The organism is Pseudarthrobacter sp. NPDC080039 (assembly GCF_040702335.1).
In the GTDB taxonomy this organism is placed as follows: domain Bacteria; phylum Actinomycetota; class Actinomycetes; order Actinomycetales; family Micrococcaceae; genus Arthrobacter; species Arthrobacter enclensis_A.
Map to the genome: position 1 here is coordinate 56560 of NZ_JBFBKY010000011.1, position 53537 is coordinate 110096.

The window sequence follows — 53537 nt, forward strand, 5'->3', positions numbered from 1 at the left end:
GAGTCCCCCGTTCCCAGATAGGTGTCCTCATACATCTCCAGCGACACCAGGAGCCCGAGTTCAGCCGCGTGCTTGCCTACTTCGCGAATGCGGCTTACGGCGTTGTTCCACGCCTCCTTGTCCCCCACCGGGTCCTTGTGGCCCTCAACCGTCCAGAACCAGAGCTGCTTCTGCTGCTCCGGGGTGATGGCCTGGTGCAGTCCGATCGAGACAACCTCGCAGCCGAGCTGGGCTGCGGCCTCCAGGGTGCGGTGGGTGTAGGCGAGGTTCTCTTCCCAGCGGCCTTCTTCGATCACGCTGCGGCGGATGGCGGAGATGGAGGGAAGGCCAAGGCCGGCGGCGGTTGCGGCAGCCTTCAGCTCGTCAAGCCGGCTGCTGGAGAGGTCACCGGGGCGGACCCAGCTGTCGGTGAGGTCGGCATTGGTGAAACCGGCGTCAGCCACCTCCTCGAAGACCTGCTGCCAGTCGCTGGCGGGGGCCTGCTGGGCGGTTGTCCCATCGGCCCGGGTCCCCGGGAACTGCAGCAGGGCAGCGGCGATGGGCCAGTTTTCGGCGGTGTACGGCATTGTCACTCCAGATCTAGAATCGCATTTCCTATAGGATCTACGTTGCTTGCGGCCCATGTCAAGGGGTTGAGGGTACTTCCTGCCCTGATAAAGGGGCCAGCGGAAGGGTCGGGCCAGGGCCGGCAGTGCCCTGGCGTGCTGGTGCTAGCTGCGCACTTCGCTGTCGTGCTGCGAGCGCTGCTTGACGCCCTCAATGTGGTCGATCATCTTTTGTCGCGCCAGCTCGGCGTCGCCGGACTCGAAGGCCCTGAGGATCTCGGTGTGCTCGGCGATGGCGTAGTCGGCATCAGTGACGCCCAGCCCGCCGAAGAAACGGAAACGCTGGACCTGTCCGCCCAGGGCGTTGTAGGCGGACAGCAGGAACTGGTTATCGGCTGATTCGGCGATGAGCCGGTGAAACCGTTCGTCGGCTTCCCAATAGGCGCGGAACTCGGCAAAGGACGGACCCCGCGGGGCGGCCTTCAGGTCCTCGATGGCCTGCTCCAGCTGACCGGTCAGTTGCTGGTCCGCGTGCTTGCAGGCCATGAATGCGTTGGCGGGCTCGATGACCAGCCGAGCGTCCATCAGGTCGGCCAGCTCGTCAGGGGTGAACAGCGGTGCCACCCGGTAACCGCGCAGGGCCATCCTCCGGACCATCCCGGTGGCCTCCAGCCGGGCGAGGGCCTCGCGGACGGGCGTCGGGGAGACGTCCAGTTCCCTGGCCATCCCGTCAATGCTGACGGGAGTGCCGGCCTCCAGCCTGCCGTCCATCAGGGCAACAAGCAGCGCCTCATAGACGTGGTCGGCGAGGACCTGCCTGCTCACGCCGCCGGAGGCCTGGTTCTTGGTTGCCATGTAGAAATCCTATAGCCGGTATACGCGCCGGAACGCGAGTGTGAAGCCCCTCCCGGGTGCCGTGCGGCCGGTGAGCCGCACGGCACCTTGGGCGTGGCGTCCGTCAGGAAACCTGCAGCCCGCCGTTGATGTCGTAGGTAGCGGCAGTGATGTAGCCGGCATCCTCGCCCAGCAGGAACGCGATCAGCGCCGCCACTTCCTCCCGGGTACCCACCCGGCCCATCATGATTCCCTCGGACATTTGGGCTTTGCGCTCGTCGGTCAGAGTTCCGCCCATAATGTCGGTGTCGATGGGGCCCGGGGCGATGGCGTTCACGGTGATGTTGTGTTCACCCACTTCGCGGGCCAGGGCACGGGTGAAGCCGAGGATGCCGGCCTTGGAGGCGCTGTAGGCCACCTTGGAGTAGGTGCCACCGCCACGCTGGGCCGAGATGGAGGAGATGCTGACGATCCTCCCGAGTTCACGCTCGATCATCCCCTTGAGGACACGCTGCGATACGACGAACGTGCCGCGCATGTTGATGGCGAAGACCTTGTCCCATTCCGCCACGGTGGTTTCCATGAAGGGTGTGGGCGAACTGATCCCCGCAAGGTTCACCAGTCCGACGATCGGCGGAAGCGACTGCTCGATCTCCGTGATGGCGCGGTCTACGGATGCCTCGTCCGAGACATCCGCACCCACGCCAATTGCCTTAACCGCCCGGTTGGCGCCGATTTCTGCGGCAGCGGCTTTGGCGTCTTCCGCGTTGATATCGAGGATGGCGATGGACCAGCCTTCGCTGGCCAGGCGGTCGGCGGTGGCGCGGCCGATGCCGCGGGCCGAGGCCGCCCCTGTCAGGACCGCGGTGCGCTCTGCGGGGAAGGTGTGCTGTGTAGTCATTGCTTTGTCCTAGTGGGTTTCGGCGGCAGGAACGGTGGCTCCGGGTGCGGAGACGCCTTCGGGCCGCTTGCGTGCATAAAGGTAGGTTGCGGCTGCGGTGACCGCCAGGCAGGCGGCCAGGAAGACCAGGCCGGTCTGGCTGTTCCCCGTGGCGTCCTTGAGGATGCCCACGATGTAGGGCGCCACGAAGCCGCCCAGGTTGCCGAGGGAGTTGACCATGGCAAGGCCGGCTGCAGCTGCGGCACCGGTCAGGGCCGCGGAGGGCATGGCCAGGAAGGGCGCGATCGCGGAGTAGATTCCCATGGCCGCCAGGGTCAGGAAGACCATGGCGAGCACTGCGTTGACCGGAAGCAGGAAGCCGGCGCCCAGGAGGCCGACGGCGGCCAGCACCATGCTCATGCTGGCGTGCCAGACGCGGTTGCCGGTACGGTCGGAGCGCTTGCTCCAGAAGTAGACGAACACCGCAGCGATTGCGTAAGGGATGAAGACGATGAACCCCACCTGGGTTGAGTCGAACTTTCCAAGCGCCTTGACGATGGTGGGCAGCCAGAGGCCGAGGCCGTAGATGCCGCACACGAGGCCGAAGTACAGCGCCGAGTAGGCGATGGTGCGGGGGTCCTTCAGGCCTGCGAGGAAGTTGTGGTTCCCGGCCTTCTGCTTGTGGGCCAACTCCTCGCTCATGGTGGTGGACAGCCATTCGCGCTCTTCCGGCGTGAGCCACTTGGCGTGCTCGGGCCGGTCCGTCATGACAAACGGGGTAATGATGCCCAGCACGATCGCCGGGATGCCCTCAAGGATGTACAGCCACTGCCATCCATGCAGGCCGGCCACCCCCTCAAGATTCAGGAGCATGCCGGAGACGGGAGCACCCAGGGCGTTGGAGATGGGCTGGGCAAGGATGAAGATGCCCAGTACGGTGACGCGCTGCGCTGCCGGGAACCACAGGGTCAGGTAGAAGAGGATCGCAGGGAAGAAGCCGGCTTCTGCGGCGCCAAGGAGGAAGCGGATGACGTAGAAGGTGGCCTCGCCGTTCACCAGGAACATGGCCGTGGCAAAGATACCCCAGCTAATCAGGATGCGGGCGATCCACTTGCGGGCACCAAAGCGGTACATGCCGCCGTTGCTGGGGATTTCCAGCAGTGCATAGCCCAGGAAGAAGATGCCTGCGCCCAGTCCGTAGGCGGCTTCTGTGATGCCGATGTCGCCCTGCATGCCGAGCTTGGCGAAACCGACATTGTTCCGGTCAAGGTAGGCGACGAAGTACAGCAGGACGATCAGGGGCATGAGCCTCCGGCGGACCTTGCGGAGGGTTGTCTCGCCGAGCTCGCTGAGGACGGGGGCGGCGGCACGGGAGCTCATCGCTGGCCTCCGGCAGTGATGTGGGGACCCTCAAAAAGGGAATGCGCGCGCATGAAGACTCCTTTGGCTGGCGGCATTAGATGGGGATTTTGATATCAGATGTCTGATGTCTGACTGAGATTCTAGTCACAGCGCAGCGCGAGCGTCAACACAGGGGGTGGGGCGTCCCTCAGGAGGTCTGCCCTCGGAGCGCCGTGAGCCGACAGGGACGCGGCTCAGGCCGTTCAGCGGGCAGTGGCACCGGTACGGCTGGACATGGCAAGGAACTGCTCGTAGTCCTCGAAGGTCTGGGTGATATGGGCGTCCATGGCGGAGCGGGCCGTGGCAGGATCACCCGCTGCGATGGCCGCCAGGACCATTTTGTGGTGGTGGATGGCATGGCGCTGCACGTCCGGGAACGCGGAGGTCTCGCGCCGCATGGCATAAAGCAGGGTTGAGAGCTGGCCGAGCAGTGCGGGCACAAACGGGTTGCCGGAGGCGCGCAGCACCGTGTCGTGGAAGGCGATGTCGGCCACGGTCAGCGCATCGACGTCCCCGGCGTGGTGTGCCGCCTCCATTTGCTCGACACTCTCCTGCAGGGCGGTCAGGTCCGCCGGGCGATGACGCGAGGCGGCCAGTTCAGCTGCCCCGGTCTCCACCATGCGGCGGACCTCCAGCAACCGAAGGGCCACTTGGTCGGAAGCCACTCCCCTGGAGGCGGCGCGCATGATGGCATCCAGCCCGGTCCAGCGTTCAGGCGGATTGACGAACGTGCCCAGGCCGCGCTTCACGTACACAACGTCCTGGGCTTTCAGTACATTCATCGCCTCCCGGGCCGTCAGCCTGCTGACACCGGATTCCTTTGCGATGTCAGCCTCGGGCGGCAGGGCGTCGTCGGCCTTAATCTCGCCGCTCAGGATGTGCTCCAGCACCTTGTCCACGACGGCGTCGACCAGGGTGGGTCGCTTTGCTGCCATCGTCATTCCCCTGCCTGCGCGCCCACGGCGCCGTGATTTTCCTTCCCCAACATTACTCGACATGGTTGGGCCCACGCCGCCGGGCCGCCGTCGTGCTTTCAACGGTGGGTTAAACAACGAACGCGGGGCCACCCCGGCCCGTCCCATCGAATGGGCCGGAGGGGGTAACCCCGCGTTGCGCGGTCTCTCTCATAGCGCCGTTGTCAAAGGCGCGGTGTTGCTACAGGGCTGAGTAGACCTCACGGAGCAGCTTGGCGGTTTCAGACGGCGTCTTGCCAACCTTCACGCCGGCAGCCTCGAGGGCTTCCTTCTTGGCCTGGGCAGTACCGGCAGAGCCGGACACGATGGCGCCGGCGTGGCCCATGGTCTTGCCCTCGGGGGCCGTGAAGCCGGCCACGTAGCCGACGACCGGCTTGGTGACGTTGGCCTTGATGAAGTCGGCTGCGCGCTCTTCGGCGTCGCCGCCGATCTCGCCGATCATGACGATGGCCTTGGTCTCGGGGTCAGCCTCAAACGCGGCCAGGGCGTCAATGTGCGTGGTGCCGATGATGGGGTCGCCGCCGATGCCGATGGCGGTGGAGAACCCCAGGTCGCGCAGTTCGTACATCATCTGGTAGGTCAACGTGCCGGACTTGGAAACCAGACCAATGGGGCCCTTGCCGGTGATGTTGGCCGGAGTGATGCCGACCAGTGCCTCGCCTGGGGTGATGATGCCGGGGCAGTTCGGGCCGATGATGCGGGTGACCTGGTTGCCGTCGGCGTCCACCTTGGACTGGGCCAGGGCCCAGAATTCGGCGGAGTCCTGGACGGGAACGCCCTCGGTGATGACCACGACCAGGCCGATGCCGGCCTCGATGGCTTCGACAACGGCGTTCTTGGTGAATGCCGGCGGCACGAAAACGATGGAGACGTCGGCGCCGGTTTCAGCCATGGCTTCCTTGACGGTGCCGTAGACGTTGATTTCCTTATCGCCGTGCAGGACCGTGGTGCCGGCCTTGCGGGCGTTGACGCCGCCAACGATGTTGGTGCCGGCCTTGAGCATCAGGGCGGTGTGCTTGGTGCCTTCGCCGCCGGTGATGCCCTGGACGATGACCTTGGAGTCTTTGTTCAGATAAATAGACATGGTGCGTCCCTTTACTTCGCTGCGTTGGCGAGCTCGGCGGCCTTGTCGGCGCCCTCGTCCATGGTGGCGGCCAAGGTAACCAGCGGGTGGTTGGCCTCGTTGAGGATGCGGCGGCCTTCCTCGACGTTGTTGCCGTCGAGGCGGACTACCAGCGGCTTGTTGGCGGTGTGGCCCAGTTCGGCCAATGCGCCGACGATGCCCTTGGCGACGGCGTCGCACGCGGTGATGCCGCCGAAGACGTTGACGAACACGGACTTGACCTGCTCGTCGCCCAGGATGACGTCCAGGCCGGCGGCCATGACCTCGGCAGAGGCACCGCCGCCGATGTCCAGGAAGTTGGCGGGCTTGACGTTGCCGTGGTTTTCCCCAGCGTAGGCAACGACGTCCAGGGTGGACATGACCAGGCCTGCACCGTTGCCGATGATGCCCACTTCGCCGTCGAGCTTGACGTAGTTGAGGTCCTGCGCCTTTGCCTTGGCCTCAAGTGGGTCTGCAGCGTCCTTGTCCTCGAGCTGCGCGTGCTTGGCGTGGCGGAAGTCGGCGTTCTCGTCCAGGGAGACCTTGCCGTCCAGTGCCACGATGTCACCGGCGCCGGTCTTGACCAGCGGGTTGACCTCTACCAGGGTGGCGTCTTCCTTCTTGAAGACGTCCCAGAGCTTGAGGATCACGGCGGCGACCTTGCCGCGCAGTTCCTCGGCGAAGCCGGCAGCTGCGACGATTTCGTCGGCCTTGGCCTGGTCGATGCCCACGGCGGGGTCGATGGCGATCTTGGCCAGCGCTTCGGGGCGTTCGACGGCGAGCTGTTCGATTTCCATGCCGCCCTCAACCGAGCACATGGCCAGGTAGTTGCGGTTGGCCCGGTCCAGCAGGACGGAGAAGTAGTATTCCTCGGCGATGTCCGCACCCTGGGCAATCATCACCTTTTTGACGGTGTGGCCCTTGATGTCCATGCCCAGGATGTTGGAGGCGTGCTCAAACGCCTCATCGGCGGACTTTGCGACCTTGACGCCGCCGGCCTTGCCGCGGCCGCCTACCTTGACCTGCGCCTTGACAACGGTAACGCCGCCGATCTTCTCGGCAGCTGCCTTTGCTTCTTCTGGGGTGTACGCCACGATGCCGGCAAGCACGGGTACACCGTGCGCCTCGAACATATCGCGCGCCTGGTATTCAAACAGGTCCACGGTTTAGTGTCCTTCTACGTCGAAGTAGTTTCTGTACAGTCGGACACCATCTGGAAGACGATGACCGGGCTGCGGATTGCACGCACCGGCGGCCTGTTGGAAACGAGCCACGCGGCGTAATGCTCCATGGGGAACTCTAGTCCTTTGGAGGGACCGGCCCGTCCCAGAGTACCGCTTATGTGAGTAAGCACACTATTCTATGGATCGTAGAAAAACCGCGGATTTACGGGGTTTTTGGGGCCTCCGGCCGTGTATTCCGGCTGCTCCCTGCGGGGCCCTGGATCAGTTCGTAACGTTCGGGGGAAACAAAGAACCCCACGCCGGCGGAGACATTTCCGCACGCCACACCGCCGTTGTAGGCAGAACAGCGAAGGCCGTTGCGTTCCAGGTTCTGGCCGTCCTCGAGGACCGGCAACTGGGCCAGCGGGCCAGCATTGCCTCCCTTCGGTCCGTACGCTGCCTCCATGCTTGTGACGCCCGAGCGGCATTCGCCGTAACGTGCAGCGTCCGGCGACAGCAGGGCCACGCCGCCCAGGTAGCCAAGGTGGGTTCCTGCGCAGTCGTCCTTGACGTCGCCGGGCTGGGGGGCCGGGTAGGTGGCCAGCTCACAGTGGGCCACCGGGACGATGGGCAATTTGTTGTTGGCGGCGTCGCTGTAGCGGTTCTGTTCATACGGCAGGTTCAGGTGTTCCCCCCGGGACGAGGTGAGTGAGCAGGCGATGGTCCGGTCCGGGGTGATGAAGGACAGGACGTCGGTGCCGCTGGAAAAGGCCTTCGCGTCGGCAAGGGGCGCTTGTTCCAACTGCTGCATAGGCGGAAGGGGTGGAGGGGGAACGTAGGAAGGGTCCTTGGTGGTCACGCTGCACCCCGTGGCCGAGGCAAGGAAAAGGGCGGCGAGCATCCCCCATACAGTCCGTCGCATGGCCTCCATTATGCCCGGCTCCGGTCACCAAAAACGCCGTGGGCGGCGCAACCGCCGGTGGCCCCGCGGGGGTGGGCCACCAGCCCCGCTCAGGCGTCGAGCTTGGTCAGTGGCGCGTAGCGCAGCAGCAGGCGCTTTTCCCCGACCTCGAACTTGACCTTGGCAACCGTCTTGTCCCCTGCCCCTTCAAGGGCCAGGACGGTGCCATTGCCAAAGCTCGTGTGGTTGACCTTGTCCCCCACGCTGACGGCGATGATTTCCTTTTGCGGCTGTACCCGGTTTTTCGCGATGAAGGCAGGGACGTCGGCGTTGAAGCCTGCGGAGGAATCCGCCGCAGCACCCCGTGAGGTGCCGGCACCCCAGAAGGAGCCGCTGTAGCGGCCTGATCCAATGGAGCCGCCGCCTCCCCACGACTGCCGGCTGGTCCCTTCCCGCTTCCATTCCAGGAGCTCGGCGGGAATTTCCTCCAGGAACTGGCTCGCGGGGTTGTACTGGCTCTGTCCCCACATGCTGCGCACCTCTGACCGGGTCACGTACAGCCGCTTCCGGGCACGGGTGAGGCCGACGTACGCGAGCCGGCGTTCCTCGGCCAGTTCCTTGGGGTCGGTGGCGGAACGCTGGTGCGGGAACAGCCCGTGCTCCATGCCGGTGAGGAAAACTACCGGGAATTCCAGGCCCTTTGCCGTGTGCAGGGTCATCAGGGTCACCACGCCCAGGCGCTTGGCTTCGGCTACTGCTTCATCGATGTCCGCACCGGGGGCGTCGGGGATTTGGTCAGCATCCGCCACCAGGGACACCTGTTCCAGGAACGCGGCCAGCGACCCTTCTGGGTTTTCCTGCTCGTACTCCCGCACCACGGCCACGAGCTCGGCCAGGTTCTCCACGCGGGACTCGTCCTGGGGATCGGTGCTGGAGCGCAGGGCAGCGAGATAGCCGGTCTGTTCCAGGACCGCCTCGAGTGCCGCGGCGGCACCCGACCCGGCGGCTACCTCGGCAAGGTCGTCCAGCATCTTCACGAAGCCCAGCACGGCGTTAACGGAACGGGTGGCCATTCCGGGGGCCTGGTCGGCGCGGCGTGCCGCGGCCATGAAGGACGTCCGCTCACGCTCAGCCAGGGCAGCAACGGCCCCCTCGGCGCGTTCGCCGATGCCTCGCTTTGGCTCATTCAGCACCCGGCGAAGGTTGACGTCGTCGTCAGGATTGACCAGCACGCGCAGGTACGCAAGGGCATCCTTGATTTCCTTGCGCTCGTAGAAGCGGGTGCCGCCAACAACCTTGTAAGGCAGGCCCACGCGAACCAGGACGTCCTCGATGGAGCGGGACTGGGCGTTGGTCCGGTAGAAGATGGCGACGTCGCCCGGACGCAGGTTCTCCTCGTCCTGGAGCCGGTCGATTTCCTTGGCAATGAACTGTGCTTCGTCGTGCTCGTTCTCGCCCACGTACCCGATGATCTTGTGGCCTTCGCCTTCGGCGGTCCACAGCCGTTTTTCGGGCCGGTTGGGGTTGCGCGAGATTACTGAGTTGGCAGCGCTCAGGATGTTCTGGGTGGAACGGTAGTTCTGCTCGAGCTTGATGGTGCGGGCTTCGGGGTAATCCTTTTCGAACTCCACGATGTTGCGGATGTCCGCGCCGCGGAAGGCGTAGATGGACTGGTCCGAGTCGCCAACCACGGTGAGCTCGGAGGCTCCGGGCCCTTCGCCCACGATTTCGCGGACCAGGGCGTACTGGGCGTGGTTGGTGTCCTGGTATTCGTCCACCAGGACGTGGCGGAAGCGGCGGCGGTAGGACTCAGCCAATGCCGGGAAGGCCCGGAACATGTAGACGGTCTCGGCGATGAGGTCGTCGAAGTCCATGGCGTTGGCCTGGCGAAGGCGCTGCGTGTAGCCCTTGTACACGTCTGCCACGGCGTGTTCGAAGGGGTCGTTGTAGTTGGCCGCCGAGGCAAAGGAGTCGGCGTCAATGAGTTCGTTCTTCAACGCGGAAATCTTGTGCTGGATGGCCTTGGGCGCGAACTTCTTGGGGTCCAGGTCCAGTGCCTTGGACACCTGGGTGACAAGGCGCAGGGAGTCCGCCGAGTCATAGATTGAGAAGTTGGACTTCAGCCCGACGTTCGCGGCTTCCTGGCGCAGGATCCGCACGCAGGAAGAGTGGAACGTTGAGATCCACATGATCTTGGCCCGCCCGCCCACCAGGGCTTCAATGCGCTCCCGCATCTCGGCAGCCGCTTTGTTGGTGAAGGTGATGGCCAGGATCTCGCCATGGTGGGCCCGGCCGGTGGCGATCAGGTACGCGATCCGGTTGCTGAGTACCCGCGTTTTGCCTGAACCGGCCCCGGCAACGATCAGCAGGGCAGAGCCGGCGTGTTTAACCGCTTCCTCCTGCTGGGGGTTCAATCCCTCCAGCAACTGGGCAGCATCAGGGCGGCGGTGCCCATGGTGGCCGCCGCCGGCGTGCTGGTTGCCGCCGTTCCGGTTGGACTCCTGCCAGCCGCCGGACTGGTGCTGACCATCAACGCCCGGAACCCGCATTCCGCCCGGGCCGGCCGTGGTGGCGACGCCCTCAGGCCCCGTCCTGGTGCGGGCGGTGGCGGCCGGAGCGGCCTTGAACGGTCCGTCAGAGTACGGGTCAAACAACATATCCATGGTGCCTACAAGTCTAGGCGGTGGGACCGACAACGCCTTCCAGCCTGTGGATTACTCCCGCTGCCCGGGCAGCTGGCTCAGCCCACCGAGCCGGACTGGAGGGCTGCCCGCAACTCGCGCACCGCCGTCGTTCCGCCGGCGATGAACCACTCCAGCCCGTTGACGCGCACGGTGTCCACAGCGCCCCCGGCCGCCCGGACGATGGCCTTGCCAGGCAGCCAGTCCCATTCCGGGCAGCTGTGCTGGAACCAACACCCCAGCTGCCCCTCCGCCACGCGGCCCAGGTCGCAGGAACCGGACCCCAGCATGCGAAGGGAGGCTGCGGACGTGGCCGCCGCGTGCCAGGGCATGGCGCACATGGGGTCCATCAGCCAGGTGGGGTGGATGTAGGTTGCCGCCCCCAGCTCGGAGACATTCGTGGCGTTGCGCCTGCCACCATCGTCGCTGAAGGACGTCAGCGCTTCACCGTTGAGGGTGGCTGCCCTGTCCCGTCCGCCCAGCCACAGTTTGTTTTCCTCGGGCTGGAAGACAGCGCCCAGCAGTACGTCCCCGTGGTCCTTGAGGGCTATGGCTGAACACCAGTATGTGGAGCCGTGCAGGAAGTTGTAGGTGCCATCCACCGGGTCAATCACCCAGGTGCGGCCGCTGGTGCCCTGGACGGAGGCGCCCTCCTCGCCCAGGATGCCGTCCTCCGGCCGGCAGCGGCGCAGCTGCTCCAGCACGTAGGCCTCGGCGGCGTGGTCGGCCGCGGTCACCACATCGGAGACGGAGGTCTTTTGTTCCGATTCCAGGCCGGCCATGCGCATGAGCAGCGCCAACTGTCCGGCTTCGCGGACCAGCGCCGCCGCCAGTTCGTAGTCGTCCAATGAGGGGTCAAGAACAGCTGCGCTGTGTCGGCCAGTGGTCATGGGTTCAGTTTATGGGGCGGGATAATGGTGCCATGGCCAAAACCCCTGCCCAGCGGATCAAGAAGCACGGCGCCAATGCGGTTGTGCCGCAGCACCATCTGCCACCGGTGGTCAACCCCACCACGGCGCGCACGCCCGAGAAGGCGCAAGCCAACAGCAACCTGATCGTGATCGCCGGCGTGGTGGCGAGCCTGTTCCTGTTCTGGTACCTGCACCTGCTGACCCTGAACCAGATGACCCAGCTCTCCCAGGATATGGCCATGCCGGATTCGCTGGTGGGCGGTTTCGACACCGGTTACATCGGCCGGCTGCAGGGCGTCATGAACGCCGATGCCCTGGGCCAGCTGGGCTACGTCCACAAGACCGCCGGGACCCTTTTCCCGCTGATCTTCGGCTTTACGTGGCTGCTGCTCATCGGCACCAACGTGGCGCGGAAGGCACTGCGGTGGGCATTGTGGGCTGCGCCCATGCTGTTCGTGGTGGTCCGCCTGTGGGGCAACGTGGCCATTGATGCCATGATGGGCACGCCAGGTCCCGACGCCGGGCAGGTCGCTTTGGCATCCGGCCTTACCGTTGCCGGCTGGGTACTTTTGGTGCTGAGCCTCGTGGCCGGCGCCGTGGCAGTGTTCCTCAGCAGAAGGAACAGGAAACAGCACTAGCCGGCGGTTGCCCGTGCGGAGGCCGCTGCCTCGCGCCGTTGCTTCCGGTGCCGGTGCACGCGCTGCGCAATGACCAGCCCGGCGGCGGCCATTCCCACCGTTACCGGATAACCCATCAGCCGTTCCAGCGTCCCTGGTTCCGGCACCCTCATGTGGGTCAGGCCTCCCGTGGTGAGCGCCGCCAGCGAGACGCCGCCGCACACCAGCAGGAACCAGGCCATCCCGGTCTTCCGCAGCCAGAGGATACCCAGGACCACCAATGCCGCCCCGCCGGCAGCGAAGTACATTACGGCGCCCGCGTAGTGCCACGGGGAGCCGGCGTCTTCCGGCACCAGTCCCACCACCACGGTTCCAACCCCGGCGGCTCCGGTGAGCAGGCGGACCGCGGCGGCCGCCAGCCACGGCTTCCTGCGGCTCCAGTCCACCCGGGTGCCGGGCCGGGCGGCCACGCGCAGCAGTCCCGAGGTCAGCAGTATCGCCCCCACCAGCAGGCCCAGGCCCTGGACCACGAACGAGGCGTTCATCAGCCAGTTCAACGGCGAGCAGACGTCCCGGCCCAAGTAGATCCCGCAACGGAGTGCACCCAGGTCACTGATGTATCCGGTACGCAGGTCGTAGGGGCGGGGGCCGGCCCATGCCATAGCCACCACAGCTTCCGCCAGGAAATACTGCAGGACGCTCAAAACTGCCCACGCACCGATGTAATGCCGGGTGGACGCAACGTTCGGGATGAAGGCAACGGCAGGAGCGGCACCAGGGGCTGGACTCATGCCTTGAGCGTAGTACGGCCCGGCACCTTGTATGCTTGTAACCGTGTCCGGACGGACCGGCCCAGCCGAACCACCGGATGCCCGCCCTCGTAGCTCAGTGGATAGAGCACGGCTCTCCTAAAGCCGGTGTCGTTGGTTCGATTCCAATCGAGGGCACTTGAACTCCAGTTCCCCGGAGCCCGACCTCCGCGCCTACCTGCTGGGCAGCCACCGGACCACCGCCCCCGGCGCAGCGGGCCGCTGGCGGGTGGAACGGGACCTGCTGGACAGGTCGGACGGCACCCGCGGCACCTTTTCCGGCGTCGTGCTTTTCACTCCAATGGACGACGACGGCCTGTTCCTTCGCGAGGAAGGCACCATGCGCTGGCCTTCCTTCACCGGCCCCGCCACGCGTGAGTATGTCCTTGGGCCCACAGCGCGGTCCGACGCGCTGGACGTGTTCTTTCCCGACGGCAGGGCATTTCACCGCATGAGCTTCACCACCGAGGCGAGCAACGACACTCACTGGTGCGACCCCGACACCTACCGCGTGACCTACACGTACCAGTCACACGACCGGTTCAGCTACAGCTGGGATGTCACCGGTCCCCGCAAGGACCTGTTGCTGGTCTCGCACCTGGAAAGGATCTCCCCGTGAAGGACCGGATCGTGGTGTCCGCCGTCTGCGTGTTCGATGACGCCGGACGCCTCCTGACCGTGAGGAAACGCGGTACGGGCATGTTCATGCATCCCGGCGGCAAACCCGAACCCGGCGAGACGGCCATCCAGGCCGCCGCACGTGAGCTCGCCGAAGAAGTGGGCATCGTGGTCCAACCGGAGGATCTTGAACTCATGGGGGTCTGGATCGCGGACGCCGCCAACGAGGCCGCCACCGACATCGAAGCCACTGTGTTCCGCGCCCCGGGCACGTGGCGGGCCAGCCCGGCGGCCGAGATCGCCGAGATCCGCTGGCTGGACATCAGGCGTCATGGCGGCGGCCAGGCCCTCCCCCGGGACCTGGCGCCGCTGCTGACGGACCACATCCTGCCCCTGCTGGCGGCCGCCCCCATGGAACTGACGGACTAGAACCCCGGAATTAGAACTCCGGGACGGCTTCCTGCGCCACGGCCGTGGCCTCGGCAAACTGCGTCTGGTACAGCTCGGCGTAGCGGCCGCCGGCGGCCAGCAGTTCGGTGTGGGTGCCGCGTTCCACGATTTGGCCGCCCTCCACCACCAGGATGGCGTCGGCCGCGCGGACGGTGGACAGCCGGTGCGCAATCACGACGGCGGTACGCCCCTCGAGTGCGGCGCCCAGGGCTGCCTGCACGGCGGCTTCGTTCGTGGAGTCAAGCGCGGCAGTGGCCTCATCGAGAATGACCACCCGCGGCTGGGCAATAAGGAGCCGGGCGATGGTCAGGCGCTGGCGTTCGCCGCCGGAAAGCCGGTAGCCGCGCTCCCCCACCACTGTCTCCAGGCCGTCCGGCAGGGACCTGATCATGGTCTCCAGCCGGGCCTGGCGGAGGACGTCCCACATGTCGTCGTCCGTGGCGTCGGGCCGGGCCAGCCGAAGGTTGGAGGCGATGGTTTCGTGGAACAGGTGGCCGTCCTGGGTGACCATGCCCAGGGTGTCCCGCAGCGAGTCGAAGGTAGTGTCCCGGACGTCCAGCCCCGTCCCCGGCACGGTGCCGCCGAGCCGCACGGCGCCCGAGTCGACGTCGTAAAGCCTCGACAGCAGCTGGGCAATGGTCGACTTACCGGCGCCGGAGGAGCCCACCAGGGCCACCGTCTGTCCTGGTTCCACCCGGAAGCTGACGCCATGCAGCACTTCCTCGCCGCCCCTGGTGTCAAGGGTCGAAACCTCTTCCAGGGATGCCAAGGAGACCTTGTCCGCGGAGGGGTAGGCGAACCGGACGTTGTCGAACTCCACGGACACGGGCCCGGCAGGAACGGGCACGGCGTCCGGCTTCTGCTGGATCAGCGGTTTCAGGTCCAGGATCTCAAAGACCCGTTCAAAACTGACCAGCGCGCTCATGACTTCAACGCGGGCGTTGGACAGGGCAGTGAGCGGGGCATAGAGCCGTGTCAGCAGCAGCGCCAGGACCACCACGTCCCCGGGCGCGAGCTGGCCGCCCAGGGCGAGCCAGCCGCCCAGTCCGTAGACCAGCGCGAGCGCGAGCGCGGACACCAGGGTCAGGGCGGTAACGAACGTGAACTGCAGCATGGCCATGCGGACGCCGATGTCGCGGACGCGGCCCGCGCGGGCAGCGAACTCGCGGGATTCCTCATCCGGGCGGCCGAACAGCTTCACCAGCGTGGCGCCGGGCGCGGAGAACCGCTCCGTCATCTGGGTGCCCATGGCGGCGTTGTGCGCAGCGGCTTCGCGGCGCAGGTCCGCCAGTTTGGAGCCCATGCGGCGGGCCGGGATCAGGAAGATCGGCAGCAGGACCATGGCCAGAACGGTGACCAGCCAGGACTTATTGAGCATCACGACCAGGGTCAGGGCCAGCGCCACGGAGTTGCTCACCACGCCGGAGAGCGTGCCGGCAAAGGCGGACTGCGCTCCGATGACGTCGTTGTTGAGGCGGCTGACCAAGGCTCCAGTCCGGGTGCGGGTGAAGAAGGCAATGGGCATTCGCTGCACGTGGTCGAACACCCGGGTGCGCAGGTCCACGATGACGCCTTCGCCGATGGTCGAGGACAGCCAGCGGGTCAACAGCCCCACTCCCGCTTCGCCCACCGCCACGATGGCGATCAGCACCGCCAGCCAGATCACGGTACCGGCATCTGTCTTGGCGATGATGGCGTCAACCACCTGGCCGGCAAGCACCGGGGTGGCGACGGCCAGGAAGGCCGCGGCGACGGAGGAAAGCACGAAGGCGATGAGCTTTCCCCGATGCGGGGCGGCAAAGGCGAGCACCCGTTTCAGGGTTTCCTTGGAAAACGGCTTGGAAGCGCTCTTTGCGGTGCTGATGTTGTAGAGCGAGCTCCAGGCCACGCGGTCCATGCTCATGGTTACTTCTCCTGGCTTGCAGTGTGGTGGAGTTCCTGGACGTTCCCGCTATCCAGGTGCCACCGGTAGTCGAGTCGGACGTTTTCCAGCAGCCGGCGGTCGTGGGTGACCAGCAGCAGGGCTCCGTCGTAGCTTTCAAGGGCCTCTTCCAGCTGCTCGATGGCGGGCAGGTCGAGGTGGTTGGTGGGTTCGTCCAGTACCAGCAGGTTCACGCCCCGTGCCTGGAGCAGCGCAAGGGCCGCCCGCGTCCGTTCCCCCGGCGACAGCGAGTCCACAGTCCTTGAAGTGTGATCCGCCTTGAGGCCGAACTTGGCCAGGAGTGTGCGCACGTCGGCACTGTTCCAGTCCGGCAGCACCGCTTCGACGGCCTCGCCCAGCGGCAGCCCCCCGTCCAGCAGGCCGCGGGCCTGGTCAATCTCGCCGACGGCGACAGAGGCACCCATGGAGGCATCGCCGTCGTCCGGTGCCTGGGTTCCCAGCAGCAGGCGCAGGAGGGTGGATTTGCCGGCCCCGTTCGGGCCGGTGATGCCCACCCGCTCACCGCCGTTGAGCTGCAGGTTGACCGGCCCCAGCGTGAAACCGCCCTGGCGTGCCACCGCATTGCGCAAAGTGGCGACGACGGCACTGGAGCGCGGCGCCTGGCCGATGCTGAACTGGAGCTGCCATTCCTTCCGGGGCTCCTCCACTACGTCCAGCCGGGCGATGCGGGATTCCATTTGCCGGACCTTCTGCGCCTGCTTCTCCGAGGACTCCGTACTGGCCGCGCGCCGGATCTTGTCGTTGTCCGGGTTCTTCTTCATGGCGTTCCTGACGCCCTGCGAGCTCCACTCCCGCTGGGTCCGCGCCCGGGACACCAGGTCTGCCTTGGTGGCCGCAAACTCCTCGTACTTCTCGCGGGCGTGCCTACGCGCCACGGCGCGTTCCTCCAGGAAGGCGTCGTAGCCGCCGTCGTAGACGGCCACGCTGTTCTGCGCAAGGTCCAGCTCGACCACCCGGGTCACGCAGCGGGCAAGGAACTCGCGGTCATGGCTGACCAGCACCACTCCGCCGCGCAGCCCCGTCACGAAGTTCTCCAGAGTGGCGAGGCCGGCCAGGTCGAGGTCGTTGGTGGGCTCATCCAGCAGGACGACGTCGAAGCGGCTCAGCAGCAGGGCGGCCAGTGCCACGCGGGCCGCCTGGCCGCCGGAAAGCCCTGTCATCAGCGCATCCGGGCCGGCGTCCAGGCCCAGCTCCGCGAGCACCGCCGGGATCCGGTCGTCCAGGTCGGGGGCACCGGAGGCCATCCAGCGGTCAAAGGCACGGGCGTAGGCGTCGTCAGCGCCCGGAGCCCCGGACCCCAAAGCCTCAGCGGTGGACTCCATCTCGCGGGTTGCTTCAATGCAGCCGGTCCGGCGGGAGATGTAGGCGGCTACGGTCTCCCCCGGGACACGCTCGTGCTCCTGGGGCAGCCAGCCGACAAAAGCGTCCGAGGGGGCGAGGCTGACCGACCCTTCGTGTGGCTGGTCCACGCCGGCAAGGAGGCGCAGCAGTGTGGACTTTCCGGCACCGTTGGCGCCGACAACGCCCACCACGTCGCCCGGGGCCACCGTCAGCGAGAGCCTGGAAAAAAGCGTGCGGTGGCCGTGGCCTCCGGAGATGTCCTTGGCAACAAGGGTTGCAGTCATCGAATTCGTCCTTTCGCCGCTGCCCGGGCAGCCTTTGACGGCCGGCAGAGGCGGCAAAAACCGGACCGCGGCGCCGCTTGGGCTGCAGGACATAGAAGAACCCGCTGGTCCGGACTTGGGGGGTGTACGGACCAGCGGGCTCGACCATCAACTATAGACGACTGCGGACTGTCAGCAAAATCCGTGGCACGGCGCGCACCCCCGGCCACGGTAAAATCAGTCACACCCCTCCCGTCCCGCAGAGAGTCCTCCATGACCCTTTCCGCCAAGGCGTTCCAGCGCTGGCTGCAAAGCATCGCCCCCGATGCCAGCACCGCCGATGTCTGCCGGATCTCCGGGATCAAACGGACCACGCTGGCCCAGCAGCTGGTCCGGGGCAAGGTGTCCGTGAGCACGGTGGTGAGCATCAGCCGCGCTTACAAAATCAATCCCGTCGCCGCGCTTGCCGGGTTTGACGCCTACAGGGTCCTTGCAGGGCCGGCTCGTCCCCCCACCAGGAATGAACTGGTAAGCCAGATCTCCACGGCGGACCTCCTGCGCGCGCTGCTTGTCCGGCCAGCCATGGATGCGGTGCACTCAGCGGAGGCACCCGCGCTCACCCCTGCCCCCCACGCCACCTCGGTGAAGAACTGGGTGGACGCGATAGACGACGGCGAGGTGCGGCACCGGGTGTCGGCCGCCACGGGGGTAGCCCCGCAAAACTATTCCGCCCAGTTAACTGCCAACAGGCTCTCCCCCGAGCTTGCGGTGGCTACCGCGCTGGCGGCCGGGGTGGGCCCGGCGGGCGGCCTGGTGGCAACCGGGGTCATAACGGAGGAGGAGGCCGGGTGGCCTCCTGGAGCGAGGCAGGCAGCCCTCGACAGCCTCTCCGACGGAGAGCTCGTGGCACTTGCCGGGGAGAGGCTTCAATCATTGGGGAAAGTGCTGCGCCGCCAGGAGCAGGACCAAGCGCAGACTGAGAAGATTTGGGAGAACCTGGGATGATCGAGATACTTCAGTGGAGCACGCTGGCGATATGCGCCCTTGTCGCAGCTGCCCGCATTCCCAGCACCCTCCGGGGGGAGAACCGTTCCCTATTCGGCATTTTCTCCTTGATGACCCTTGCGATCCTGCTGAGCATCCAGGGGCCTTACGTGGTGATCGACCAGGCCATGGGCGGGATCAACCTGGCCAACCTGCTGCTCCGCTTCGTGATCTTTGGGGCCATCTTCTTCCTGGGCGTCCGCATTTCCAGGGGCTTCGGGGCTGACAGCGCCCACCGGCTCATCACCGGGAAGGCCGGGATGGTGGTCCTGGTCGCCGTCTCGGTTGTCATGGTGGCGCTGTTCTTCATGATGGACACTGCCGGGTCCTCCGCCGGACTGGTGGCCATCTCCGGGAAGGATGCCCGCCATTTCGCGCTCGTTGAGTACTATGGCGCCGCCGGCCGTGCCTACCCGGCCTACGTTGCCCTGGCCCTGCTGCCGTCCATGGTGCGGGCAGTCCGCGACAGGCTCCCCGTGCTCGTGCGCATCGCCGCTGCCCTGCTGGCCCTGGGCGGAATTGCCGTGGCCCTTACGCTGCTGTTTCCGGTCATCCCACCCTCGCTTGGCTCGATTGAGTTCATCATCAACTACACGGCCATCCTGTGCTTTGTCATTGGACTGGCCCTGATCTGGGCCGCAAGGGTGGTCAACGGACGCAGTGCGGCCCGGCGCAGGACATCTACCGAAACGTAACCTTCTCCGGCTTTCACAAAATCATTAGAATGTGAAACAATCATGAATGTGTGAAGGCGGGGCTGCCCGGCGTTTTCGAACGGGGATAAATTCTGGAATGCCGTAGCCCCGGGGGCCTTTGCACACATTGGGGGGATGAGTGGTGGCGGATCGTTGGGGAACCGCCCCCACTCAGCCTGTTTAAGCCCCTTTTCAGTCTCAGCCAGCCCACCGACCCACCGCCCCGGTTACGTCCTGGCGAACCGCAGGGTGACCAGCTGGAACGGGCGGAGCGTAAGCTCGGCGCTGTTGGCCGCGGTCACAAGTCCGGGAGTTTCGGCAGGGCGCTCCAAAAGATCTGTGGCCACAACATCCTGAACCGGGAAGTTGGCCGTGATGGTTCCGGCGGAGCGCTGCCCCAAGGACTCGTAGAGGCGGACCACCACGTCATCTGAACCGTCCTGGGCCAGTTTCACTGCCTCGACCACTATGGCGGGGTTATCGACAGAGAACAGCGGTTGCACCGCCGAGGAGCCTTGGACCAGCCGGGGTTGAAGGTTGGTCCGGTACCCTTCCTGGACGGCACCGGCAATATCGGCACCCGGCCGGACGGCCACCGTCAGCTCATGGCGGCCGCGGTCGGCGTCCGGGTCGGGGTACTTTGGCGCCCGCAACAGGGACAGGCGCACCATGGTGGTGGTCCCGCCGTCGGCGTCCCTGGTGCTCCTGGCCACGTCGTGGCCATACGTGGACGAATTGGACACCGCCACGCCGTAGCCGGCCTCGCCCACGTGGATCCACCGGTGGGCGCAGATTTCAAACTTCGCCGCCTCCCAGGAGGTATTGGTGTGCGTGGGCCGGAAGACGTGGCCGAACTGCGTTTCGGCAGCCGACCGGTCTGCCCGGACGTCCAGGGCGAAGCCAAGCTTCAGCAGCTTCTCGCGCTCCTGCCAGTCCACGGATGTGGTGATCTCCAGGGACGGGCTGCCGGGGGCCAGGGTGATGCGCTGGGTCAGCGGCGACGTGCCGGCCATCCGCTCCACCACCACTACGGCGCTCCCGCCGTCACCGGCGCTGCGGACAGACTCCGCGTGGACCAGCGGCGTGACGTTGCGCCGATAGAACTCATCGATGTCCCAGGCATCCCATTCATTGGGGGTGTCCCGGTGCAGTTCCAGGAGGTTGCCGCGCTGTCCCGGGGCGATTGCCTCGCGGCCGCTGGCGTAATCGCGCAGGGAGGAGATGAGCCCGTCAGCGTCCACAATGGCCCGGATGATCCCGTTATCCAGGATGTAGCCGCCGTCATGCGGGAGGGCCTCCGCCGGTTCCGCGTGCGGCTGTGGCTCCCCTGCCGCCAGCGCAGCGACACCGTCCCTGGCGTGCGGGGCGGCGTTGAGCAGGAACGTCCGGTCACCGGAGCCCAGCATGGCAGCGGCTGCCCGGCTGATCAGTGCCTCCAGGGCTGCCGCGATGGCCTGGTAGTTGCGCTCGGCGTCCTGGTGGACCCAGGCGATGGAGCTGCCCGGAAGGATGTCATGGAACTGCTGCAGCAGCACCAACTGCCAAAGACGCCTGAGCTCCGAGTAGGGGTACTCGAAGGTGCCACCGGTTCGGACGGCTGCCGTGGCGCACCACAGCTCCGCTTCGCGCAGCAGGTGCTCGCTGCGCCGGTTGCCCTTCTTGGTGCGGGCCTGGCTGGTGTAGGTTCCGCGGTGCAGCTCCAGGTACATTTCGCCCACCCAGACCGGAAGGCCCGGATAGTCTTCCTCGGCCTGCAGGAAGAAACTCTCCGCTGAACCGATGCGGACCTTCGGGGATCCTTCAAGGTCGGCGGTGCGGGCGGCTGCCGCAAGCATTTCGCGGGTGGGGCCGCCGCCGCCGTCGCCGTAGCCGAACGGCACCAGTGACACGGTGCCGCGGCCGTGGTCCCGGTAGTTTCGTTCGGCATGGGCCAGGTCCTTGCCGCTGAGGTCGGAGTTGTAGGTGTCCACCGGAGGGAAGTGGGTGAACAGCCGGGTGCCGTCGATCCCCTCCCAGTTGAAGGTGTGGTGCGGCATCCTGTTGGTCTGGTTCCAGGAGATCTTCTGCGTGAGGAACCACCGGCTGCCAGCAGCCTTGACGATTTGGGGCAGCGCCGCACTGTAGCCGAATGAGTCCGGAAGCCACGCCTCCCTGCACTCGACGCCGAACTCGGCCAGGAAGAAGCCCTTGCCTTCCACGAACTGCCTGGCCATGGCTTCACCCCCGGGCATGTTGGTGTCCGACTCCACCCACATGCCGCCCACTGGAACAAACTGGCCCGTCCGCACCTTGTCCCGGATCCGGCTGAAGAGTTCCGGGTACAGCTCCTTGATCCAGGCCAACTGCTGGGCGGAGGAACAGGAAAAGACAAAGTCCGGGTCCTCGTCCATCAGCGCCACTACGTTGGAAAAAGTCCTGGCGCATTTGCGGACGGTTTCCCGCACCGGCCACAGCCAGGCGGAGTCAATGTGCGCATGCCCGGTGGCAACCAGTTGATGCGCCGATGCATATGCGGGCCTGGCGAGGACCCCGGCGAGCGCCTGGCGTCCTGCCGCGGCGGTCCCTGCGACGTCGTCGGGATCCATGACATCCATCATGCGTTCCAGGGCCCGGAGGATCTCATGGCGGCGGGGAAGTTCCAGCGGGAGTTGTTCCATGAGGCCGGCCAGCGTCCAGATGTCCTGCTGAAGTTCCCACACGCACTGGTTCAGCTCAGCAATGGCGATGGTTCCCAGCCGGTACTGCGGCGCTCCCCCGGCGGTCGCTTTGTCACCCAACGGGGTGGCGGCAAAAGTCCAGCCCTGCGCCATATCAGGGTTTGCTGCCGCCTCGACGTAAAAGTCCACTGCCATGCCGCTGCCCAACAGTTTCAGCGGGATGTACTGGTTGCGCGGCGAGATTGCCTTGATGATGCTGCCGTCAGGCCGCCACGCTATCCCTTCGCACTGGAATCCGGGCGCCTCGGTGGTGAACCCCAGGTCCACCACCACTTCCACCGTGGTGTCCGGGCCGCCCCAGGACTCGGGTACCTCCCCTTGCAGCCGCAGCCAGGTGGTGCCCCAAGGCCGCCCCCAGGGGGCACCGTGCTCCTGCGGCCGGAACTCCTGCCGCATCGCTTCCAGTGCAGGAACCGGTTCGTCAGGGACTTCCCAACTGCTCAGGTCAAGCGGGACCGACCTGCTGTACACGGCGGGATCGATGCGCTCGCGCACAAACCTTGCCAGCCGGACTTCCGTGATCCTGCGGTCGTCATGCAATATTTGTCCTCTTTAACCTTGAGACTGGATCATCGCGTCCATTCGATGGACAAATCTACCCGCTGGAAGCACCGCAACCAACCCCCTGCCATCGGGCACGCAGTTGGCCCTAGGCACTTGGCACCACCGGCTGGGGCCGGAGGATCCGGGAATCCCCTGCGTAAACGTTGAAGCTCGTGCCGCGGCTAAAGCCTGCGACGGTCAACCCGTTCGCTTCTGCCAGTTCCACGGCGAGGCTGGACGGGGCACTGACGGCGGACAGGACGGGAATCCCGGCAAGGGCCGCTTTTTGCACCAGCTCAAAGGACGCCCTGCCGGACACCTGGAGAACCGTTCCGGTCAGCGGCAGGAGGCCTTCGCGCAACGCCCAGCCAACCACTTTGTCCACGGCGTTGTGACGACCAACGTCCTCGCGAAGGCACAAAAGGCGCGGAACGCCGCCGTCCCCTATTTTGAACAGGCCCGCTGCGTGCACGCCCCCCGTGTCGTCGAAGACGCGCTGGGACTTCCGCAGCAGCGCCGGAAGGGAGGCGAGTACTTGTGCATCTATTTCCAGCGGGTCTGCCTCGGGAGTGAAATGGGAAGACTTCCGGACCGCTTCGATGGAGTCCGTGCCGCAGATGCCGCAGGAGCTCGATGTGTAGACCTTCCGGCCGGTATCGGGCAGCGGAACGTCCGGCCGCAACTGGGCTTCCACCACGTTGAAGGTCTGGACGCCGTTCTCGTCCTCGCCGGCGCAGAACCGCAGGGAGACCAGCTGCCCGGGTGTCCAGATGACGCCCTCGGACACCAGGAACCCGGCCACCAGGTCGAAGTCGTCGCCGGGGGTGCGCATCGTTACCGAGTAGGACAGCGTGCCCAGTCGGATTTCGAGCGGTTCCTCAACGGCGAGGACGTCTTCGCGGTGACGGGCCGGGTATTCAAGCGCGCCCGGCGATCCGTCCAGGACATATTTGTGCACCTTGCGGCGCTGAATTACGCGTCCCATGTTCCACCCTGCCTGATCATTACTCCATCATGGCACCATCGGAGCGCGCCCCTGCGCAGGAGCCCAAGCGCTTCAGCCCAGGAGCGCGCTCCAGTCCACGGGTTCGTTTGCGGCCGGCTTGCCTTTGGTTTGTCCGGTCCGGGCATTGCTTCGCGGTTTCGGTTTCGCCGGCTTTTCCTGCGCCCCCTGGATCGGTGGCCCCCAAGGCAGGGCAAAGGCAGGCACCGCCTCACCCAGCTGCACACCGTGCGGCGGCACCACCAGGACACCGTCGGCAGCGGCCAGCCCGCGCATCATCCCGGGCCCTGTGTGCTGTGCCGGGGCGGCCATGCCGTACAGCAGGCGGAAGGGCATGAGCCTGGTACGGCCGGGGTCGGGTTCGATCATCGTCCCGCAGGGAACTTCCTCCACCGCGGGCATTGCACGGTGGCCCAGGGCGGCGAGCAGCGGGGCGCCTACGGTGGAGAGGGCCATCATGGCTGCCAGGGGGTTGCCGGGCAGCCCCAGGACAAAGCGCCCGTCCGGAAGTTCGGCGAGGACCGCGGGATGGCCCGGCCGCATGGCCACGCCGTCGATGACCAGCCGGCCGCCAAGTTCAGCCACTGCGCGCCGGAGGTGGTCCGTTCCCGAACGGCCAGTACCCCCGGTGGTGATGACGACGTCGGCAGGCAGGTCGGGTGCGTCCGGCAGCCCCGGCACCACGTCTTCGAGCGCTGCGAGCCATTCACCATACGAGTCGCCGATCCGCTGTTGTCCCGCAGGAATGCCTCCCAGCATGGAAACGACATCAGGCAATTGCGGGCCGAACGTGTCGCGCACCTGTCCGGGGGCAGGGGTACCGCGTTCCACCACCTCGGCCCCGGTCAGCACCAGGCGCACCACGGGCTTTCCCTGGACCTGCACTTCGTCGTAGCCGGCCAGGGCTGCCAATGCCAGATGGGCGGGGTTGAGTTCTACCCCTGCCTTGACCAGGATGTCCCCTTCAAGGGCTTCCTCCCCGGCCTTCCTGATGTGTTCGCCGGCGCGGGGCTCCCCTGGCCGCGCCTTGCCCCCGGTCATCAGGACAGGCAGGCCGTCATCGTCCCGGCCAAGGACGGCGCTCTCCGTCCGGAGGACTGCCTTGCCGCCGGGAGGGATCAGCCCTCCCGTGGCTATGGGACTCGCCTGGTGCGGCGCCAACCTGGTACCAGGCTCCACCGGAATCCACGGGCCGCTTCCATTAACCACCCAGCCGTCCATCGCCGAAGAAGCGTAATGCGGCATGTCCTGACGTGCCACGATGTCCTGGTCCAGCCTGCGGCCCAGGGCCGCCCCCAATGCCACGGGCCCAGAAGGGATGGGAGTGGCGGCGTCGTATGCCGCTCGCCTTGCCTCTTCCCACGTGTGGGCAGCGTGATGGTGGGCAGTGTGATGGGGTTCAGCTTCGCCGTGGCCGGCATCCACTGACGCTGCCCCGTCGATGCTGGCTTCTGCAGGTCCGGATTCTCCGGCCGGGACTGACGCTTCCGTCCCCGGCGGAACCTGGGGACGGCTCAGGGGTCCTGCCGTCATTCGCCGGGAGTCCCGGCGGTGGCTTCCTTGCCGTAATCAGCTGCCAGGGAACGCGCTACGGCCAGCGCCGAATCCATGGAAGCGGAGTCCATTTCCCTGCCCGGGGCAGCGGCCAGGCCCGCGGCGAAGCCGGCAATGAAGGTGGTGAGCGGAGCTGCAGGCCGGACGACGGCATGGGCGGCGACGCCTGCAAGTGACAGCACCGCATTGACGTCCACCTGGACGTCCTCAAGCTTGTAGGCCTGGAGGAGCGCCCTGCACCACTCTTCCAGCGTTTCGTCCTGGCTTTTCACGTATTGCCTCCCACGTTAGCTCCGCCTGCGCGCCGGTCCTGGCTTCCGCGCTGGTTCCCGGCGGCGATCCCCAGCGCGGCAGCATCCTCCCAGGTATCCACATCGGAGGTGGACCCGGCGGGGACTGTGACTAGCTGCACGTCCAGACTAGCAAGGAGCGCACGGACGGACGCGTTGACCAAAGCTTTGCGTGCGGCCAACTCCCTGCATGCCCTGTTTAACTCTTCCGTGCTATAAAAAGCTGCCAAGGGCTGGACCCTGCCGCCCTCGTCCCTGGCCATGACGCCCCGGCCGGCGGCTCCCCCGGCCAGTGCCGGGTCAGGGCAGTCGGCAAGTGCGTCGCGCAGTGCTGACACGGCCCCGGCCGCCAGCGGCATGTCGCAGGCCAGCACCAGGGTGTGCGGTGCCGGTTCCGCATTGTCCGCAAGGGTGGCCAGGCCGGCGGCGATGGCAGCTGCGGGGCCGGCAAATGGTGGTTCCTCCCGGCAGGTCAGCAGGCCGGACGCCCAGGACGGCGGAGCGAGAGGGGCTTCGGTAGAGTCGCTGGCCCGCAGAAAATCAATTCCGCCTACCACGACAGTTCGGCGGGCGCCCGCCGACGCAGCCACGGCGCGCTCCAGCAGCGTCTGGCCCCGGAAGACCAGCGACTGCTTGGGGACGCCACCCAACCGCGAAGAACGTCCACCAGCCAGGACCAGGGCATCAAAAACCAGCCTGCTCGCTTCCATTCACCCAGCCTAGCGACCAGACGCTCCGCTGGCCGCAGGACCAGACGCTCCGCTGGCCGCAGGAGGGGTCAGGCAGCGCGCTCGGGAAGCAGGAAGGGATCCCATGCCGGGGTTGGCTTCTCGAGTTCCTTGATCTGCCAAATCGTTCCCCGCGGCGGCTCGGGCACAAACCGCAGGGTCCAACCCATCTCAGCAGGGGTGTGGTCACCCTTGACGTTGTTGCAGCGCAGGCAGGCGGCCACCAGATTCTCCCACGAATCGGCCCCGCCACGTGACTTTGGGTGCACGTGGTCGATCGTGTGCGCCGCCTTACCGCAGTACGCACATTTGTGTCCATCGCGCCGGAGCACGCCCCTGCGGCTGACCGCCGTGGAGTGGTTATACCGGGGCCGGATGTATCTGTTGAGGAGGATCACGGACGGGCGCCCAAGGACGTCGGTTGGGCCCACGACGGGGTCGTCCCCTTCGGCCACAACGCTCGCCTTGCCCGTGAGCACAAGCACCAGCGCCCGGCGGAAGGTGATTACCGCCAGCGGTTCATATCCAGCATTCAGAACGAGAGTGCGCATGCACTTACCTCTTCACGGCCGCACCCGTCAGGGGCACGAGGGCCGGCTGCCCTCGGCATGTCCGGGCTATGGATCGACATCACAAGAGTAAACAAAGAAGTGCAAAATCAGGTAATCGCCCACTCGGCGGGCCTCTCCGGCGACTTGGCGGCCGGGGCGGGAGGTCGAGTGAACGCGACCGGCCGGGAGATTTTAACGACAAAAGGACCCCTGCCTCATTGGCAGGGGTCCCCGCGGCGATCCTTTGGCCGGCGTCCGTTCAGGCCGGCAGCGGGAATGCCTAGCTGACGCGGATGAAGACGGGGCCGGAACCGACGTTGGCGCTGAACACCACGGTCTGGTTTCCGTTGAAGCCGCCGTGGACAGCCATGCCGTTACCGGCGTACACAGCGATGTGGGCCATTCCGGAGCCGCCGTTGGCGTAGTAGATGAGGTCGCCCGGCTGCGCCTCGGCTGCACTGACCGTGCGGCCCAGGGAGAGGTAACCGGCAGGCCAGTCGTGGAAGTGGATTCCGACGGCAGCCAGGGAGTTGGTGACCAGCATGGTGCAGTCCTGCACCACGCCCAACTGGGCGTAGGCCGCGGCCAGGATGGCAGCACCCTTGCCACTGGCGGAAGGGTGGGCGGCAGGAGCGGCCGGAGCAGAGGCAAGCGTGGCCGTGACCTTCGGAGCGGCAGCCGGCTGGGCTGCGGGGGCAGCTTCCTGCACCGCAACCTGGGGCTCGGGCTCAGCGACGGGAGCCGGCGTCGTGGTCACAGCCGGCTTCTCGAAGCTGATGGCGATGGTGGAAGCCGCAGAAATCGGCGCGTCGACGGCGGATTCAACTTCCATGGCGGACGCCGGCGCGGAATCACGCTTGGCGTTGGCATCAGCGGCATTTGCGGCGATGCCGCTGGTCAGGACCAGACCGGAAGCGGCGGCAATCACAGCGGCCTGACGGCCCATTCCGCCGGCGTTGTCGGTGACAGCCTTGGCGATAACAGCGATTGAGTTGGTTTTGGTGACCTCGGCGCGGTGCCGTGCGGTAGCACGAGTCGTCATCAGTTCTCTCTTTCGTTTTTCCTCAGGCGGCTGTGGCCGGGCAGAGGGAGTTGGACCCGCCGGCATCTTGGGGGCATGCCGGCGCGTCCCGAACGGGGGTTAGCTATTAGGAAACGCGGATGAAGACGGGGCCGGAACCGACGTTGGCGCTGAACACCACGGTCTGGTTTCCGTTGAAGCCGCCGTGGACAGCCATGCCGTTACCGGCGTACACAGCGATGTGGGCCATTCCGGAGCCGCCGTTGGCGTAGTAGATGAGGTCGCCCGGCTGCGCCTCGGCTGCACTGACCGTGCGGCCCAGGGAGAGGTAACCGGCAGGCCAGTCGTGGAAGTGGATTCCGACGGCGGCCAGGGAGTTGGTGACCAGCATGGTGCAGTCCTGCATCACGCCCAGCTGGGCGTAGGCCGCGGCCAGGATGGCAGCACCCTTGCCGCTGGCGGAAGGCTGTGCGGCAGGAGCAGAGCCGGTGGCAACGGCTGCCGTGACCTTTGCACCCGCAGCCGGCTGGGCTGCGGGGGCAGCTTCCTGCACGGCGACCTGGGGCTCGGGAGCCGGAGCAGCGGTGGTCTTGACGGTGGGCCGTTCAAAGGAAACCGTGGCGGTGGGGGCGGCGGTCACGGCGAGCGACGTCTGCGCCGAACCGGACTCGGTGGAAGCGGAGACACCGGCAGTGGTGTCAGCTGCAGTGGCCGGCAGGCCCATGCTCAGAACCAGGCCCGATGCGGCGGCCACAACGGCAGCCTGGCGCCCTACGGTTCCGGCGTTTGCAGTCATGGCCCTGGATACGGCATCCAAGGGGTTGGTGCGCACCGTTTGGGCACGGTGGCGCGCAGAATGATGGCGTGAAGACACGAAGGTAGCCTCTCCCAATGCCTGCGAGGTGAGCTGTCGGATTCGGATGGGAGTCACCCGGTCACAAGCTTCCTGGGAAGCTTGTGACTTAACCCCAAGGCCTTCTGGAGAGAAGGCCAAAAATTGGTTCCCCCGCCCCTGCCAGACGATGAAATGCGAACGGACCTTGAGCGGTGGCAGAGTTAGGCAATCCACTCAAGAGCGTCAACTTCGGAAAAGTTGACGCAAGTTAGACGGTACAGGAGTTCTGCTTGAATGTCACATTCAGGTCACGGCACGTTACCCGGATCTGAGAGTTGGCAATCATACGGTTACAGCCAACCCATCGGATCGACCACTTCGCCGTTCACCTGGACCTCAAAGTGCAGATGGCATCCCGTGGAGGCGCCTGTGGTACCACTCAGGGCCACAACGTCTCCCCTGGACACGGTCTGCCCCACCTTGACGTTGAAGGACGACAGGTGGTTGTAGGTGGTCTCCAGCCCGTTGCCGTGGTCTATGACCACACGGTTTCCGCCGCCGAACTGGTGCCAGCCTGCGAAAGTCACGGTTCCCGTTGCGGCAGCCATAACAGGCGTCCCGCATTGGGCCACGAAGTCCTGCCCGCGGTGGAAGTCGCCGGCGCCTCCGGTAATGGGGCTGACCCGGTAACCGAAGGGGGAGGCGGTCACAAGCGAGGCGAGCGGTGCCGAGAGCGTGCCGGCGGAAGCCGCGCGGGTCACGGAGCCGGCCGACTGGGCGCTGAGGAGCTGCTTGAGCTTCCCGTCCGGGTCCGCCTGGGTCACCACTGCAGAGCGGCTGAAATCGATTTGAGCGCCAATATCCGCGGAAATCTGGGGTTGCGGACTGACCGACGATGCCGCCAGGGGGGCGGAGCCGGCCGCATCCGTCGCCATAACCGGACTCGTGGCGGGCATGGCGACTGTCAGGGCTAGACCGGTGGCGGCAAGGGCAATCCCGGCCTTCTGGCCTATGCCGCTGGCGGCGGCAAACTCCGTCATCTGCCGGAACGGACCCCGCCTGCGCCGGGCATCGCGGTGGAGGTCGCGGGGGCGCTCCGTTGCGGCACCTTCGACAATCCGGGCTGCCGAAGGGGGGCCGGCCGCGCGGCGGCGTCCCCTGGGGGTCTGCGTGGTCAAGAAGGGTTCCTCTCTGGAGAAGCCTGCGGAGTTAGCTGTCGGATTCGGGTCAGAGAGATCAAAGACCCGGCCCGCCACCGGCAAGCTTCGGCACAGGGGTATTCCCGGAAGAATCCTTCACTGGAGAGGCTTGCTGCTGACGGACTTCACCCCAAGGCAGTCCCCCGCTGCCGGTTGTGGTTCCCCCGCCTCTGCCAGTTACGACTCGTTCACCTGATCCGCTGGCAGAGCTCGGCTCCGGATCAGGTAACGCTTAAGTATCAACGATTGCTTCCACTATAGGGGCTAAAGACCCTAGGTAACAATTCCGTTATCTTTGCGTGGAAGGGCTGTCACGGGGTATGAACTGCCCCGGTCAGGACTGGCGGACGGCGACGAAAACATGGGCTGCGACCTCCGGCGGGAGTTCCAGTGCGCCTTCAATACCCGGCACCCGGACGGAGATGTAGTCGCCTACACGCTCAAGCGCCACGGCAGCGCCGGGCCGGATGCCACCTTCGTCCAGTTGTGCCAGCAGTTCCGGCTCCACCTGGATCGGTTCGGCCAGCCGGCTGATGGTTACCCCGGAGGCAGGGCCGTAGTTCTTCATCGCTTCCACGAGGCTGATGGCGCCATCGGCAAAGCCGGGTCCCGGTTGTCCGCCGAGGGCTGCGAGCCCCGGAATGGGATTGCCGTACGGAGACTCAGTGGGCCGGTCCAGCATCTCGTAGATCCGCCGCTCCACCCGCTCGCTCATGACGTGCTCCCAGCGGCAGGCCTCGTCGTGGACGTAGGCCCAGTCCAGACCAATGACGTCGGCAAGCAGGCGTTCGGCCAACCTGTGCTTCCGCATTACCTCGGTGGCCCGCTTGCGGCCCGTGTCCGTCAGTTCCAGGTGCCTGTCGCCGGAGACCACCACGAGTCCGTCACGTTCCATCCTGCCGATGGTCTGGGAAACCGTGGGCCCGGAGTGGCGCAGACGCTCGGCGATACGGGCCCGCAGGGCAACGATGTTCTCTTCCTCAAGCTCCAGGATGGTCCTGAGGTACATCTCCGTAGTGTCGATCAGATCCGTCATCCAGCTCAGCTCCTCGAGCGCAGTACCTTGCGTTGTCCCACCGTACCGCCTGTTCCCGCGAGGTAGTCCGGGGAAAAGCTTAGCCTATTTTGACTTACTCCGAATAGCCGAGGGTGTCCTGTCTCAGTGTCTGGACTTTGAAGCAGCCGGTTCCCGCGCGCCGCGACTATTCAGGCAGAATGGGAGGGCCAACAGCGCAGCCGCCGCCGACGGCAACCCTTCACCAGACCGTCCGGACCAAAGCCCCCGTCCCTGCCGAATTGGAGCACCTGTGAGCGACACCAGCATCACGATCCCTGCCAACCTCCTGCCTAAAGACGGGCGGTTTGGGGCCGGCCCGTCAAAGGTCCGGCAGGAACAGATCGATGCCCTGGCCGCAGCATCCAAGACCATTCTGGGCACCTCCCACCGCCAGGCACCGGTGAAGAACCTGGTGGGGTCCATCCGTGAAGGATTGAGCCAGTTCTTCCGCGCCCCGGAGGGCTACGAGGTGGTCCTCGGCGTTGGCGGCTCCACCGCGTTCTGGGATGTCGCGAGCTTCGGCCTCGTGGAGAAGAAAGCCCAGCACCTGTCCTTTGGCGAGTTCGGGTCGAAGTTCGCTGCAGCCACCAACAAGGCACCCTTCCTGGACGCATCGTCCATCATCAAGTCCGAACCGGGCACGCGGCCCGCAGCCCAGGCGGAGTCCGGCGTGGACGTCTACGCCTGGCCGCAGAATGAGACCTCAACGGGCGTTGCCGCCCCGGTCCGGCGGGTGTCCGGAGCCGACGAGGGCTCGCTGGTCCTGATTGATGCCACCTCGGCTGCCGGCGGCCTGGACGTGGACGTTGCCCAAAGCGATGTCTACTACTTCGCGCCCCAGAAGAATTTCGCCTCAGACGGCGGCCTGTGGCTCGGCCTCTTCTCCCCCGCCGCCCTGGATCGCGCCGCCCGCATCAAAGCCGGCGGCCGCTGGATCCCGGACTTCCTGGACCTCCAGACGGCCATCGACAATTCCCGCCTGAACCAGACCTACAACACGCCTTCGCTGTCCACCCTGGTAACCCTGGACGCCCAGGTCCAGTGGCTGAACGCAAGCGGCGGCCTGGACTTTGCGGCGGCCCGCACCGCCGATTCGGCCGGCCGGATCTACAGCTGGGCGGAAGCGTCCGAATTTGCCGCCCCGTTCGTGGCCAAGCCCGAGGAACGCTCCAACGTCATTGCCACCATCGACTTCGACGAATCGGTGGATGCTGCCACCGTGGCGAAGGTCCTGCGCACCAACGGCATCGTGGACACCGAGCCCTACCGCAAGCTGGGCCGCAACCAGCTGCGCATCGCCACCTTCGTGGCCATCGAGCCCGACGACGTGTCGGCTCTGCTGGCCAGCATCGACTATGTGGTGGGCGAACTGCGCAAGTAGCAGCCGGTTAACGTACGACGGCGCCGCCCGGGTTGGTCCCGGGCGGCGCCGTTTGCGTGTGGTCAGGAAGTCCTTGCCCCGTCCGAAGGCTCCGCGCCGTCGTCGGACCGCCCTTCGTCCGCAGACCCATCTCCCACTGCGGAGGATTCTTCCTGCTGTCCGTCCTCGGGTTCCTGCTGCTGCTCGTCCTCGGGTCGGACGCGTTCAGCCCACGGCACCCACTCCGGCGCAAGGATGGAATCCTCGGACGGGAGCAGGCCCAGCTCGTTGACCGTGACCACCTTGGAGCGCGAGTTGCGGGTCAGTACCGCGTACCACTGCCAGCCGGCGTAACCGGGCAACCGGGACTCGAACAGGTGGGTGACCAGCCGGTCCCCTTCGCTCTTGGCAGCCAGGTGCGCTCCGACCGTGGCGGCGGGCGTGATGCTTTCCACCGCGGTCCGGGCAGCATCAACCGCAGCGGCCAGGAAGGCGTCCGGTTTGCCCGTACGCCAGACCGGCACGCCTGCCTTGCGCTTGGGCGGAGTCTTGGCACCCTGCTCCTGCACTGGCGTGCCCGGCTGGTCAGATTGGGGATTCATCGGCGCTTAGACGTCCAGCTCGTCGGCAACCTTGCGCAGGGCGGCCGCGATGGCCTTGCCCTTGTTGCCATCCGGGTACTTGCCCTTGGACAGGGTCCCGGAAAGGTTGTCCAGGACGGTCACCAGGTCCTGCACCAGCGGAGCGAGGTCCTTGGCGCTGGGGCGCTTGGCCTTGGCAATGGACGGGGTCTTGTCCAGCACCCGCAGGCCCAGCGCCTGGGCCCCCTTGCGGCCATCCGCCACGCCAAACTCCACCCGGGTTCCGGCCTTCAACTCCGTTACGCCCTCGGGCAGCGACGACTTCGGCAGGAATACCTCCTGGCCGTCTTCCCCCGCCAGGAACCCAAAGCCCTTATCCTTGTCATACCACTTGACCTTGCCGGTAGGCACGTAATCAACCTTCTTCGTTCTGTCATGAGACACGGCCGCCTGCCACCGCATCCGCATTGTTGTGCGGGTTCAAGGTATGGCACGCGCAAACCGTGTTGGTCTGTATCCTTCAAGGTTATCCTGCCGCGTGCCCAGTTCATGCTTCCGAAGGCATTGTTCCGCCCCAGGCGCAAGGCACGCAGCCCCCGCCCGCAGGCCCGGCTTCGCTGGCAGCCACCTGGCCGCTGTAGCGTTACGACCATGACCTCCTTGCGTTACCGGCGGCCGCTGATGGTCCTTGCCGCTGTTATTGCCGTGCTTTCCCTTGTGGCCGTGGGAACCGTCATGGCCCTTGCGTTCGCCGGGTCCGCGGCCCCGACGTGGATCACCTATGCCGCCCTCTACGGACTGCCGGTGGCCTTCATCCTGATGCTCCTGCTGGTCCTGGACGGTGTGGCAGCCCGGCGCCGGTCCGGAAGGGCCGGGCAGCGGTAACGTTGGACTGATGTCCCTTATTCGTGCGCTCGGCAAGGACCTGGAGGCACGCACCGACGATTCGCTGCGTGCCCTCTTCGCCGCGCGGCCGGACCTGATTTCCCCCTCTGTTCCGGACTTCGCCGCCCTGGCCGCACGCGCCACTTCCCGGGTCAGCGTCCAGCGGGCGCTTGAGCGGCTCAACCGGCCACAGATGCAGGTCCTGGAAACCCTGCACCTGTGCACCAACACCGACACCGGGCACAGCACCTCCGCGGAGGGCCTGCACCACCTGATCCGCGGTTCGTCCCTGGCCGTCATCGAGGAGATCCTGCGGACCCTGCAGGAGCTTGCCCTGGTACATCCGGCCGCTCCCCCGCACGGCACCCCTTCCACTTCCGCCGGGCAGCGCTTCTACCTGCCCGTGGGCTCCCTCAAGGACGTGGTGGGCATCTACCCTGCCGGCTTGGGCCGCAGCTACACGGAACTGGTCCGCCTGCAGCCGGCGTTCGCGCAGCGGGCAGTACAGCTGGTCTCGGAACTGCACCGCACCGGATTTGCCGTCCATAACGCCACCACCCCCATGGAAGCCGCGCTGTCGCTGCAGCACTGGACGTCCTCTCCGGCGGCACTGCAGGACATCCTCGCCCACGCTCCGGAGCGCACGGCGGCGCTGCTTGCCAAGTTCCGGAACTGGGCCATGGGTGCGGTCCCCCAGGCGCAACGCAAGGCATCGGTCACGTCGGAAGGGGCCGACGTCGGGCCCATTGACTGGCTCCTTGCCCGCGGACTGCTGGTGCCGCTGGACGCGGCCCATGTGGAACTGCCGCACAGCGTGGGACTTGCCCTTCGCGGCGGCGCGATCATTGACGACTTCACCCTTGCACCGCCGGTTCCGGAGCTCGGCCGGACCACCGCGGCACTGCGCCGGAACGCGGCCCTGAGCGCAATCTCGGAAACCCTGCGGCTGGTGTCCGAACTGCTTCACGCCGTTGCAGGGCACCCACTGCCGACGCTGCGCACCGGCGGCGTGGGTGTCCGTGAGTTGCGCCGGCTGGCGGACATTCTGCGGGTTGAGCAGGCAACGGTGGGCCGCCTGCTGGAACTGTGCGGCCTGGCCGGTCTGATCCACCTGGACGTCGACTCCTCGTCGTGGGTGCAGCCGCCGCAACTCGAGTGGCTGGTGCTTCCGCGGCAGGAACAATGGCTGTGGCTGGTGAACGCCTGGCTGGCGAGCGAACGCGTGCCATCGATGGTGGGCCAACCGGTAAACCCGGCCCCCGGGGCCCCAGCCGGCAGGTCCGCCTCGGGCACGACCATCCCGGCGCTGTCCGCCGGCGCGCAGCGGCCCGACGCCCCCGTGGTCCGCAAGCGCATCCTTGAGATCCTGGACGAGCTGACCCGGGAAGCGGCTGAGGGGGACGGCGCCGCACCCGTCCTTGATGCCGCCGCCGTCCTGCAGCGCGCGGAATGGTCCCAGCCGCGGATGGCGCGGCGCTTCAGTTCCCTGATCCGCGGCGTCCTTTCCGAAGCCGAAATGCTGGGCCTGGTGGGGTCGGGCGCCCTGAGCCAGCTGGGCAGCGCCTTCGCCGCAGACGATCCCGACGCCGCCCTGGCCATTTTGGGCGAACACCTGCCCGCTGCCCTCAACCATGTGCTCCTGCAGGCGGACCTGACCGCGGTGGCCCCGGGCTACCTCTCCCCCGAACTGACGGAGAAGCTCCTGGTGATGGCCGATGCCGAAGGACAAGGCCCGGCCACCATCTACCGTTTCTCCGCCGAGTCGATCAAGCGGGCACTGGACCACGGCTACGATGCCGGCGGACTCCTGGCGTTCCTCCGCGAACACTCGGCCACCGCCGTTCCGCAGCCGCTGGAATACCTCGTGGAAGACACCGCGTCCCGGCACGGCAGGCTCCGTGTGGGACAGTCCGTCAGCTTCATCCAGAGTGAGGACGAGGCCGCGCTCCGGGACCTCGTGGCGGGGCCCAAAGCTGCCCAGCTTGGCCTGGCCATGCTCGCCCCGACGGTGGTCACGTCCACCGCCCAGCCCCGTGAACTTGCCGCCGCGCTCCGCAACTTGGGCCTGTCCCCCTCCGTCGATGGCCCTGGGACTCCCGGGCAGCTCCGCCACCAGTCGGCACCCCGGGAGAACCTCCGCCCGGTCTATACCGCCCCGCGGATGGCGCCCCCGGCCGAGGATGTTGAAGCCCAGTTGGACGTCCTCCGCAGGGCGGGCGGCGCCGTCGGGCATTCCCCTGGCGCGGGGGCCGGCAGCGAGGCAGCCACCCAGCTGGGGCTTGAGGCCCTGCAGAGGGCCATCCGGCTCAAGCAGCGGATCCAGATGAACGTGGTGGACAACCTGGGGAATGCCAGCCTGGAGATCGTTGTTCCGTTATCTGTGAGCGGCGGCCGCGTCCGCGTGTTCGATCCTGCCCGGGACACCGAACGGGTCCTGTCCGTCCACCGCATCATCGACATCGAGGCTGCAGAGGAACTGCACCAGTAAAGGAATCCCCCGCGTGACCGACGGACCCCTGATCGTCCAGAGCGACAAGACCATCCTCCTCGAGGTGGACCACGAACTGGCCACCGAGGCGCGGCACGCCATCGCGCCGTTCGCGGAACTGGAGCGGGCCCCCGAGCACATGCACAGCTACCGCCTGACCCCGCTGGGCCTTTGGAATGCCAGGGCCGCCGGACTGGACGCGGAAAAGGTGCTGGACGCACTCCTGAAGTACTCCCGTTTTCCCGTGCCGCATTCGCTCCTGGTGGACGTGGCCGAAACCATGTCCCGTTACGGCCGGCTGCGCCTCGAAAAGGACCCGAGGCACGGCCTGGTCATGCGCACCGATGACTATCCCGTGCTGGAGGAAGTCATCCGGGCCAAGAAGATCGCGCCGCTGCTCGGACCAAGGATCGACGGCGAGACGGTGGTGGTCCACGCCTCACAGCGCGGGCAGCTCAAGCAACTGCTGCTGAAACTGGGCTGGCCGGCGGAGGACCTGGCCGGCTACGTGGACGGCACCCCGCACCTGATATCCCTCAACGAGGACGGGTGGGCACTGCGCCCGTACCAGCGCCTTGCCAGCGAAAACTTCTGGGCCGGCGGCAGCGGGGTGGTGGTGCTCCCCTGCGGTGCAGGGAAGACCCTGGTGGGGGCCGCGGCCATGGCCACCGGCTCCACCACCACCCTGATCCTGGTCACCAACACGGTGGCGGCCCGGCAGTGGAAGGATGAACTGCTCCGCCGGACGTCCCTCACCGAAGACGAAGTTGGCGAGTACTCCGGTGCCCTGAAGGAGGTCCGCCCGGTGACGATCGCCACGTACCAGGTCCTCACCACCAAGCGCGGCGGGATCTACCCGCACCTTGAACTCGTGGACGGGCACGATTGGGGACTGATCATCTACGACGAGGTCCACCTCCTGCCGGCCCCCATTTTCCGGATGACTGCGGACCTGCAGGCGCGCCGGCGGCTCGGACTGACCGCCACCCTGGTCCGGGAGGACGGCCGGGAAGGCGAGGTCTTCAGCCTGATCGGGCCCAAGCGGTATGACGCGCCCTGGAAGGACATCGAGTCCCAGGGCTACATCGCGCCGGCGGATTGCGTGGAGGTCCGCGTCGATCTGCCGCAGGATGAGCGGGTTGCCTATGCCATGGCCGACGACGCGGACAAATACAGGCTGTGCGCCACCTCGGAATCCAAGACCCAGGTGGTGGAGCAGCTGGTGGCCCGGCACGCCGGTGAGCAGTTGCTGGTGATCGGGCAATACATCGACCAGCTGGACGAACTCGGCGAGCGCCTGGACGCGCCGGTGATCAAGGGCGACACGTCCGTCAAGGTGCGGCAGAAGCTGTTTGACGCGTTCCGCGCGGGCGAGCTGCAGACACTCGTGGTGTCCAAGGTGGCCAACTTCTCCATCGACCTGCCTGAGGCCTCCGTGGCCATCCAGGTCTCAGGTTCCTTTGGGTCCAGGCAGGAAGAGGCGCAGAGATTGGGCCGGCTGCTGCGGCCCAAAAAGGACGGCCGCGCCGCTCGGTTCTACTCCCTGGTGGCACGGGACACCCTGGACCAGGACTTCGCTGCCAAGCGCCAAAGGTTCCTGGCCGAACAGGGGTACGCCTACAGGATCATGGACGCGAAGGACGTGCACGCCACTGATTAGGCGGCGTGCATTCCCTGGTGCGGAAAGCACGGCTCGGTCGCACACTGGAAGCATGACTATGAGAATCGTTCGGGCCGTCCCCGGGCCCGGCCAGGAGTCGGTCTGGGATTACCCGCGGCCGCCACGGATCGAACCCAGCAGCGAACGGATCCGGATCGTCCTGGGCGGCGAATTGATCCTTGACACCACGGATTCCCTGCGGGTCCTGGAGACCAGCCATCCTCCGGTCTACTACCTCCCGCTATCGGCTTTTGCGCCCGGCACACTGGAGCACGCCGCGGGCAGCAGCTTCTGCGAGTTCAAGGGCGCGGCAATGTACCTGACCGTGCGCGGCGGCGGGAAGGAGGCCGAGGGCGCCGCCTGGTCCTACCCCGAGCCCGCTGCCGGGTTCGAGGCGCTGGCCGGCAGGGTGGCCGTCTACCCGGCCAGGATGGACTACTGCGAGGTGGACGGAGAACGGGTCACCGCGCAGCCGGGACGTTTCTACGGCGGCTGGATCACCAGCCGCGTGGTGGGGCCCTTCAAGGGAGAGCCCGGAACGATGGACTGGTAAGTACAAGCGCACCATCATCATGCTCACAACGAATATCCAGACAACTCCCAGAGACTGGGAGCATGATGGGAGCATGAACAAGAACGGTCCAGAAGCCAGGCTGCTCGTCGTCGACGACGAACCCAACATCCGCGAGCTCCTCTCCACGTCGCTGCGGTTCGCAGGCTTTGAAGTGGTCTCAGCCGCGAACGGGCGTGACGCCCTTGCTGCCGCCGATACGCAGGCTCCTGACCTGGCCGTACTGGACGTCATGCTTCCCGACATGGACGGCTTCACCGTCACGCGCCGGCTGCGGGCCTCCGGAAAACACTTCCCCGTCCTGTTCCTCACGGCCAAGGACGACACAGAGGATAAAGTCACCGGCCTGACGGTGGGCGGCGACGATTACGTCACCAAACCCTTCAGCCTGGATGAAGTAGTGGCGCGCATCAGGGCGGTGCTCCGCCGGACGCAGCCCCTGCTGGATGACGACGCGATCATCCGCGTGGACGACCTCGAGCTCGACGACGATGCCCACGAGGTGCGGCGCGGCGGCACCGTCATCGAACTCTCCCCTACCGAGTTCAAGCTGCTTCGTTACCTCATGCTCAATCCCAACCGGGTGCTGTCCAAGTCGCAGATCCTGGACCACGTCTGGGAGTACAACTTCAACGGTGACGCGTCCATCGTGGAGTCCTACATCTCCTATCTGCGGCGCAAGGTCGATATCGACCCCGAGGCGCCGGCCCTGATCCAGACCAAGCGCGGCGTAGGCTACGTGCTGCGGACGGCTGAAAAGCGCTGACCTTGCTGAAGCGGTGGAAGTCGGCCTCGCTCAGGTCGCAGCTGGTGGCCATGATCATGGCGCTGCTGATCGTGGCCTTGACGGTCACCGGGGCGGTGACGTTGACGCTGCTCCACAGTTACCTCCAGGGCCAGGTGGACGACAAGCTGAATGCCGCGGTCGACTCTGCCCGGAAGCAGCGCTCGTTCACCCAACTGCAGGCACCCAGCTCGATTCCCACCGACTATTCCCTGATGCTCTTCGCCCCGGGCGAGCAGCCGTACACGTTCGGCGGCGATCCGGACGACCATCCGGACATCAGCGCCATCAGCGTGGACCAGGCCCAGGCGCGCGGACTTGCTCCCTTCCAGGTCCGCGGAACAGACGGCGAAAACTGGCGGGTTGTGGCGGTGACGGTCCAGAACGGCCAGTCCACCGCCGTCGTGGTCATCGGGCTGCCCCTGGAGAGCGTCGACGACGTCCTCAAGCATGCCACCCTGGTGGTTACCGGGGTAGGACTGCTGACGCTGCTGCTGGCCTCGCTCATTGCCAGCTGGACCGTCTCGCGGGCCTTCCGGCCGCTTGCCAGGGTGGAAAAGACTGCAGCGGCAATCGCCGCCGGGGACCTCTCCCGCCGCGTGGAGGTGGAGAACCCAACCACCGAACTGGGCCGGCTCAGCAGCTCCCTGAACGCCATGCTGGCGCATATCGAGACAGCTTTTGCGGCCAGGACCGCTTCCGAGGCAAGGATGCGCCGATTCGCCGCCGACGCATCGCACGAACTGCGCACTCCCCTGGTAACCATCCGTGGATTCTCCGAGCTTTACCGCCATGGCGCCCTGGCCACGGACGACGACGTGGCCACGGCGATGAACCGGATTGAAAGCGAAGCCAAGCGCATGGGCTCCATGGTTGAGGACCTGCTCCTGCTGGCCCGGCTTGACGAGCAGCGGCCGCTGCAGCAGAAACCGGTGGACCTCCAGCTCATAGCCCATGACGCCGTGGTGGACACCCAGGCCAGCGACCGTTCCAGGGTGATCACGCTAACCGGGCTCGACGGCGGAACGGCGGCACCGGCCCCCGTGCTGGGGGATGAGGCCAAACTGCGCCAAGTGGTGGGCAACCTGGTGGGCAACGCCTTGCGCTACACCCCCGAGGGCAGCCCGATCGAGCTTGCGGTCGGGGTGCGGGCGGACGACGGCGAGGAGCGCTCCGTCATCGAGGTACGGGACCACGGGCCCGGGATCTCGGAAGATGATGCGGCGAAGGTTTTTGAACGCTTTTACCGGGCTGACACGTCCCGCACCCGGGAGACGGGCGGCAGCGGCCTTGGCCTTGCCATCGTCGCCGCCATCGTTGGGTCCCACGGCGGCTCCGTCCGGGTGGAAAAGACCGACGGCGGGGGCGCCACCCTGGTGGTCAGCCTTCCGCGTCGGGAAGACACACCACGGCCCGGCGACGGGCAGGAGGACGGCGACGGGCAGGAAGAAGCGCACGGCAGTACTGCCCGGGCCAAGGGCAGCGACGGGTCGGTTATCCACATATAGCCTTCCCATCATGGAGGCGCGTGCGGATGCTCCGTAGGCTCGTCCCAGCAGTCCGGAACCGCCGGGCCCGGGGGCGGTACGCCTTGCCTACCCTCCCGCCGCAGTGAGCGTAGTGAAAGGCACAGCCATGAGCATCATTTCCGTCGATACCGAACTGCTTCAGGTGAAGTCCGCCAGCGTGCAGGCAACCGTGGACCGGATCAGCACCGACGTGCAGACCATGAAGCGGGGCCTCGATGAACTGCAGGGCTCATGGCGCGGATCGGCAGCCACCAACTTCCAGGCCCTGATCACCGAATGGACCATCACCCAGGGCCGTGTGGAGGCCTCCCTGGCGTCCATCAATGCGGCACTGGCCTCCGCGGCCGCTACCTATGCCCAGGCGGAGCAGGGAAATACGCAGCGCTTCAGCTGACGGTGTGCCCCTATTACGCCTCCGGCGTGCCTTGGTGGAAGCGCAGCCGCCACCGGCCGCCGTCCAGGACCCACAGCGAGCTGCGGAGCGTCGTGCCGGAGCGGGCAAAGCTTCGGTAGGTCAGCAGTACCGCGCCGGTGCCGATGCGCTCAGCACCGAGGATCTCGATGTCGGTACGTTCGCCGGGGTCTTCTTCCAATGCCATCATCATCGCGTCGCGGGTCCAGACCCTTCCCGAACTGCCGATCTCCATGAAGTCCGGGTGGAGCAGGACAGCGGTGCGGCCGATGTCCCCGCGCACCAGCGGCCCCAGCAGCTCGCGTTCGAGCTCTTCCACCAGCGCCTCCGGCGGGATGGCACCTCCCTGCCCCGTTGCCTCAGCCACTTCAAGGGCCTCATCGTCCAGTTCGCTGAACAGGTCGAGTTCCTCGAAGGCAGAGACCGGGCCGGGAGTGGGCCGCCCCGTGCCGCCTGCAGGTGCGTTTCCACCGGACCGCGTGGATGGGGCGGCGGCCGGCTGGCCCGGAATATCCAGCGTGGCGGGCAGGCCCACACCGGATGGTTGCTGCGCGTTCACAGTGCGCATCGAGGCTGCCTGCCGGCGCGGGTCCGCCTGCTGTGCGCCCGGGTGGTGCCCGCCGGGGAATCCAGGCCCCGACCTTGCCGCCACTCCCTGCTGGTATGCCGTGGCGGCAGCCCTGGCCCGTTCATCGGCGGCCTCGTTGAGGTCATGCCCGGCATGGCCCTTGACCCACTCAAAGGTATAGATGCGGCCGGCAAGCTCCCGGTCGAGTTCCTTCAGCAGTTCCACGTTCAGGACGGGCTTTCCGTCGGCCTTGCGCCAGCCCTTGCGTTTCCACCCTGGCATCCACTTGGTGATGGAGTTGATCACATACTGGCTATCGCACAGGATGCGCAGGTCTTCCCCGGGCAGGTGCGCGGTGGCGCGCAGGAGATCAAGGACAGCCATCAGCTCCCCCTGGTTGTTGGTCCCGTGCGGCCACCCTCCTGCCCGCCAGCAATCATCATTCACATACCAGGCCCAACCGGCCGGACCAGGGTTACCCAAGGCCGAACCGTCAGCCGCTGCAGTAATCGTCACCGGTCCATCCTGCCAGAAGCAGCTGACAATGGGCTGGCGCCGGGGCATCCCAGGCCACGCGACGACGAAAAAATGCGGCCCCCTCCGAGGAGGGGGCCGCATTTTCTGTAACTGGCGGGACAGGTCCCGGCGGGGAAGCTTAGAAGCCGCCCATGCCGCCCATGCCACCCATGTCGTCACCGCCGGCAGGGGCAGCAGCCTTCTCCGGCTTGTCAGCCACTACTGCTTCGGTGGTGAGGAACAGGCCGGCAATGGAAGCCGCGTTCTGCAGGGCAGAGCGGGTCACCTTTACGGGGTCGTTGACGCCGGCAGCCAGCAGGTCGGTGTATTCACCGGTTGCTGCGTTCAGGCCGTGACCTGCGGGCAGGCCGCGGACCTTGTCGACAACCACGCCGGGCTCGAGGCCGGCGTTGAAGGCAATCTGCTTCAGCGGGGCGTCGATGGCAACGCGGACGATGTTGGCGCCCGTTGCTTCGTCGCCGGACAGCTGCAGGTTGGCGAATGCCTTGGCACCGGCCTGGATCAGGGCCACGCCGCCACCGGCGACGATGCCTTCCTCAACTGCAGCCTTGGCGTTGCGGACTGCGTCCTCGATGCGGTGCTTGCGTTCCTTGAGCTCAACCTCGGTAGCCGCACCTGCCTTGATGACTGCAACGCCGCCGGCCAGCTTGGCCAGGCGTTCCTGCAGCTTCTCGCGGTCATAGTCGGAGTCGGAGTTCTCGATCTCGGCGCGGATCTGGGAAACGCGGCCTGCGATCTGGTCGGCGTCGCCGGCACCTTCGACGATGGTGGTCTCGTCCTTGGTGACAACAACCTTCCGGGCCTGGCCCAGGAGCTCCAGGCCGGCGTTCTCCAGCTTGAGGCCAACTTCCTCGGAGATGACCTGGCCACCGGTGAGGACAGCGATGTCAGCCAGCTGGGCCTTGCGGCGGTCGCCGAAGCCCGGAGCCTTGACGGCTACGGACTTGAAGGTGCCCCGGATCTTGTTGACGATCAGGGTGGCCAGGGCTTCGCCTTCGATGTCTTCGGCGATGATCAGCAGCGGCTTGTTGGACTGCATGACCTTTTCCAGGACAGCAACCAGTTCCTTGACGTTGGAGATCTTGGAGTTGACGATCAGGATGTAGGGATCCTCAAGGACCGTCTCCTGGCGCTCTGCGTCGGTGACGAAGTAGGCGGAGATGTAGCCCTTGTCGAAGCGCATGCCTTCGGTGAGCTCGAGCTCCAGGCCGAAGGTATTGGACTCCTCGACCGTGATGACGCCTTCCTTGCCCACCTTGTCCAGGGCTTCGGCGATGAGGGCACCGATCTCGTCGTCACCGGCGGAGATGGAGGCCGTGGCCGCGATCTCTTCCTTGGTTTCGATTTCCTTGGCGGAGTTCAGCAGTTCGGCGGTGACGGCCTCAACAGCCTTCTCGATGCCGCGCTTGAGGGACAGCGGGTCGGCGCCGGCTGCAACGTTGCGCAGGCCTTCCTTGACCAGTGCCTGTGCCAGGACCGTTGCCGTAGTGGTGCCGTCACCGGCAACGTCGTCAGTCTTCTTGGCAACTTCCTTGACCAGCTCTGCGCCGATCTTCTCGTAGGGGTCGTCCAGCTCGATCTCCTTGGCGATGGAAACACCATCGTTGGTGATCGTGGGGGCGCCCCACTTCTTTTCGAGGACGACGTTGCGTCCACGCGGGCCGAGGGTGACCTTAACGGCGTCGGCGAGGGTGTTCAGGCCACGCTCAAGGCCGCGGCGTGCCTCTTCATCAAATGCAATGATCTTGGCCATAACGGCAATAGTCCTTTCGGGACAGTCGTTAAGAATGAACCTTCGCTGCAGTGCCCGCGACGGACGATCCTTTGACGGCGGCCTCTGTATGCCCCCGGGGTGGGATCTCACTGAAGTAAGGTGTTTCTTTCGCTCCTCGACCGGTGCAGCGCGCCGCCGGCCGGGACCAGGCTTTGCTTAGCAGTCGGTACGTCAGAGTGCTAACTCAATAATTAGCACTCCCCAGGTGAGAGTGCAAGCGATAAGGCGCCTGGCGCACGCTCTGCAAGGGGCGCTTCGCCCAGGGCGATCAGCCGGCGCGTCCGGCCGTCTCCCGGCCGGCGGGGACGGGGTTATTGTCCGCCCCGTATTTGAAGACGGAAAAAACGGCCGATGTGATGTCCCCATTGGAATCGAAGGCAACCGGGCCGGATTCGCCGTCGTAATTGATGTCCGGGCCAGCGGCAAGTCCGCCCAGGCACTCCTTGTAGCTGAGGCAGGGGGCCGACGGGGTTCCGGCTCCGGGAATTCCCGTTCCGCCGGACACGGGAATGAGGTTGGCTGCTATGGAGCGGCCCGCGTCGTCCTGGGCGCGGGCGGCTGCCAGGGCCGCCAGTGTTACGGCGTCGAAGGTTTCGGCGGCGTAGGAGACATCCTTGAGGGAAGGGTCCACCGCCAGGAGCTTTGCCTGGAAAGCGGCCGTGGGCAGCTGGCCCGGGATAATGGCGCGGGCGCCGTCAAGGACGCCGGACCCCAACCCGGATCCGTAACGGGCGAAACCGCCGTCGCTGAGGATGAGCTTCGAACCGGCAACGCCGGCGTTGTGCAGCGCAGCCAAAGCGCCCTGGGCGCCGTCACGGGCGACCAGGACAACAGCATCAGGGCTGGCTTTGGCCACCGAGTGCGCGGCGTCGGCAACGTTCCCGGGCTTGAAGCCGACTGCCGGCAGGACCGTCAGCCCGGAGCCCCGGGCGGCTTCCGTGACCGCAGTGGAGACCTCCCTGCCGTAGGAGCCTTCCTGGTAGAGCACGCTGATGGTGGCGGCGCCGCCGTCCTTGGCGAGTTTGGCCAGCACGGGGCCCTGTGCGACGTCGGCCGCGGCCGTCCGGAAATAGTAGCCGCCGCTGGCCCTGGTGGAGAGCGCCGAAGCGGTATTGGCCGGTGAAATGACCGGTACGTGTGCACGGGAAAGGACGTCGGTGGCGGCCGCTGCGTCGCTCGAGTCGGTGGGCCCGATGGCTACGTCGGCTTTGGCGTCCACCAGGCCCTTGGCCTGGGCGGCGGTGTCCTGGTCCGGATGCACGGGGAGCAGCTCCACCGGGCGCCCCTTGTGGCCACCCGCCGCATTGATCTCCTGGATGGCCACTTTGGCAGCGGCCAGCTGGGCTGCGTTGAGGAAGGCGTTGGCGCCGGTGTTATCCAGGAGCAGGCCCACGCGGAGGACGCCATCGCCGGAGGCCTCGGCCGATTGAACCCGGGCGTTTCCCCCGGCGGCGGCGCATGCCGTAACGGAAAGGACGGCTGCCAGCGAAACGGCAAGCGCGGTCCGGACGCGGGCGGCGGGGCGATGGACCGGCATCACTGGACGGGCCGGACGTTTTCGGCCTGGGGGCCCTTCTGGCCCTCTCCAATATCCAGTTGCACCCGCTGACCCTCCTCAAGGGCGCGGTAGCCCTCCCCCTGGATCGCCGACCAATGGACAAACACGTCGTCACTGGAGCCGTCAACGGTGATGAAGCCGTAGCCCTTTTCAGCGTTGAACCATTTGACGGTTCCCAGTGCCATGTTGAACAACTCTTTCCGTTGGGTGCCGGGAGGGACCGGACCAGCGTAACTGGAGGGCGTTTCGGCTACCGGTAACCGGGGCCGAGCACCACCACGAGCGGTACCTGGAATTGGGTGCTGTTCACCACGGTGGGAATGTTCAGCAGCGCAGCGAGTGCCTGCGCGCTTGCCAGTTGCTGGGGGCCGGCGTAGAAGATCACGGAGGATTTCTGCGGAGCGCCGGACCAGTTGCCCACCGGGCCGAGCCGCCACCCGTCGGCCTGGACGGCAGCGCCCACCCGGCTGGCCAGGCCAGCGGTACCTGCCGCGTTGTAGACGGCTACTGGCTGGGTCTTATCGACGACGGCCTGCGGGGTTGCGGACGCCGAGGGCTCAGGCGCGGCTACGTCGCTTTGGCTGGGCACGGAAGAGGGAGACTGCGTGGCAGACGGTGTGGTCGGTGCAGGCGAAGCGGTGGATCCTGTGCCTGCCAGCGGAGCCGACTCCACGCTGGCCGATGCCTGGCTGGCGGTGGTGTTGAATCCGAGCTTGGGAAGGATCAGGAAGGACACCAGGCCGATGGCCAGGGCCGCCGCTCCCACGGCCAGGATTGGCCACAGCCGCACGCGGGACGGGGCCGAGGCCGTCCGGTGGACACCTTGTCGCGACGCGGCCTCCGGGACCTTGTCGAATTCATCGCGGGCGTATCTGGTCATGGTGGAAGGACATCCTTGTTGATTGCGGCTGGTGTCCCGGACTGGGGCGTCTTAAGCGTCGGATCCCAGGCGCCGGGCGGTGCGCGCACGGTGGCGCGACGTACGTAGTCTACGCAATCTCTTGACCAGCATGGGATCGTGGGCCAGTGCGTCCTCGCGGTCAATGAGGGCGTTGAGGAGCTGGTAGTAATGGGTCGCCGAGAGGTCGAACAGTTCGCGGATGGCCTGTTCCTTGGCTCCCGCGTATTTCCACCACTGCCGTTCCAAGGCCAGCATCTGCTGTTCGCGCTCCGAGAGGGAGGACTCGCGGAGGCTGAAATCCGCCAGGAGGGACTTCCGTGGTTCCTGCTCCGGCAGGTGTTCCCGGGCCGGTTCCGCCACGGCACGCTCCTTCGCTGGTTACGGTAAATGTCTTACCCCCCATGCTAGCCGCCGAATAACATCAGTGTCATTTGGGTGCCTGCCACAATGGAACGATGTTTGAATCGGATGCGCTGTTCGAGCTCCAGCAGTCCCCCGCGGACGACGTCAGCTTCGCCGACCTTGCCAAGCTGCCGCTGGCCGGGCTCATGGCCCCGGACTGGGCCGACGCGCTCCACGGCGTGGAGGCCCAACTCCGGAAGGTGCTGTCCTTCCTTGCAGCGGAAGAAGCCGCCGGGCACCAGGTCCTGCCGGCGCCGTCGAACGTCCTGCGCGCCTTCCGCCAGCCCCTCAAGGACGTGAAGGTCCTCATCGTGGGGCAGGATCCCTACCCCACGCCGGGACATGCCGTCGGGCTGTCGTTTTCCGTCGAGCCGCACGTGCGGCCCATACCCCGCAGCCTGGTGAACATCTACAAAGAGCTGGAATCGGACCTGGGGATTCCGCCGCGGGTCCACGGCGACCTGTCGGCATGGTCGGAGCAGGGCGTGCTGCTCCTGAACCGGGTGCTCACCGTCCGGGCCGGGGCCGCGGGTTCACACCGGGGCAAGGGCTGGGAGGAGATCACGACGGCGGCAGTCACGGCGTTGGCGGCCCGCAAGGCACCGGACGGGTCAAGGGCGCCGCTGGTGGCGGTGCTGTGGGGCAAGGAAGCCGAGACTGTCCACCCGCTTCTGGCCGGGGCGCCCGCCGTTGCCAGCGCCCATCCCAGCCCGCTGTCCGCCTCGCGCGGATTTTTTGGCTCGAGGCCGTTCAGCCGCGTGAACAAACTGCTGCGGGAGCAAGGTGCGCCGGACGTAACCTGGGAGCTCCCGCCGTCGCCCTAGCTTAGGCTTGCCTTATGAGCACTGTCCCTGCCGCCACCAGCGCAACCAAGAAGAGCCGACCCCAGGTCAACCTGACCGTGCTGCGCAAAGAGCAGCTAACCCCGCACATGGTGCGGGTGGTGGCGGGCGGAGACGGCTTCAGTGACTTCACCAACAACGGGTTCGTGGACCGGTATGTGAAGATCGTCTTCCCCCAGCCGGGCGTTGACTACCCTTCTCCCCTTGACCTCTGGGAGGTCCGGGAAACCATGCCGCGCGAACAGTGGCCGTACACCCGCACCTATACCCTGCGCTGGGTGGACCCGGAAACCCGCGAACTGGCCATCGACTTCGTGGTCCACGGCGACGAGGGGCTGGCGGGTCCGTGGGCGGCCAATGCCCGGCCCGGGGACACGCTCACCTTCACCGGCCCGGGCGGCGCCTACAACCCAAACCCGGATGCTGACTGGTACCTGTTTGCCGGCGACGAAGCGGCACTGCCCGCCATGGCGGCATGCATCGAGTCGCTGCCGGCGGACGCAACCGGGCTCGCTTTCCTGGAGGTCGGTTCCGAAGCGGACATCCAGTCCATTGCCGCCCCCGCCGGGCTGGACGTGAGGTGGCTGCCGCGCAACGGCGCTCCCGCCGGTTCCAGCGATGTACTGGTCAAGTCGGTGGCGGACGCCCAGTGGCCCGCCGGCACGGTGGACGTCTTTGCGCACGGCGAACGTGGTTACATGAAGGCGCTGCGCGAGGTCTTCTTCAAGCAGCGCGGCCTGGAGCGCCGGCAGGTATCGCTCTCCGGTTACTGGGCACAGGGCCGGGTGGAGGATGTGTTCCAGGCGGAGAAGAAACTGCCCGTCGGACAGATCTAGGCCGGCCTCGCGTCCGAATGCTAGCGGCGGCGTGCCCGGCGCCGCTCGTTGCTCGCCAGGCTGCGGGTCAGTGGACGGGCCAGGACGTCACCCAGGACGATTCCGCCGGCCGTTCCCAGCACGATGGCGCCGGCGCTGAGCATTCCACCGGCACCGGCCAGGATTTCGGTTTCCTCAACGGTGAGCACGTACATGGACCGGAAGATTGTCAGGCCCGGCAGCAGGATCAGCGCGGCGGGGACTGCCACCACCAGCTGCGGCGCCCCCATCCGCAGGGCCACCACCCTGGCCAGGAGGCCAATGACGACGGCGGCAATGGCCGGCGAGAACCGGTCGCCGATTCCCAGCTGGCCGCAGCCCAGCAGCACCAGGTAGCCTGCCACCCCTACGGCGGCCGTGGGCAGCAGGAGCTGCCAGGTGGTCTGCTCCGTAATGCCGATGGCCATGACGGCCGCGGCTACGAAGAGGATCAGGACCCAGAGGTCGTAGGCGGGCGGGAAGGTCTGCGTGACGTCGATGCGCTGCAGGCCGGTCAGCTCCCCCACGACGAACGCGACGGCGATGCCCGCCACGATGGCGCCGAAGGTCAGCAGCGTGGACAGGAAGCGTCCCGCGGCCGTCACCGGGAAGCCGTTGATGGCGTCCTGCACCGAGGACACCAGGCGCCCGGTGGGCAGGAGCAGCAGGATGCCGCCCACCACCACGATCGAGGGTGACGTGGTGAGCCCCAGCTGCCAGAGCAGGAGCGCCAGCATGGTGACCACGAACGAGCAACTGGCGGTGATGAAGAAGTCCGGCACCCGCCACCGTCCCAGCTGGCGGGCCAGCAGGCTGATGCCGATATTGGCAACGAACGCGATCAACGACGACACCGGTCCGCCGCCCAGCACGCCCACGAACACGGCCGCGAAAACACCGAAGGCGCCCGTGACCATCCAGCGGGGATACGGCTTGGGGCTGGTGATGGCCTCGTTGAGCCTGCGGATCGCTTCATCACGGCCCACGCCGCCGGCAACGATGTCCGTTACCAGCTGGTGGACCTTGGCAAGGCCCGCATAGTTGTTGGTCCAGGACCGGACCACGCGCAGCAGGGCAATCGGCGTCTGGTCCTTGGGGGCGTAGTTGATCCCCACGGACTGGTTGGTGATGTCCACTTCGATGTTCTTCAAACCCAGCGCGGCGGTGACGGCGATGATGCTGGTCTCCACTTCCAGGGCGCCTGCACCGTAGCGGAACATGGTCTCGGCAAGATGCAGGGCGAAGTCCAGGGTTTTGCGCGCGGACGTGTCCACGCCGCCCACCTGGATGGTGGGGTTTGCGTAGGGACTTCCGGCCAGCCGGTCCACGATGCTCAGGGGCGCCGTGGGCGGATTTTCGCCCTGCACCAGGCGGCGCAGCATCCTCTTGGCGGCCGCATCCTGCCGGAGCTGCGCAGGGGTCAGCGGTTCAGTTTTGGGCAGGCCGTCAGTCTTCGGCCTGGACCCTGGCCGTTCGGGCCGGTTGCTCATGCCCGTTCCTCCCTGTGCGCGGTTGGTGGATGGTCAGGCTGCGCGCTTGAGCGGCAAGTTCCCCAGCAGTGTGCGGGCAGCGGCGGCAGCGGACCTGGCCAGCCGGTTGGCGTGGAAGACGGCGGGACGGACGGGCAGGACAAAGTCCCCCACCAGCTGGACCACTTCCCCGCCGAACCCCTTCTTGAACTCGTAGCCGCCGTGGCCTTCCTCGTCCTGTCCGGAGATGCCGAAGGTGCCGTAGAAGTTGTACCGCGGGTACCCCTTTTCCAGCGCATGCAGCATCATGCCCCAGTACAGCGACGTTGCGCCGTTGAAGTAGATGTAGTCCTGGACGGTGCCGCCGATCACGCAGACCACCTCGTCGCCATAGCAAACGAAGTGGATGGCAGCCACGGTGGCGGTACCCACGGAGTCGGGGAACCGTTCAATGTCCTTCAGGCTCCGCTCGTAGCTGTCCACCAGGTCCTGGACCACCTTGAGCCGGTTGGCTTTCTTCTTACTGCCGGTTTCCTCCACCTCGCGCCGCAGATCGTCAGCCGTGGCGGACTCCGCGGCCAGGCGTTCAGTGATGGACTTCCGGTAGGCCGGAATGTCGATCTTGGCCATCATGAGCTTGGTGAATTCCGGCGACGTGGTGCGGAGGAGGTGCTCGTAGTACCCGCGTTCGCGGTAGACGAATCCCTTTTCGTCCCCGGCCCGGCTCAGGGCTCCGTAAAACTCGTCCAGGGTTTCCAGGGTGGCCTGCTCCAGGAAGACGCCGTTCTTCTCCGCCTTGCGGATGGCCTTCCGGGTGCGGTAACTGGTGCCCATGATCAGTTCTTCGGCGTCCTGGATGCCCACCAGGTTCTTGATGAACATCCAGTTGACGTTGACGAAGTTCATGTCCAGGCCCTGGTGCTGGAATCCGAGCCCTTCCAGGTCCGCCACCAGCGGCCGGTTGTCCTCGACGTCGGGGTGCTCGGCGCCGTCCTCGTCCCGGGCTATGTACCGGATGTTGGGTGAGATCCTCAGTTCAGCGGCTTTGCGGCCTGCAGCATGCTTCCGGAGAAGTTCGACGACGCCGCCCACCAGTTCGCGGTCCGTGTAGTCCATGAGGGGTCCCTTGGCGCATTCACAGACCGTGTAGCCCAGCCGGGTGGTGGTGTAGTTGAGCTTTCCCGCTGCCACGAGTTCGCCGTCGCGCCGGACGCCGAAGAGCTCCACCTGCTGGCCGCGGGCGCGCTGGAAGCGGGCAAAGTCGATGGACTGCAGGAAGCTGTTCTGCGGGTGCTTCAGGGCGAAGGCCTCAAAGTCGGCGTCGCTGAGGTTGGCGTATTCAAGCCCGGTAGCGGCGGAAACTGGATTCAAGGGGTGACCTCTTCTGATTCTTCGCGGCCTGGGGCCAGGCGCTGGACGGACGGTGTTCGTGCGGGCCCTGCGGGTGAAAGCGGGCCCTACGGGAGGGCTCGGTGGTTTTGCTGCCGGAGCCGGTCAGTAGAACTGCTGGCCGGTGCGGGCGGTCTCGATCCGGCGGAACACCTTTTCTCCGCCGCTGACCCAAAGCCGGTGACGGAGCGGGGACAGGACGTAGTCATGGCAGCCCACAAAGTCCGTGACAGTTTTGGTGAAGCTGGTCTTGAACATGCCCATTCCGTAAAGGTTGTGGGTTTTGTCCTTGATGCGGGCGGCCGGCGGGGTACCGCAGAAGTCGTATTCGGTACAGCCGAGTTCCTGCATGCGCCGGATGGCAGTCCACTGCACCAGGTGCGAATCCCCGTACTGCTTGCGGTTCTGGGTGGAACCGCCGTCCTTATAGGTCGCTTTGGCACCGTAGTTGATGACGAATGCCCCCACGCTGGGTTTCCCGTCCTCGTAGGTGAAGAAGAAGTTGCCCTGGCCGCGGTTGCAGAACTCGTCCCAGAACCGGGCGTAGTAGTCGTAGCTGCGCAGGGGCATGGAACCCTTGGCCTTGACGGTGTCGGCCATCAGTTCGTAGAGCGCACGGTAGGTCTCAGGGCCCGGTTCCTGCCGTACCACCTGGCAGCCCTCGCGTTCTGCGCGCCGGACGGCGTTCCTGGCGCGGGAGGAAATGGCTTTGAACACTTCCTCCTCCGTCCCGGAGATATCCAGCAGGGCGGTGGAGTCATTGGACTGGATGTTGGGCGCTTTGACCAGGGTGGCGGCCTGAAGTTCTTCCTGTGCAGCCTCGGAGTCGACGATGTCCGGCTCCACCTTGATGGTGAAGACGTTCAGTTTGCGGCTGCGGACGAAAGCCGCGCACGCTTCGAGGGCTGGTTTCAGGTCTGCGGGGTCCGCCACGTCGGGGCCCTTGATCAGATACCAAAGCCGCCCCAGGACGGGGAACCGCTTTTCCAGCACCAGGTTGTAGCTGGAGCTTCCGCCGCTTTCCAGCACCAGGAACAGGACCTTCCAGCCACTTCCGTTCTTGACGGAGGCGTACGCGGCGGACTGCAGCATGTTGCCGCCGTTCGGGTTGGCCGTGACGTGCTTGTCCCAGTTCTCAATTTCCTCGGCTGTGGCAAAACGTGCGGTGAATTCTCGCAAGGGGGCCGTGTCCAATCGGGTTTGTGCGCGGTTTCGGTACTTCTGGATGCGTGCGGACATGCAGCCTCAAGTCTAAAGCCTCAGCGATGCCAGCCTTTTCTCCGGGCCTGCCTGGCATGGCGCCGATGCAGGCCGAATGCCACCTTGACGCGGCTCATGGCATTCAACAAGTGTGGGGGTATGAGGCCGGACCAGGGACAGAGCGGTACAGACGTGAAGAGAGGGCGGCCCTACAGTGCAGGTGTCCAGGCGGCGGCCCTTGCCGGGTTCCTGGTGGCGTCCCTGCTGGTGGCAGGCCTCGGCGGCCTGGCGTCTGCAGCGAATGTCAACGGCTGGTACGCCACCGCGGACAAAGCGCCGTGGACCCCGCCCAACGGTGTATTCGGCCCGGTTTGGGCCGTCCTGTACACGGCCATGGCCGTGGCCGCCTGGCTCGTGTGGCGCAAGCGCAGCACCGGAACCCGCAGGGCCATGACGGCATATGCCGTCCAACTGGTTCTGAACCTCGCCTGGACGCCGGCGTTCTTTGCGCTCTACCCGCTCCTGGGCACGACGGCATTGTGGTTGGGGCTGGCCATCATTATCACCCTGATCGGCGCCGTCGCAGTGACCGTGATGTACTTCGGTCCCATCAGCCGGGCGGCAGGACTGCTCCTGCTGCCATACGTCTCATGGCTGGTGTTCGCAGCCAGCCTCAACTGGTGGGCGGCAGCGCACAACTAGCTCAGCCCTGTCCCGCCATTCCCGCGCTGCCGCCGGGAACCGTCAGCATTCGACGACGTTGACGGCGAGGCCGCCCATGGCGGTTTCCTTGTATTTGGAGGACATGTCTTTGCCGGTTTCGCGCATGGTGATGATGACTTCGTCGAGGGAGACGCGGTGGGTTCCGTCGCCCCAGAGCGCCATTTTCGCGGCGTTGATCGCTTTCGCGGCGGCGATCGCGTTCCGTTCGATGCAGGGGACCTGGACCAGCCCGCCGATCGGGTCGCAGGTCAGGCCGAGGTTGTGTTCCATCGCGATCTCCGCGGCGTTCTCCACCTGTGCCGGGGACCCGCCCATGACCTCGGCCAGGCCCGCGGCGGCCATCGAGGACGCGGACCCCACCTCGCCCTGGCAGCCGACTTC

51 protein-coding genes, 1 tRNA gene and 2 riboswitches (1 of these 54 running past the window's edge) are annotated in these 53537 nt (G+C 66.3%); of the genes, 17 read left to right on the top strand and 35 right to left on the bottom strand.

The genetic code is table 11. The features are described 5' to 3' along the window. From AB0313_RS13395 to AB0313_RS13440, 10 genes are all read right to left on the bottom strand, one after another. Nucleotides 1-566, bottom strand: the 5' portion of a protein-coding gene (locus AB0313_RS13395; protein WP_141943449.1) for a sugar phosphate isomerase/epimerase family protein. Its footprint begins 433 nt before the window's first position; the window shows 566 of its 999 coding nt (coding positions 1-566); the start codon lies at nucleotides 564-566; its stop codon lies off the left edge, out of view. Between the two features lie 144 nt (nucleotides 567-710). Continuing rightward, nucleotides 711-1400: a GntR family transcriptional regulator gene (locus AB0313_RS13400; RefSeq protein ID WP_141943451.1), complete on the bottom strand. Its 690-nt coding sequence runs from the start codon at nucleotides 1398-1400 to the stop codon at nucleotides 711-713. Between the two features lie 103 nt (nucleotides 1401-1503). Beyond that, nucleotides 1504-2280: an SDR family NAD(P)-dependent oxidoreductase gene (locus tag AB0313_RS13405; protein WP_141943453.1), complete on the bottom strand. Its 777-nt coding sequence runs from the start codon at nucleotides 2278-2280 to the stop codon at nucleotides 1504-1506. A 9-nt stretch (nucleotides 2281-2289) separates the two neighbouring features. Continuing rightward, entirely contained in the window at nucleotides 2290-3639 is a 1350-nt protein-coding gene (locus AB0313_RS13410) for an MFS transporter (RefSeq protein WP_366306062.1), read from the bottom strand. 224 nt (nucleotides 3640-3863) lie between these two features. Beyond that, nucleotides 3864-4595 (bottom strand): FadR/GntR family transcriptional regulator, encoded by a 732-nt coding sequence (locus AB0313_RS13415; RefSeq protein WP_366306105.1) that lies wholly within the window; start codon nucleotides 4593-4595, stop codon nucleotides 3864-3866. Nucleotides 4596-4815: 220 nt separating this feature from the next. After that, on the bottom strand, nucleotides 4816-5718 hold the full coding sequence (sucD, locus tag AB0313_RS13420) for a succinate--CoA ligase subunit alpha (protein ID WP_236801197.1): 903 nt from the start codon (nucleotides 5716-5718) through the stop codon (nucleotides 4816-4818). Nucleotides 5719-5729: 11 nt separating this feature from the next. Next, nucleotides 5730-6899: an ADP-forming succinate--CoA ligase subunit beta gene (gene sucC, locus AB0313_RS13425; RefSeq protein ID WP_141943460.1), complete on the bottom strand. Its 1170-nt coding sequence runs from the start codon at nucleotides 6897-6899 to the stop codon at nucleotides 5730-5732. 223 nt (nucleotides 6900-7122) lie between these two features. Next, nucleotides 7123-7800, bottom strand: a complete 678-nt coding sequence (locus AB0313_RS13430; protein ID WP_366306107.1) for a hypothetical protein — start codon at nucleotides 7798-7800, stop codon at nucleotides 7123-7125. 110 nt (nucleotides 7801-7910) lie between these two features. After that, entirely contained in the window at nucleotides 7911-10463 is a 2553-nt protein-coding gene (pcrA, locus tag AB0313_RS13435; RefSeq protein WP_366306065.1) for a DNA helicase PcrA, read from the bottom strand. Between the two features lie 77 nt (nucleotides 10464-10540). Beyond that, the gene (locus AB0313_RS13440; RefSeq protein ID WP_141943465.1) at nucleotides 10541-11371 is read right to left on the bottom strand and encodes an inositol monophosphatase family protein; all 831 of its coding nucleotides are present in this window, start codon (nucleotides 11369-11371) and stop codon (nucleotides 10541-10543) included. Between the two features lie 32 nt (nucleotides 11372-11403). Here AB0313_RS13440 and AB0313_RS13445 point away from each other — a divergent pair, with 32 nt between their 5' ends. Next, nucleotides 11404-12030, top strand: coding sequence for a hypothetical protein (locus AB0313_RS13445; protein WP_366306067.1), 627 nt, complete (start codon nucleotides 11404-11406; stop codon nucleotides 12028-12030). Here AB0313_RS13445 and AB0313_RS13450 read toward each other — a convergent pair. After that, nucleotides 12027-12800, bottom strand: a complete 774-nt coding sequence (locus AB0313_RS13450) for a DUF998 domain-containing protein (RefSeq protein ID WP_141943468.1) — start codon at nucleotides 12798-12800, stop codon at nucleotides 12027-12029. The genes AB0313_RS13445 and AB0313_RS13450 overlap by 4 nt on opposite strands. 83 nt (nucleotides 12801-12883) lie before the next feature. On the opposite strand from AB0313_RS13450, the gene AB0313_RS13455 reads away from it, so the two are divergent. The 3 genes from AB0313_RS13455 to AB0313_RS13465 all read left to right on the top strand — a co-directional run bounded on the left by AB0313_RS13455 (nucleotide 12884) and on the right by AB0313_RS13465 (nucleotide 13865). After that, nucleotides 12884-12956, top strand: a tRNA-Arg gene (locus AB0313_RS13455). A 1-nt stretch (nucleotide 12957) separates the two neighbouring features. Continuing rightward, nucleotides 12958-13437, top strand: coding sequence for a DUF6314 family protein (locus AB0313_RS13460; RefSeq protein WP_366306069.1), 480 nt, complete (start codon nucleotides 12958-12960; stop codon nucleotides 13435-13437). Further along, complete coding sequence (locus AB0313_RS13465) at nucleotides 13434-13865, top strand: NUDIX domain-containing protein (protein WP_141943470.1); 432 nt, start codon at nucleotides 13434-13436, stop codon at nucleotides 13863-13865. The genes AB0313_RS13460 and AB0313_RS13465 overlap by 4 nt, the downstream gene beginning before the upstream one ends. Nucleotides 13866-13875: 10 nt before the next feature. On the opposite strand, the gene AB0313_RS13470 is transcribed toward AB0313_RS13465, so the two are convergent. Both AB0313_RS13470 and AB0313_RS13475 read right to left on the bottom strand, forming a co-directional pair. Then, nucleotides 13876-15789 carry an ABC transporter ATP-binding protein gene (locus AB0313_RS13470; RefSeq protein WP_141943472.1) on the bottom strand — a complete coding sequence of 638 codons (1914 nt, stop codon included), beginning with the start codon at nucleotides 15787-15789 and terminating at the stop codon, nucleotides 13876-13878. Between the two features lie 2 nt (nucleotides 15790-15791). After that, nucleotides 15792-17453 (bottom strand): ABC-F family ATP-binding cassette domain-containing protein, encoded by a 1662-nt coding sequence (locus AB0313_RS13475; RefSeq protein ID WP_366306072.1) that lies wholly within the window; start codon nucleotides 17451-17453, stop codon nucleotides 15792-15794. Nucleotides 17454-17705: 252 nt separating this feature from the next. Here AB0313_RS13475 and AB0313_RS13480 point away from each other — a divergent pair, with 252 nt between their 5' ends. Both AB0313_RS13480 and AB0313_RS13485 read left to right on the top strand, forming a co-directional pair. Next, nucleotides 17706-18437 carry a hypothetical protein gene (locus AB0313_RS13480; protein ID WP_366306074.1) on the top strand — a complete coding sequence of 244 codons (732 nt, stop codon included), beginning with the start codon at nucleotides 17706-17708 and terminating at the stop codon, nucleotides 18435-18437. Further along, entirely contained in the window at nucleotides 18434-19171 is a 738-nt protein-coding gene (locus AB0313_RS13485) for a hypothetical protein (protein WP_141943478.1), read from the top strand. The genes AB0313_RS13480 and AB0313_RS13485 overlap by 4 nt, the downstream gene beginning before the upstream one ends. Nucleotides 19172-19398: 227 nt before the next feature. Here the strand turns inward: AB0313_RS13485 and AB0313_RS13490 are convergent, their stop codons facing one another. From AB0313_RS13490 to AB0313_RS13535, 10 genes are all read right to left on the bottom strand, one after another. Further along, the gene (locus AB0313_RS13490) at nucleotides 19399-22428 is read right to left on the bottom strand and encodes a glycoside hydrolase family 38 C-terminal domain-containing protein (RefSeq protein WP_366306076.1); all 3030 of its coding nucleotides are present in this window, start codon (nucleotides 22426-22428) and stop codon (nucleotides 19399-19401) included. 109 nt (nucleotides 22429-22537) lie between these two features. Further along, a complete protein-coding gene (gene fdhD, locus AB0313_RS13495; RefSeq protein ID WP_366306078.1) occupies nucleotides 22538-23416 on the bottom strand; it encodes a formate dehydrogenase accessory sulfurtransferase FdhD in 879 nt (292 codons plus the stop codon). 72 nt (nucleotides 23417-23488) lie between these two features. Beyond that, nucleotides 23489-24967: a molybdopterin-binding protein gene (locus AB0313_RS13500; RefSeq protein WP_366306080.1), complete on the bottom strand. Its 1479-nt coding sequence runs from the start codon at nucleotides 24965-24967 to the stop codon at nucleotides 23489-23491. Then, complete coding sequence (locus tag AB0313_RS13505) at nucleotides 24964-25260, bottom strand: DUF6457 domain-containing protein (RefSeq protein ID WP_174237538.1); 297 nt, start codon at nucleotides 25258-25260, stop codon at nucleotides 24964-24966. Before AB0313_RS13505 ends, AB0313_RS13500 begins: the two co-directional genes overlap by 4 nt. Continuing rightward, nucleotides 25257-25988, bottom strand: coding sequence for an NTP transferase domain-containing protein (locus AB0313_RS13510; protein ID WP_366306082.1), 732 nt, complete (start codon nucleotides 25986-25988; stop codon nucleotides 25257-25259). The genes AB0313_RS13505 and AB0313_RS13510 overlap by 4 nt, the downstream gene beginning before the upstream one ends. Before the next feature lie 68 nt (nucleotides 25989-26056). Continuing rightward, a complete protein-coding gene (locus AB0313_RS13515) occupies nucleotides 26057-26557 on the bottom strand; it encodes an HNH endonuclease (RefSeq protein ID WP_141943486.1) in 501 nt (166 codons plus the stop codon). A gap of 280 nt (nucleotides 26558-26837) precedes the next feature. Then, nucleotides 26838-27599, bottom strand: coding sequence for an NlpC/P60 family protein (locus AB0313_RS13520; protein ID WP_141943488.1), 762 nt, complete (start codon nucleotides 27597-27599; stop codon nucleotides 26838-26840). 106 nt (nucleotides 27600-27705) lie between these two features. Next, nucleotides 27706-28374 carry an NlpC/P60 family protein gene (locus AB0313_RS13525; protein WP_141943491.1) on the bottom strand — a complete coding sequence of 223 codons (669 nt, stop codon included), beginning with the start codon at nucleotides 28372-28374 and terminating at the stop codon, nucleotides 27706-27708. An 82-nt stretch (nucleotides 28375-28456) separates the two neighbouring features. After that, nucleotides 28457-28651, bottom strand: a riboswitch (cyclic di-AMP (ydaO/yuaA leader). Nucleotides 28652-28763: 112 nt separating this feature from the next. After that, nucleotides 28764-29591, bottom strand: coding sequence for a peptidoglycan DD-metalloendopeptidase family protein (locus tag AB0313_RS13530; protein WP_141943493.1), 828 nt, complete (start codon nucleotides 29589-29591; stop codon nucleotides 28764-28766). 4 nt (nucleotides 29592-29595) lie between these two features. After that, a riboswitch (cyclic di-AMP (ydaO/yuaA leader) is annotated at nucleotides 29596-29838 on the bottom strand. Nucleotides 29839-29946: 108 nt separating this feature from the next. Continuing rightward, the gene (locus AB0313_RS13535; RefSeq protein ID WP_307310226.1) at nucleotides 29947-30648 is read right to left on the bottom strand and encodes a metal-dependent transcriptional regulator; all 702 of its coding nucleotides are present in this window, start codon (nucleotides 30646-30648) and stop codon (nucleotides 29947-29949) included. A 271-nt stretch (nucleotides 30649-30919) separates the two neighbouring features. On the opposite strand from AB0313_RS13535, the gene serC reads away from it, so the two are divergent. Continuing rightward, on the top strand, nucleotides 30920-32050 hold the full coding sequence (gene serC / locus AB0313_RS13540) for a phosphoserine transaminase (protein ID WP_141943497.1): 1131 nt from the start codon (nucleotides 30920-30922) through the stop codon (nucleotides 32048-32050). A gap of 62 nt (nucleotides 32051-32112) precedes the next feature. On the opposite strand, the gene AB0313_RS13545 is transcribed toward serC, so the two are convergent. Further along, nucleotides 32113-32631 carry a DUF3027 domain-containing protein gene (locus tag AB0313_RS13545; RefSeq protein WP_141943499.1) on the bottom strand — a complete coding sequence of 173 codons (519 nt, stop codon included), beginning with the start codon at nucleotides 32629-32631 and terminating at the stop codon, nucleotides 32113-32115. A gap of 6 nt (nucleotides 32632-32637) precedes the next feature. After that, complete coding sequence (locus AB0313_RS13550; protein ID WP_018762148.1) at nucleotides 32638-33021, bottom strand: cold shock domain-containing protein; 384 nt, start codon at nucleotides 33019-33021, stop codon at nucleotides 32638-32640. Nucleotides 33022-33261: 240 nt separating this feature from the next. Here AB0313_RS13550 and AB0313_RS13555 point away from each other — a divergent pair, with 240 nt between their 5' ends. From AB0313_RS13555 to AB0313_RS13585, 7 genes are all read left to right on the top strand, one after another. Next, nucleotides 33262-33495: a hypothetical protein gene (locus AB0313_RS13555; RefSeq protein WP_141943501.1), complete on the top strand. Its 234-nt coding sequence runs from the start codon at nucleotides 33262-33264 to the stop codon at nucleotides 33493-33495. Nucleotides 33496-33505: 10 nt separating this feature from the next. After that, a complete protein-coding gene (locus tag AB0313_RS13560) occupies nucleotides 33506-35983 on the top strand; it encodes a helicase-associated domain-containing protein (RefSeq protein ID WP_366306087.1) in 2478 nt (825 codons plus the stop codon). Nucleotides 35984-35996: 13 nt separating this feature from the next. Continuing rightward, nucleotides 35997-37643 carry a DNA repair helicase XPB gene (locus AB0313_RS13565; RefSeq protein ID WP_141943505.1) on the top strand — a complete coding sequence of 549 codons (1647 nt, stop codon included), beginning with the start codon at nucleotides 35997-35999 and terminating at the stop codon, nucleotides 37641-37643. Nucleotides 37644-37695: 52 nt separating this feature from the next. Beyond that, nucleotides 37696-38196: a DUF427 domain-containing protein gene (locus tag AB0313_RS13570; RefSeq protein WP_141943507.1), complete on the top strand. Its 501-nt coding sequence runs from the start codon at nucleotides 37696-37698 to the stop codon at nucleotides 38194-38196. A 73-nt stretch (nucleotides 38197-38269) separates the two neighbouring features. Beyond that, complete coding sequence (locus AB0313_RS13575; protein ID WP_141943509.1) at nucleotides 38270-38980, top strand: response regulator transcription factor; 711 nt, start codon at nucleotides 38270-38272, stop codon at nucleotides 38978-38980. Between the two features lie 2 nt (nucleotides 38981-38982). Beyond that, entirely contained in the window at nucleotides 38983-40506 is a 1524-nt protein-coding gene (locus AB0313_RS13580; RefSeq protein WP_366306090.1) for a HAMP domain-containing sensor histidine kinase, read from the top strand. Nucleotides 40507-40633: 127 nt separating this feature from the next. Then, nucleotides 40634-40921 carry a WXG100 family type VII secretion target gene (locus AB0313_RS13585; RefSeq protein WP_141943513.1) on the top strand — a complete coding sequence of 96 codons (288 nt, stop codon included), beginning with the start codon at nucleotides 40634-40636 and terminating at the stop codon, nucleotides 40919-40921. Between the two features lie 13 nt (nucleotides 40922-40934). On the opposite strand, the gene AB0313_RS13590 is transcribed toward AB0313_RS13585, so the two are convergent. The 6 genes from AB0313_RS13590 to AB0313_RS13615 form a co-directional block, all read right to left on the bottom strand. After that, nucleotides 40935-42023 (bottom strand): ribonuclease HI family protein, encoded by a 1089-nt coding sequence (locus tag AB0313_RS13590; protein WP_141943515.1) that lies wholly within the window; start codon nucleotides 42021-42023, stop codon nucleotides 40935-40937. Nucleotides 42024-42162: 139 nt separating this feature from the next. After that, the gene (gene groL, locus AB0313_RS13595; protein WP_110543978.1) at nucleotides 42163-43797 is read right to left on the bottom strand and encodes a chaperonin GroEL; all 1635 of its coding nucleotides are present in this window, start codon (nucleotides 43795-43797) and stop codon (nucleotides 42163-42165) included. Nucleotides 43798-44086: 289 nt separating this feature from the next. Next, on the bottom strand, nucleotides 44087-45355 hold the full coding sequence (locus tag AB0313_RS13600; protein ID WP_366306109.1) for an ABC transporter substrate-binding protein: 1269 nt from the start codon (nucleotides 45353-45355) through the stop codon (nucleotides 44087-44089). Further along, a complete protein-coding gene (locus AB0313_RS13605) occupies nucleotides 45355-45561 on the bottom strand; it encodes a cold-shock protein (RefSeq protein WP_141943519.1) in 207 nt (68 codons plus the stop codon). The genes AB0313_RS13600 and AB0313_RS13605 overlap by 1 nt, the downstream gene beginning before the upstream one ends. 65 nt (nucleotides 45562-45626) lie before the next feature. Further along, on the bottom strand, nucleotides 45627-46256 hold the full coding sequence (locus AB0313_RS13610; RefSeq protein WP_366306093.1) for a LytR C-terminal domain-containing protein: 630 nt from the start codon (nucleotides 46254-46256) through the stop codon (nucleotides 45627-45629). A gap of 51 nt (nucleotides 46257-46307) precedes the next feature. Further along, nucleotides 46308-46637 (bottom strand): DUF3263 domain-containing protein, encoded by a 330-nt coding sequence (locus AB0313_RS13615; RefSeq protein ID WP_141943523.1) that lies wholly within the window; start codon nucleotides 46635-46637, stop codon nucleotides 46308-46310. Between the two features lie 95 nt (nucleotides 46638-46732). On the opposite strand from AB0313_RS13615, the gene AB0313_RS13620 reads away from it, so the two are divergent. Beyond that, a complete protein-coding gene (locus AB0313_RS13620; protein ID WP_366306095.1) occupies nucleotides 46733-47503 on the top strand; it encodes a uracil-DNA glycosylase in 771 nt (256 codons plus the stop codon). Nucleotides 47504-47517: 14 nt separating this feature from the next. Then, a complete protein-coding gene (locus AB0313_RS13625) occupies nucleotides 47518-48357 on the top strand; it encodes a siderophore-interacting protein (protein ID WP_366306097.1) in 840 nt (279 codons plus the stop codon). A 20-nt stretch (nucleotides 48358-48377) separates the two neighbouring features. Here the strand turns inward: AB0313_RS13625 and AB0313_RS13630 are convergent, their stop codons facing one another. The 3 genes from AB0313_RS13630 to AB0313_RS13640 all read right to left on the bottom strand — a co-directional run bounded on the left by AB0313_RS13630 (nucleotide 48378) and on the right by AB0313_RS13640 (nucleotide 52472). Beyond that, on the bottom strand, nucleotides 48378-49865 hold the full coding sequence (locus tag AB0313_RS13630) for a threonine/serine exporter ThrE family protein (protein ID WP_307310257.1): 1488 nt from the start codon (nucleotides 49863-49865) through the stop codon (nucleotides 48378-48380). Between the two features lie 33 nt (nucleotides 49866-49898). Further along, entirely contained in the window at nucleotides 49899-51215 is a 1317-nt protein-coding gene (locus AB0313_RS13635) for a peptidoglycan bridge formation glycyltransferase FemA/FemB family protein (RefSeq protein ID WP_307310259.1), read from the bottom strand. 123 nt (nucleotides 51216-51338) lie between these two features. Next, nucleotides 51339-52472, bottom strand: coding sequence for a peptidoglycan bridge formation glycyltransferase FemA/FemB family protein (locus tag AB0313_RS13640; protein ID WP_366306099.1), 1134 nt, complete (start codon nucleotides 52470-52472; stop codon nucleotides 51339-51341). A 120-nt stretch (nucleotides 52473-52592) separates the two neighbouring features. Here AB0313_RS13640 and AB0313_RS13645 point away from each other — a divergent pair, with 120 nt between their 5' ends. Beyond that, entirely contained in the window at nucleotides 52593-53135 is a 543-nt protein-coding gene (locus AB0313_RS13645) for a TspO/MBR family protein (protein ID WP_307310265.1), read from the top strand. Nucleotides 53136-53177: 42 nt separating this feature from the next. Here AB0313_RS13645 and AB0313_RS13650 read toward each other — a convergent pair. Beyond that, the coding region (locus AB0313_RS13650; RefSeq protein ID WP_366306101.1) for an L-serine ammonia-lyase, iron-sulfur-dependent, subunit alpha at nucleotides 53178-53537 on the bottom strand (360 nt) is incomplete at its 5' end.

Excerpts from the sequence above, each read along its gene's own strand:
- AB0313_RS13645 (WP_307310265.1), top strand. The coding sequence starts at position 52,593 with ATGAGGCCGGACCAGGGACAGAGCGGTACAGACGTGAAGAGAGGGCGG.
- AB0313_RS13470 (WP_141943472.1), bottom strand. The coding sequence starts at position 15,789 with ATGAGCATGGACCGCGTGGCCTGGAGCTCGCTCTACAACATCAGCACC.
- pcrA (WP_366306065.1), bottom strand. The coding sequence starts at position 10,463 with ATGGATATGTTGTTTGACCCGTACTCTGACGGACCGTTCAAGGCCGCT.
- AB0313_RS13515 (WP_141943486.1), bottom strand. The coding sequence starts at position 26,557 with ATGCGCACTCTCGTTCTGAATGCTGGATATGAACCGCTGGCGGTAATC.
- AB0313_RS13600 (WP_366306109.1), bottom strand. The coding sequence starts at position 45,355 with ATGCCGGTCCATCGCCCCGCCGCCCGCGTCCGGACCGCGCTTGCCGTT.
- AB0313_RS13500 (WP_366306080.1), bottom strand. The coding sequence starts at position 24,967 with ATGACGGCAGGACCCCTGAGCCGTCCCCAGGTTCCGCCGGGGACGGAA.
- AB0313_RS13405 (WP_141943453.1), bottom strand. The coding sequence starts at position 2,280 with ATGACTACACAGCACACCTTCCCCGCAGAGCGCACCGCGGTCCTGACA.
- AB0313_RS13545 (WP_141943499.1), bottom strand. The coding sequence starts at position 32,631 with ATGAATCCCCAATCTGACCAGCCGGGCACGCCAGTGCAGGAGCAGGGT.
- AB0313_RS13415 (WP_366306105.1), bottom strand. The coding sequence starts at position 4,595 with ATGGCAGCAAAGCGACCCACCCTGGTCGACGCCGTCGTGGACAAGGTG.
- AB0313_RS13640 (WP_366306099.1), bottom strand. The coding sequence starts at position 52,472 with ATGTCCGCACGCATCCAGAAGTACCGAAACCGCGCACAAACCCGATTG.
- AB0313_RS13445 (WP_366306067.1), top strand. The coding sequence starts at position 11,404 with ATGGCCAAAACCCCTGCCCAGCGGATCAAGAAGCACGGCGCCAATGCG.
- AB0313_RS13450 (WP_141943468.1), bottom strand. The coding sequence starts at position 12,800 with ATGAGTCCAGCCCCTGGTGCCGCTCCTGCCGTTGCCTTCATCCCGAAC.
- AB0313_RS13605 (WP_141943519.1), bottom strand. The coding sequence starts at position 45,561 with ATGGCACTGGGAACCGTCAAATGGTTCAACGCTGAAAAGGGCTACGGC.
- groL (WP_110543978.1), bottom strand. The coding sequence starts at position 43,797 with ATGGCCAAGATCATTGCATTTGATGAAGAGGCACGCCGCGGCCTTGAG.
- AB0313_RS13625 (WP_366306097.1), top strand. The coding sequence starts at position 47,518 with ATGAGCACTGTCCCTGCCGCCACCAGCGCAACCAAGAAGAGCCGACCC.
- AB0313_RS13585 (WP_141943513.1), top strand. The coding sequence starts at position 40,634 with ATGAGCATCATTTCCGTCGATACCGAACTGCTTCAGGTGAAGTCCGCC.
- AB0313_RS13400 (WP_141943451.1), bottom strand. The coding sequence starts at position 1,400 with ATGGCAACCAAGAACCAGGCCTCCGGCGGCGTGAGCAGGCAGGTCCTC.
- sucD (WP_236801197.1), bottom strand. The coding sequence starts at position 5,718 with ATGTCTATTTATCTGAACAAAGACTCCAAGGTCATCGTCCAGGGCATC.
- AB0313_RS13535 (WP_307310226.1), bottom strand. The coding sequence starts at position 30,648 with ATGACGGATCTGATCGACACTACGGAGATGTACCTCAGGACCATCCTG.
- AB0313_RS13480 (WP_366306074.1), top strand. The coding sequence starts at position 17,706 with ATGACCCTTTCCGCCAAGGCGTTCCAGCGCTGGCTGCAAAGCATCGCC.
- AB0313_RS13560 (WP_366306087.1), top strand. The coding sequence starts at position 33,506 with ATGTCCCTTATTCGTGCGCTCGGCAAGGACCTGGAGGCACGCACCGAC.
- AB0313_RS13520 (WP_141943488.1), bottom strand. The coding sequence starts at position 27,599 with ATGACGACTCGTGCTACCGCACGGCACCGCGCCGAGGTCACCAAAACC.
- AB0313_RS13485 (WP_141943478.1), top strand. The coding sequence starts at position 18,434 with ATGATCGAGATACTTCAGTGGAGCACGCTGGCGATATGCGCCCTTGTC.
- AB0313_RS13620 (WP_366306095.1), top strand. The coding sequence starts at position 46,733 with ATGTTTGAATCGGATGCGCTGTTCGAGCTCCAGCAGTCCCCCGCGGAC.
- AB0313_RS13575 (WP_141943509.1), top strand. The coding sequence starts at position 38,270 with ATGAACAAGAACGGTCCAGAAGCCAGGCTGCTCGTCGTCGACGACGAA.
- AB0313_RS13570 (WP_141943507.1), top strand. The coding sequence starts at position 37,696 with ATGACTATGAGAATCGTTCGGGCCGTCCCCGGGCCCGGCCAGGAGTCG.
- AB0313_RS13510 (WP_366306082.1), bottom strand. The coding sequence starts at position 25,988 with ATGGAAGCGAGCAGGCTGGTTTTTGATGCCCTGGTCCTGGCTGGTGGA.
- fdhD (WP_366306078.1), bottom strand. The coding sequence starts at position 23,416 with ATGGGACGCGTAATTCAGCGCCGCAAGGTGCACAAATATGTCCTGGAC.
- AB0313_RS13525 (WP_141943491.1), bottom strand. The coding sequence starts at position 28,374 with ATGACTGCAAACGCCGGAACCGTAGGGCGCCAGGCTGCCGTTGTGGCC.
- AB0313_RS13410 (WP_366306062.1), bottom strand. The coding sequence starts at position 3,639 with ATGAGCTCCCGTGCCGCCGCCCCCGTCCTCAGCGAGCTCGGCGAGACA.
- AB0313_RS13475 (WP_366306072.1), bottom strand. The coding sequence starts at position 17,453 with ATGACTGCAACCCTTGTTGCCAAGGACATCTCCGGAGGCCACGGCCAC.
- AB0313_RS13610 (WP_366306093.1), bottom strand. The coding sequence starts at position 46,256 with ATGACCAGATACGCCCGCGATGAATTCGACAAGGTCCCGGAGGCCGCG.
- AB0313_RS13555 (WP_141943501.1), top strand. The coding sequence starts at position 33,262 with ATGACCTCCTTGCGTTACCGGCGGCCGCTGATGGTCCTTGCCGCTGTT.
- AB0313_RS13630 (WP_307310257.1), bottom strand. The coding sequence starts at position 49,865 with ATGAGCAACCGGCCCGAACGGCCAGGGTCCAGGCCGAAGACTGACGGC.
- AB0313_RS13440 (WP_141943465.1), bottom strand. The coding sequence starts at position 11,371 with ATGACCACTGGCCGACACAGCGCAGCTGTTCTTGACCCCTCATTGGAC.
- AB0313_RS13430 (WP_366306107.1), bottom strand. The coding sequence starts at position 7,800 with ATGCTCGCCGCCCTTTTCCTTGCCTCGGCCACGGGGTGCAGCGTGACC.